The organism is Nocardia sp. NPDC059177, assembly GCF_042755165.1.
GTDB lineage: Bacteria > Actinomycetota > Actinomycetes > Mycobacteriales > Mycobacteriaceae > Nocardia.
Genome location: NZ_JBHZBX010000021.1, coordinates 1 through 55,743 on the forward strand (window position 1 = coordinate 1; position 55,743 = coordinate 55,743).

Here is a 55,743-nt window from a genome sequence, read left to right on the forward strand (position 1 = left end):
GGCACCAGCCGCCTCGACAAGGCGTCGGTCACGGCCAACGATTATGCAGCACAAGCGATCACATCACGAAACTCACGACGTGAGACACGGTCTAACAGTCGTTATCTCGGATACGTATCATTGATATTAGCGGCTCAGTAACTGAAAACCTACGCCTGATTGAGGATTTCTCTGCACTTTCCGGCGCTCACCTGCGTGCAGGGGCGCCTGCGGTCGCGTTTGCGGGTCGCGCCAACGACTCTTGTGGAGCGGTGGGGTGCCCGGGTTCGTGCCCGTCGCAGAGGTCTTCCCTCGTAGGTCCATGGTAGCTGAAAGATAGCTGATTCGTCATCGTCCCCCGATCCCCCTTGATTGTGTGGCGTACGACACGTTCCGGGCGCCCTGGGATGAATCTTCAACCTGGGCGCCCGGTTTCGGTCTGTGCAGTCTACAGGCGCTCGATGATGGTGCCGGTGGCAAGGGCTCCGCCTGCGCACATGAGAACCATGGCGGTGCCGCCGCCGGTGCGTTCGAGTTCGTGCAGCGCGGTCGTGATCAGCCGCGAACCGGTGGAACCGACCGGATGCCCGATTGCGATCGCACCGCCGTTGACATTTACGCGATCCATGTCCGGCTGGTGTACAGAGGCCCACGAAAGTGCGACAGATGCGAATGCTTCGTTGATCTCGAATACATCGATATCGGAAATCTTCATTCCGGACCGTTCGAGCAGCCGCGTGCACGCCTGTACCGGGCCGTCGAGGTGGTACTCGGGCTCGGCGCCGACCAGCACCTGGGTGTGGATGCGCGCGCGGGGTCGCAAACCCTTTCGGCGCGCGACCGTTTCGTCCATCAGCAGCACCGCGGCCGCACCGTCGGAGATCTGCGAGGAACTGCCGGCGGTGTGGATGCCGTCCTCGATGACCGGCTTGAGCGCGGACAGGCCCTCCAGCGTGGTGGCGCGCAGGCCGCCGTCCCTGGTGACCTCCACCTTCTCACCGGTCGGCTGACCATCGGAGTCCAGCACGGGCGCGGAAACGGGCAGCACCTCGCGGTCGAAGCGGCCCTCGGCCCAGGCCTGGGCCGCCAATTGCTGTGAGCGCAGCCCGAACTGGTCGACATCGGCGCGGGTGATGCCGCGCCTGCGCGCGATCCGCTCGGCCGCGCCGAACTGATCGGGCATGTCGATCGACCAGCTGGCCGGACGACGCGGGCCCGCCTCCTTGGGGACGTTGGCGCCCAGCGGCACCCGGCTCATGGCCTCGACGCCACAGGCGACGCCGATCTCGATCGCGCCGGTGGCGATCAGGCCCGCGATGAGGTGGTTGGCCTGCTGGGCCGAGCCGCACTGGGCGTCGATCGTGGTCGCGCCGGTCTGCCACGGCATGCCCGCGTGCAGCCAGGCGGTGCGGGTGACATTGTTGCCCTGCTCGCCGACCTGGCTGACGCAGCCGCCGATGACCTGCTCGACCTCGGCCGGGTCGAGACCGGCCCGATCGAGCAGTCCGCGCTGGGCCAGCCCGAGCAATTCGACCGCGTGCAACCCGGAGAGTTGCCCGCGTCGCTTGCCGATCGGCGTGCGAACGGCCTCGACGATGACTGGTGTTCCCATGCGATTTCTCCCTCGAAATTGAAACACGTTCTGTTCTGTAGCTCAGGGTAAAACCGTGAGGTGCTTCCGTCTGGGAAACCCCTATGCTTCAATGATTGTAGAACGTGTTGCAGTTTGTCGAAGGAGACGTCTGGTGCCAGATCCGCGCAACGAAGCCACGGGTACAGTGCCGAACCTGCCTGACGGGTTCGACTTCACCGACCCGGATATCTACGCCGAACGTGTCCCGGTGGAGGAATACGCCGAGCTGCGACGCTCGGCGCCGATCTGGTGGAACCCGCAGCCTCGTGAGGTCGGCGGATTTCCGGACGACGGCTTCTGGGTGGTCAGCAAGCACGCCGATGTCAAGGAGGTGTCGCGGCGCAGTGAGGTGTTCTCCACCTTCGAGAACACCGCGATCCCGCGCTTCAACGACGGCATCACCCGCGAGCAGATCGAACTGCAGCGCTTCGTGCTGTTGAACAAGGACGCCCCCGAGCACACCAAGCTGCGCAAGCTCATTTCAAAGGGTTTCACCCCGCGCGCGGTGAACGGGCTGCGGGCCGAGCTGTCGGATCGAGCCGAGAAGATCGTGCGCGCCGCCGCCGAGGCGGGCTCGGGCGACTTCGTCACCCAGGTGGCGTGCGAGTTGCCGCTGCAGGCCATCGCGGAGTTGATCGGCGTCCCGCAGGAAGACCGCATGAAGGTCTTCGAATGGTCCAACAACATGACCGGATACGACGACCCCGACAATGCCGATATCGACCCGGTCGTCGCGTCGATGGAGCTGCTGGGCTACTCCTATCAGATGGCCGAGGCCAGGAAGGCCAACCCGACCGGCGACCTGGTGACCACGCTGATCGAAGCCGACGTCGACGGTGAGGCGCTGACGCCCGAGGAATTCGGCTTCTTCGTCATCCTGCTGGCGGTCGCGGGCAACGAGACCACCCGCAACGCCATCAGCCACGGGATGATGGCCTTCATGGACAACCCCGACCAGTGGGAGCTCTACAAGAAGGAGCGTCCGGCCACCGCAGTGGACGAGATCGTTCGCTGGGCGACGCCGGTGACCTCCTTCCAGCGCACCGCCCTGGAAGACACCGAGCTGGGTGGCGTGCAGATCAAGAAGGGGGACCGGCTGGTGATGATGTACCGTTCGGCCAACTTCGACGAGGACGTGTTCGAGAACCCCGAGAAGTTCGACATCACCCGCGAGGACAACCAGCACCTGGCCTTCGGCGGCACCGGCGCCCACTTCTGTGTCGGCGCGAACCTGGCTCGCCTGGAGATCGACCTGATCTTCAACGCGATCGCCGATCATCTGCCCGATATCAGCAAGCTCGGCGACGCGCAGCGCCTGCGCTCGGGCTGGCTCAACGGCATCAAGGAACTCCCGGTCGACTACCAGACCAAGGCCACCGGCTGCCCCGTCGCGCACTAGTCCGTAGTTCAGCGAGCCGGAACCTCTCGACCACCGGGGGTTCCGGCCTTCTGCTGTCCGGGGCGAAGACAACAAAATCGGCCGGTAGCGCTGTGCTCCCGGCCGATTTCGTGATCTGTTTCGTCAGCTGACGGGTCGGGTGGTCTGCATGGCGCGGTCGACTTCCCAGAAGGCGCGTAGGGCTGCGATCTTGCCGTCGGCGTCGACCTTGTAGGTGAACACGCCCTCGGCGTCGATCACATGACCCGCCATGGTGGTGCGGATCTTGCCGGTGAAGGCGATCTCGCGGCCGCACTCGAAGGAGTCCTCGAAGAGGAACTCGATCTTGTCGGTCAGCGCGATGGCCTTGTCCCAGAAGCCGCCGATCGCCTCGTGGCCGCGATGGCCGACGCCGTCGGGGTCGAAACCCGAAGGGCCGACCGGATCTTCGACGATGCCGTCGGCGGCGAACAGAGCGACCCAGGCTGCCTTGTCCCTGGCCCCCACCGCGGCCTGGGAGGCCAGGCCGGCGGCGCGGGCGGAACCCTCGACTGTGGTCTCGGTCATTGGGCTACCTCCGCGATGACGGGATCGGCGATGTACTTCTCGGCGAAACGGCGCAGCGAATCCTGCTTGGCGGCGAGTTCGCCGTCGAAGCCGATGCCGTCCATCAGCCAGGGCACCACGATGGTGTCGGTGACGCCGGCGTTGGCCAGGTCCTGGTAGCCGCTACGGCCGTAGCGATCGATGCAGACGGCCTGGATCTCGAAGGGCACCTCGGACCGGTCGTATTCGGCGCGCAGCTCGCGCAGCGTGCCGATGGTGCCGACGAGATCATCGAACTTCATCATCGCCGAGGTCCAGCCGTCGCCGACACGCGCGGCCCGGCGCAGCGCGGGCCCGGTGTGCCCGCCGATGTAGAACGGCACCCGCTCACTCGGGGCCGGGCTGATCTGCAACTCGTCGAAGTCGAAGAACTCGCCGTGGTATTCGACCATGCCGCCGTCGAGGACGAGCCGGATGATCTCGATCATCTCGTCGACGCGCTTGCCGCGCCGGGCGTAGGGCACGCCACACCACTCGAATTCCTCCGGCGCCCAGCCGATCCCGATGCCGAAACCGAACCGGTTCTTCGACATGTTCGCGATCGAGCCGACCTGGCGCGCCAACAGCAGCGGATTGCGCGAGCCCAGTTTGAGCACGTTGGTGTAGAAGCGCAGATCGGTGGTCACCGCGGCCATGCTCGCGGCGCCGATCAGCGGATCGACCCACGGCGTGTCCGGGCCCCAGAAGCGGCTGCCGTCCGGGGTGTAGGGATAGTCGGCGGCCTGGGACTTCATATAGAACAGCGAGTCCGGCAGGGCGATGGCGTTGAATCCGCACTCCTCGGCGGTGATCGCGAGCTCGCTGAGCTGCTCGAGCGGACTCAGCGCGATACCGACGGTGAACTTCATGATGGACGCTCGCTTCCTACTACCCACATCGAGAAATACTGGGAGCCACCACCGTAAGCGTGGCCGAACGCCTTGCGCGCGTTCTCCACCTGGTAGTCGCCCGCGCGGCCCATGACCTGTTTGGCGGCCTCGGCGAAGCGGATCATGCCGGACGCACCGATCGGGTTGGACGACAGCACGCCACCCGACGGGTTGACCGGCAGCTTCCCGCCGATGGCCGTCTCGCCCGCGTCGGTGAGCTTCCAGCCCTCGCCCTCGGGCACGAAGCCCAGGTTCTCCAGCCACATCGGCTCGAACCAGGAGAAGGGGACATAGATCTCGGCCGCGTCGATCTCTGCCAGCGGGTCGGTGATCCCGGCCTGCTGCCACAACGCCGCCGCGGCGGCCTGGCCGGCCCGCGGGCTCACCTGGTCGCGGCCCGCGTAGGCGAGCGGCTCGGTGCGCATGGCGGTGCCGTGCACCCACGCCACCTTCTTGCCCTGCGCCTGCACGGCCTTGGCCGAGTCCTCGTCACCGATCACGATGGCGCAGGCACCGTCCGAGGACGGGCAGGTTTCGTCGAAACGAATGGGGTCCCACAGCATTTGGGACGCCATCACCGATTCCACGGTGATATCGGGCTGGTGCAGATGGGCGAGCGGGTTGCGCGCGCCGTTGCGCCGGTCCTTCACCGCGACCATCGCGCCCACGTGCAGCGGGGCGTTGGAGCGGCGGATGTAGGCGCGCACGTGCGGGGCGAAATAACCGCCCGCGCCGGCGCCGACCGGCATGGTGAACGGCACCGGGCTCGACAGCGCCCACATGGCGTTGGACTCGGACTGCTTTTCCCACGCCACGGCCAGCACGCGGCGATGCACGCCCGCCTGCACCTGGTTGGTCGCGACAATGGCGGTCGAGCCGCCGACGGAACCGGCGGTGTGCACGCGGAGCAGCGGTTTTCCGGTGGCGCCCAGGGCGTCGGCGAGGAACAGCTCCGGCATCATGGAGCCCTCGAAGAAGTCGGGGGCCTTACCGATGACCACGGCGTCGATATCGGCCATGGTCAGGCCGGAGTCCGTGAGCGCCCGATCGACGGCCTCGCGGATCATTCCGGCCATCGAGACATCGGACCGTTTGGTCACGTGACGGGTCTGACCGGTGCCGAGGACGGCAGCTGCGTAGCTCATGAACGTGCCTCCAGGGTAGCCACCAGGTTCTGCTGCAACGCGGGCCCGCTGGCGGCATGCGCCAGTGCGCGATTCGCGGTGCCGTTGATGATCTCGCGGGCGGCGAAGCCGATGCGCTCCAGCCCGGCCGCGAACATGGGGTTGCCCGAGAGCGGGCCGCCGGACGGGTTGATCCGGGTGTCGGTGTTCAGGCCGATGGCCTGCTTCAGGATCAGCTCCTCGTGGGTGAACTGCGCGTGCAGCTCGGCGAGGTCGAAACCACCCGCGTCACCGCCGGTGACGGCGTTCGCGGCCTTGGCGGCGGACGCCGACACGGTCAGGTCGCGCGCACCCAGTACGGGGGAGTCGATGTAGTGCGCCATGCCGGTCAGCCAGGCCGGGCGCTCGCACAGTTCGCGGGCCCGGTCGCCCACGGCCAGCACGACCGCGGCCGCGCCGTCGGTGATGGGGGCGATGTCGTGGGCGCGCAGCGGGTCGTTGACCTTCGGTGCGGCCAAGAGCTTGTCGATGTCACCGCCGCTGGTGCGGGCGGCCACCGCGGCCATCTCGGCCTCGGTCCAGACACCGGCGTCCAGGCCGGCGCGGGCCTGCAGGCCGGCCAGCGACAGCGAGTCGACGCCCAGCGGCGCGACCAGGTACGGGTCGGTCTGCAGACCCAGGATCTGGCGCAGGGTACCGGCCGAGGACTTGCCGAAACCGTAGACCAGCGCCGTCTGCGCCTGTCCGGAGCGGAGTTTCACCCACGCCTCGTACAGCGCCCAGGCCGCGTCCATCTCCACGTGCGACTCGTTGATCGGTGGCACCGCGCCGATCGAGTCGATGGCGGAGATGAACGAGAACGCGCGCCCGGCGAGGTAATCCGAGGATCCGGAGCACCAGAAGTCGATGTCCGCGACGCCGATGCCGAGCTTGTCGTAGATCTCGTGGAAGCAGGGCGCGAGCATCTCCACGCCGTTGGTGGTGCCGAAAGTCTCCGGCACGTGCGGTGCGTGGGCGAAGCCCACCACCGCGATGTCGGTTGCTGTGTTGTTCACAGTGTTTCAGCGCCTCTCTACAGGTGGTGCGCGAACGAGTCGTAGTCGGCGTCGGGCTCGCCGGTCGGCCGGAAGTGGTCGATATTGGCCATCGACAGGCCCCACTCCTCGCGCGGCTTCCACACGGCCTCGACCCGCATGCCCATCCGGACCTCGTTGGCGTCGACGCCGAGCACCAGGTGCAGGAAGGGGATGTCGGCGCCGTCGAGCAGCACGTACGCGGCCACGTACGGCGGCTTCAGACGCTGGCCCATGAACGGCACGTTCACGATGCAGAAGGTGGTCACGATGCCCTTGTCGGCCACCTCGACGAAGTCGTCGGTCGGCGAGCCGTCACGCGGGTCGGCGCCGCGCGGCGGGAAGTACACCTTGCCGTCCAGCTTGGCGCGCGCGCCCAGCAGCTTGCCCTCCATCAGGCCCTTCAGGAAGACGGCTTCCTGCGGCGCGGCGGTGTGCTGGACCGAGTAGTCGACCGGGGTCACGATGCCGGTGACCGGCTCCGTCTCGGCGGTGGCAGCCGTCGCGGGAGCGGACGTCTCGCCGGGCTCGAAGGCCGCGATGTCGTGGATGTCGCCGGTGCGCTCGGCGGCCCAGCGGGCCCGCACGCGCATGCCGGTCGAGATGTCGGCGGGGCTCGCCACATCCACCGCGTGCAGGATGGCGGTGTCGGCGCCGTCCAGCTTGATCAGCGCGTAGGCGAAGGGCCGGTCGAACGGCATGGCGGGCAACGGCTCGGCCACCCAGGACCAGGTCTGCACCGTGCCGACATCGGAGACGTCGACGAATTCCGTGAGCGGTTCCGCGGTCTTCGGATCGAATTCCGCGGGCGGCACGATCACGCGCCCGTCGGAACTCCGCACCCCGACGACCTTGCCGGCGCGCAGTTCCGTGAGGAAACGCCCGATGGTCGGACCGGTGGAGCGGGTGTAGTCGAATTTCATCCGCAGCGGTGCGGACAGTACTTCGGTGTTCCCCAGAGTCACGATATCGAGTAGAACAGGTTCTAGTAGCGGTGGCAAGAGTCAGATGTTCCAGGAAGGACATGGAAAATGCGCTTTGGCTTGCAACTCGGATATTGGGGCGCGCAGCCGCCTGCCAATACGCGAGAGTTGATCGCGGCCGCGGAAGAGACCGGATTCGACGCCGTCTTCGCCGCCGAGTCCTGGGGCTCGGACGCCTTCACGCCGCTGGCGTGGTACGGCTCCGACACCAGCCGGATGCGGCTGGGCACCTCCGTGGCGCAGCTGTCGGCGCGCACCCCCACCGCGGCCGCCATGGCCGCGCTGACGCTGGACCACCTCAGTGGCGGCCGGGCCATCCTCGGTCTCGGCGTCTCCGGACCGCAGGTGGTCGAGGGCTGGTATGGCCAGCCCTTCGCCCAGCCGCTGCGGCGCACCAGGGAGTACGTCGACATCGTGCGCAAGGTGCTGGCCCGCGAGGCGCCGGTGACCTCCGACGGTAAGCACTACAGCTTGCCCTACCTCGGCCCCGGCGCCACCGGAATGGGCAAACCGCTCAAGCCGATCGTGCATCCGCTACGCGCGGACCTGCCGATTTGGCTGGGTGCGGAGGGGCCCAAGAACGTGGCCCAGACCGCTGAGATCGCCGACGGCTGGCTCGCGATCTACTACGCCCCGCGCCTGGCCGGGATGTACAACGAGTGGCTCGACGAGGGCTTCGCCCGGCCGGGCGCGCGGCGCAGCAGGGCCGATTTCGAGATCGCGGCGAGCGCGCAGGTGGTCGTCACCGACGACCCGGCGGGCGAGATCGAGCGGATGCGCTGGGTCACCTCGCTCTACATCGGCGGCATGGGCGCGCCCGAGCTGAACTTCCACGCCCAGGTCTACAAGCGGATGGGTTATGCCGACGAGGTCGACGAGATCTCGGCGCTGTTCCAGGCCGGCCGCAAGGCCGAAGCCGCCGCCGCGGTTCCGGATCAGCTGATCACCGACACCGCGATCTTCGGCGACGAGGCCCATGTGCGGGCCCGGTTGAAGGAATGGGAGGACGCCGGCGTGACGATGATGCTGATCTCGGTTTCCGATACCGAACAACTGCGTCGTATCGCACCCCTTGTCGAATAGTAGAACGCGTTCTAAGTTCGATGGGTGAGCAGCCAGCAGACAACGGAAGTCCTCGGACTGTGGAATATCGCCGCGGCCGATCCCGAGCGGATCGCCGTCGTCGACCCGGACGGCAGGGAGATCACCTATCGAGAATTGGCCACCCTCGCCAACCGCTACGCCAACGGACTACGCGGCATCGGATTGCGCACCGGCGACGTGGTCGTCAGCATGTTGCACAACGGCGTGGAGGCGATCGCCGCGTACTTCGCCGCCTATCAGGCGGGTTTCTACATCGTCGCGGTGAACTGGCACCTCACCGCGCCCGAGATCGCCTATATCCTCGGCGACAGCGAGGCCTCGGCTTTCTTGGCCAGTGAGCGCTTCGCCGCCACCGCCGCCGAGGCCGCCGAACTGGCCGAACTGCCCGCCGACGCGCGCTTCTCGGCAGGTGTGATCGACGGCTTTCGTCCAGTCTCCTGGCTCGGCGCCGCCGATTCCGGACGGCCGCAAGAGCGTTCGCTCGGCGCGCCGATGCTCTATACCTCGGGCACGACGGGTCGCCCCAAGGGCGTGCGCCGCCCGCTGACCGGCGCCGATCCCGACGTGGTTCCCGCACCGAACCGGGCCTTCTTCAGTCTGTTCGAACTCGGGCCCTACGACGAGCACGTGCACATCTGCGGCTCGCCGCTCTATCACACGGCCGTGCTGAACTTCTCCACCATCTCGATCCAGGTGGGTCACAAGCTGGTGCTGATGGATCGCTGGGACGCCGAGGACATGCTCGCGCTGATCGAGCGGCACAAGGTGACGCACAGCCACATGGTGCCCACCCAGTTCCATCGCCTGCTCGCCCTGCCGGCGGACGTGCGCGCCCGCTATGACGTGTCCTCACTGCGCTGCATGGTGCACGGCGCGGCGCCGTGCCCGCAACAGACCAAGCGCCGAATGCTCGACTGGTGGGGTCCTGTCGTGACCGAGTACTACGCCGCCACCGAGGGCGGCGGGGCGGTCATCAACGGTGCCGAGTGGCTGGCCAAGCCCGGTTCGGTCGGCAAGGCCTGGCCGTGGTCGGTCATCAAGATCCTCGACGAGTCCGACGGCTCCGAACTGCCCGCGGGCAAAGAGGGCATGGTCTACATGAAGATGGGCGCCTCGAGCTTCGAGTACCACCATGCCAAGGAGAAGACCGACGAGTCGCGTCACGGTGACATGTTCACCGTCGGAGATATCGGTTACCTCGACTCCGACGGCTACCTTTTCCTCTGCGACCGCCGCTCCGACCTGATCCTGTCCGGCGGCGTGAACATCTACCCGGCCGAGATCGAGGGTGTGCTGATGAGCCACCCGAAGGTGGCCGACGTGGCGGTTCTCGGTGTGCCAGACCCAGATTGGGGCCAGCAGGTCAAGGCGTTCGTGCAGCCGGTCGACGGCACCGCGGGCGACGAGGCGCTCACCGCCGAGATCCTCGAGTTCGCGGCCGGTCAGCTCGCCAAGTACAAGCTGCCCCGCACGGTGGAATACCGTGTGGAGCTGCCCCGTGACCCCAACGGCAAGCTCTACAAGCGCCGCCTGCTCTGAGCAGCCGCTAGCCGGCCTCGCGCCACTGCGGCGCGAGGCCGAACAGCGGGAACAACCGCTCGGTGTCGAGGAAGAAGTTGAGCCCGGCGATGGTGCCGCCGTCGAGCTCGAGCACCGTGATCGACCACGGCACCCAGACGCCCGGCTCCCCGCTCGGCTTGTAGTGCCCGAAGGCGGGCAGCCCGTTCGCGCCGGCCAGCGACACCATCCGGGAATCGCGGCAGGCGCTGCCGGTCCCGAGCATGAACGCGGCGACATTCTCCGGCCCGGAGATCCACAGCTCGAACGGCGGCATCGACAGCGCCACATCGGCTTTCAGCAGCGTGGTGAGCGCGTCCATGTCATAGGCCTCGAACGCCTGCACGAAATCGTCGATGAGTTTGCGCTGTTCGGGATCGGATTCGTCGAAACCGTCGGTGGCGGTGGGCTGCACCTTCGACATCGTCGCCCTGGCGCGTTGCAGCGCGCTGTTCACCGACGCCGGCGACATCATCAGCGCCTCGGCCGTCTCGCTCGCGGAGAAGCGCAGCACCTCACGCATGATCAGGATGGCGCGCTGGGTGGCGGGCAGATGCTGACAGGCGGCCACGAACGCCAGGCGCAGCGTGTCCTTGGTCGAGGCGTGCTCGGCCGGGTCGGCGCCGAAGGCCAAGCCGTTGGGAATCGGCTCGATCCACACGTAATCCGGCTGTGGCGGGGGCAGCGGGGAATCGGGGCGGCTCGGCCCGTTGAGATCCATCGGCCTGGCCCGGCTCTGTGGCCGGTCGAGCATGTCCAGACAGATATTGGTGGCGATCTTGTACAGCCACGACCGCAGACTCGCGCGGCCCTCGAAGGAATCGTAGGAGCGCCAGGCACGGGTGAACGTCTCCTGCACCGCGTCCTCGGCCTCGAAGGAGGAGCCGAGCATGCGGTAGGCGTACGCGCACAATTCGCGCCGGTGCGTCTCGAATTCGGCCAGGACTTCGGGGTCGGGCCCGGTGGTGGCGGTTGTGGCGTCGGTCATAGTTCTTCACGATGCCACAGGGGTCCGACAGTCGACAGGGGAGAAAACAGACCGGCGAGATTTGCGAAGTTCACGAGGACTGCGATGAATTCCGGTGCGCCGCCGCGTCTACATGTTCGAGACCGCAACGACGCCCGAAAGGCCGATTCCCATGAGCAGCAAGATGATCTTCATCAACCTCCCCGTCGCCGACCTCGACCGCTCGAAGAGCTTCTACGAGGCGCTCGGCTGGAAGGTCAACGAGGATTTCACCGACCAGAACGCGTCGTGCATCGTCATCGACGACAACATCTGCCTGATGCTGCTGACCAAGCCCTTCTTCTCGACCTTCAGCCCGCGTCCGATCGCCGACACGATCAACACCACCGCCGCGGGCTACGCGCTCTCGCTGGCCAGCGCCGAGGAGGTCGACGCGCTGACCGACGCCGCGGTGGTCGCCGGCGCGACCGAGCAGGTCAACGAGGACAAGCGCGCCCAGGAGGCCCAGGTCGGCATGCACGGCCGCACCTTCCTGGACCCCGACGGCCACCAGTGGGAACCGTTCTACATGAATTACCCGGGCTGATCTTCCCCCCGCTATCGAGGGCGCAGGGCTACCGGCCCGGCGCCCTCGCGGCGTTTCAGGAACCGGTGAAGTTCGGCTTGCGCTTCTCGGCGAAGGCGCGCGGGCCTTCCTTGGCGTCGGCTGATTTGAACACCTCGATGCCGATCTTCGCCTCGATGGGGAACGCCTCGTTCTCCGGCATGGCCTCGGTTTCGCGCAGGGTGCGCAGCATCGCCTGGACGGCGAGCGGGCCGTTGGCGGCGATCTGGGCGGCCAGCTCCATAGCCTTGTCGAGGGCGGTGCCGTCGGGGACCACGTGGCCGATCAGGCCGATCTCCTTGGCCTCGGCGGCGGTGATGTGCCGGCCGGTCAGCAGCAGGTCGGCGGCCACGGTGTACGGGATCTGCCGGGCCAGCCGCACCGCGGAACCGCCCAGCGGGAACAGGCCCCAGCGGGCCTCGGAGACGCCGAACTTGGCGCTTTCCCCGGCCACGCGCAGGTCGGTGCCCTGCAGGATCTCGGTGCCACCGGCGATGGCCGCGCCCTCGACCGCCGCGATCAGCGGCTTGGCCAGTCGCCGTCCCTTCAGCAGGGCGGGGAGGTAGGCCGGGTCCCAGCCGCCGCCGGCGGCGGTGTCGCCGGGATGCTGCGAGCTCATCGCCTTCAGGTCCATTCCAGCGCAGAACGCGCCACCGGCGCCGGTGAGGACCGCGACGCGGATGTCGGGATCGCTGTCGACCTGGTCCCAGGCGTCGCGCATGATCGCCATCATCTCGCCGGAGAGGGCGTTGCGTGCCTCAGGGCGGTTCATCGTCACGATGAGGACGTGGTCGCGCTTCTCGACCAGACAGTGGGCCATTCGATGTCTCCTGACGTTCGAGCTCTGGCACGGCGCGCGCGGCGCCGCCCACAAGTCCGCTGAGTCTGTTTCCGCCAAAACCTTGTCAGAAACAGTAACAGGTTCTATTTTTGTCTCTGTGAGCTACAACATAGCCGATCTCGTCGAACATGCTGTCGACCTGATGCCCGACCGGGTCGTGCTGGTCGGCGAGCATCGGGAGTCGACCTACACCGAACTGGAGGAGCGGGCCAACAAACTGGCTCACTACCTGCAGGAACAGGGTGTCAAGCCCGGCGACAAAGTCGGAATCTACTCCCGTAACACCGTCGAGGCCGTCGAAGCGATGGTCGCGATCTTCAAGGCGCGGGCGGTGATGATCAACGTCAACTACCGCTACGTCGAGAACGAGTTACTGCACATCTTCGAGAACTCGGACATGGTCGCGCTGATCCACGAGCGCCGCTACACCGACAAGGTGCAAGCGGTGCTGCCGAAGGTGCCCGGCCTGACGACAGTGCTCGTCGTCGAGGACGGTACCGACGGCCCGACCGCGCCCGGCACGGTCGAGTTCGAGACGGCGCTGGCCGGCGCCTCCGGCGAGCGTGACTTCGGCGAACGCTCGCCCGATGACATCTACATGCTCTACACCGGCGGCACCACCGGTCTGCCCAAGGGTGTGATGTGGCGCCACGAGGACATCTGGAGGGTGCTCGGCGCCGGTATCAACTTCATCACCGGCGAGTACGTCAAGGACGAGTGGGAGCTGGCCAAGGTCGGTGCGGCCAACCCGGCGATGGTGCGCTTCCCGATCCCGCCGATGATCCACGGCGGCGCGCAGTGGGCCACCTTCCACAGCCTCTTCGGTGGCGGCAAGGCCATCATGATCCCCGAGTTCAGCGCACACAGCACCTGGCAGGCCGTCGACCAGCACAAGATCAACCTGATCTTCATCACCGGTGACGCGATGGCCCGGCCGATGCTCGACGCGCTGGCCGAGGGGAACCCGGAAACCGGTGAGCCCTACGACCTCTCGTCGCTGTATGTGCTGGCCAGCAGCGCGGCGCTGTTCTCGCCGCAGCTCAAGGACGAGTTCCTCGAGCGGCTGCCGAACCGGCTGCTCACCGACTCCATCGGTTCCTCGGAGACCGGTTTCGGTGGTCTGTCGACGATCGCCAAGGGCGCCACGCACACCGGTGGCCCGCGGGTGAAGATCGACGCGGCCACCAAGGTGCTCGACGAGGACGGTAACGAGGTCGCGGCGGGTTCCGGCGTGGTCGGTCTGCTGGCGCGCAGTGGTCATATCCCGCTCGGCTACTACAAGGACGAGGTCAAGTCGGCCGCGACGTTCAAGGAGATCAACGGGACTCGCTACGCGATCCCCGGCGACTACGCGCGCGTCGAGGAAGACGGCACCGTCACCATGCTCGGCCGTGGTTCGGTGAGCATCAACAGTGGTGGCGAGAAGATCTTCCCCGAAGAGGTCGAGGCCGCGCTCAAGGCTCATCCGGACGTGTTCGACGCGCTGGTCGTCGGTGTCGAGGACGCGCGCTGGGGCCAGCGGGTCGCCGCGGTGGTGCAGTGTCGTGACGGCAAGCGTCCGACGCTGGCCGAGCTGAAGCCGGTGCTGGCCCAGGAGATCGCGTCCTACAAGCAGCCGCGCAGCCTGTGGTTCGTCGCGGAGATCAAGCGCTCGCCCGCGGGCAAGCCGGACTACAAGTGGGCCAAGTCGCAGGCCGACGAGCGTCCCGCCGACGAGCACGCCGAGGCAGGCACGGCCCCGGCCTAGCCCCCATCACGAAGTCGGCCCGCCCCCCGGAGATGCCGGGGGCGGGCCGACTTTCTGATTCGGTCATTTGATCACTAGGCCATGAGGGATTTTCCTTCTCGGGCGATGTCTCCCTCATGGCCTAGTGATCAAGCGACCAGGATGTGCTGCCGTTTCAGTGCGGACGGAAACGACGGCTGCCGCTCGCACCCGGAGGTGCGAGCGGCGGGTGATTCGCGGGTGTGACTAGGCGGAGGCCAGTTCCGCGCCGAGGGCGAGGAGGTGGGGGGTGGCGGCGCCGAGGGCGAATTCGTTGTGTTTGGCGGCGGTGAAGTAGTTGTGGGCGATGTGGTCGCGGTCGATGCCTAGGCCGCCGTGGATGTGGACCACGGTGTGGGCGACCTTGTGGCCCGCGTCGGCGGCCCAGAACTTGGCGATGTGGATCGCCTCGGTGGCGGGCAGGCCCTCGGCGACGCGCCAGGCGGCCTGGGTGACCGTCAGGCGCAGGCCGCCGATGTCGATGTAGGCGTCCGAAAGGCGCTGGGCGACGGCCTGGAACGAGCCGAGCGGTTTGCCGAACTGCTCGCGGGTGCGGGTGTGCTCGGCGGTGAGTTCCAGCGCGCGCTCGAGGGTGCCGAGCTGGGCGGCCGACAGGCCGAGCCAGGCCTGCTCACGCAGCCGGGCCAGCACCTCGGCGCCGGTCTCGACGGTGCCGAGGAGTTCGGCGGGGGTGGCCGCGAACTCGACGAGGAATTCGGGGGCCAGGTCGACGACCTGCTGGGCGGTGCGGGTCACCGATGTGTGCGCGGGATCCACCACGAACACCGCGGGTTGCCCGGAGACGGTGGCGGGCACCAGGATCCGCTCGGCCCGGTCGGCGAAGGCGACGGTGGTCGCGGTGCCGGTGACCGTCCAGCCGCCGTCCTCGCCTGCCACGATGCTCGGCAGGTCGGTGGTGGCGTGCAGTGGTTCGGCCAGCGCGGCGGTCAGCACGATCTCGCCGGTGCCGGCGCGGGCGGCCAATGCGCGCTGGGCTTCGTCGCCGAAGCGGGCAAGTGCGTCCGCGCCGACCGCGATCGACCACAGGTAGGGCACCGCGGCCACGGACTTGCCGAGCTCACGCAGGATCGCGGTCTGCTCGAGTGCGCCGAAATCGCTGCCGCCCAATGCTTCCGGCAGCGCGGCGGCCAGCACGCCGGTCTCGGCGAGCGCCTTCCACAGCTGCTCGTCGAAGCGGCCCGCGGTGTCGAGTTCGCGCAGCCGGTCGGCGGTGACCAGCTTGGCGCAGATCTCGCCGGTCAGCCGGGCGAGGTCGAGCTGGGCTTCGGTGGGTGTGAAATCCATGAGGGGATACCGGCTTTCGAGATCAGCGGGCGGAGGCGGGCTGGCGCAGGGCGGTCATGGCGATGATGTCGCGCTGCACCTCGTTGGTGCCGCCGCCGAAGGTGAGGATCAGCGCGGCCCGGTGCATCCGCTCGAGCCGGCCGAGCATCGCCGCGCCGGGGGAGTCCTGCCGCAGGTAGCCGTGCGAGCCGACGACCTCCATCAGCAGGCGATAGGCCTCGGTCGCCAGCTCGGTGCCGTAGACCTTGCAGGCCGAGGCGTCCCACGGCTTGGGCGCCGCCTCGCCGCCCTGGTCGGCGCGGCTGGCGATCTCCCAGTTCAGCAGCTTGAGGTATTCGACCTTGGCGTACACGCGCGCCAGGTTCAGGCGCACCCATTCCTGGTCGATCACGCGCAAGCCGTCAGGCGTGGTGGTCTCGCGCGCCCACTGCACCGTCTGGTTGACCGCGAGCGAGAGCGGCCCCGCCGAGGTCAGCGCGACGCGCTCGTGGTTGAGCTGGTTGGTGATCAGCGACCAGCCGCCGTTCTCCGGCCCGACGATCGCGGAGGCGGGCACCCGCACGTCCTGGTAGTAGGTGGCGCTGGTGTCGGGCCCGGCCATGGTGTGCACCGGCGTCCAGGAGAAGCCCTCGGCATCGGTGGGCACGATGAACATCGTGATGCCCTTGTGCTTCTTGGCCGTCGGGTCGGTGCGCACCGCCAGCCAGATGTAGTCGGCGTAGGCGATGAGGCTGGTCCACATCTTCTGGCCGTTGATGACGTAGTCGTCGCCGTCGCGCACCGCGGCGGTGCGCAGCGAGGCCAGGTCGGTGCCCGCACCGGGCTCGGAGTAGCCGATGGCGAAGTGCAGCTCACCGGAGGCGATCTTGGGCAGGAAGAACTTCTTCTGCTCCTCGGTGCCGTACTGCATGATCGTCGGCGCGACCGAGTTGAGCGTGAGGAACGGGACCGGCGCGCCCGCGATGGCGGCTTCCTCGACGAAGATCAGCTGATCCATCGTGGTGCGGTCCTGGCCGCCGTACTCCTTGGGCCAGCTCAGCGTCAGCCAGCCGTCCTTGCCCATCTGCCGCACGACCTCGCGATAGACATCGCCTTCGCCGTACTCGCCGGTCTGCAGGCTCAGCGCCTTGCGTCGCTCGGGCGTCATCAGCGTGCCGAAGTACTCGCGCAGCTGCGCGCGGAGTTCTTCCTGCTGCGGGGTGTAGGCGACGCGCATGCTCGCTACCTCGGTCTCTCACGGCGAAACAAGGGGGGTGGCGGGGCGCAGGGAATGAGCCCCGCCGAAAATCGATCATTGCACAGCGACTGGAACATGTTCCAGTATTGACAGCGATTCGGCGGCTGTTCCGCGTCGCGGAGCCCGCAGCCCGGGTTAGTGTCGCCGAGACCCTCTGGAAGGAACCTCTCATGAAGATCATTGTCGATTTCGATCAGTGCGAAGCGAACGGCGTGTGCGTCGGAATCGCGCCTGACATGTTTGATCTCGATGACAAAGATCAGTTGCACGTGCTCGAGGGCGATGTGGCCGAGGATCGGGTCGCCGAAGTCGAGGACGCGGTGGCCCAGTGCCCCAAGGCCGCGCTGCGCTTGGCGTAATCGCCTCTTGTCGTAGAGTGAAACACGTTCTAGAGTCGGCCCGATGAGTGTGATGCAGACTTCACTGGAGGGCCGGGTCGCTATCGTGACCGGCGCGGGCGCAGGCCTCGGCCGCGCCGAAGCCCTCGCCCTGGCCTCGGCCGGCGCGGCCGTGGTCGTCAACGACCTCACCGAGGACGCCGCCGCCGAGACCATCGCCGCCATTCGCGAGCTGGGTGGCAAGGCCGAGTTCGTCGGCGGCTCGATCGCCGAGCGATCCACCGCCGACGCGTTGATCGCCACCGCCCAGCAGTCCCTCGGCGGACTCGACATCGTGGTCAACAACGCGGGTATCACTCGCGACCGCATGCTGTTCAACATGTCCGACGAGGACTGGGACGCGGTGCTCGCGGTGCACCTGCGCGGGCACTTCCTGCTGACCCGTAACGCGGCCGCCTACTGGCGGGCGGCGTCGAAGGCGGCCGGCGCGCCGGTGTACGGCCGACTGGTCAACACCTCCTCGGAGGCGGGCCTGCTCGGTCCGGAAGGTCAGGCGAACTACGGTGCGGCCAAGGCGGGCATCACCGCCCTCACGCTGACCGCCTCGCGCGTCCTGTCGCGCTACGGTGTGCGCGCCAACGCCATCTGCCCCCGGGCCAGGACCGCGATGACCGAGGCGGTCTTCGCCGAGGCGCCCGATGGCACGGTCGACCCGCTGGCCCCCGAGCATGTGGCCAAGCTCGTCGCCTATCTCGCCTCACCGGCCGCCGACGCGGTCAACGGTCAGGTCTTCGTCGTGTACGGGCCGATGGTGGCCCTGATGGCGGCTCCGACGGTCGAGCAGCGCTTCGATGCCGCCGGTGCCGAATGGTCCGAGGCCGATCTGGCGACCACTCTGGGTGGCTATTTCGCGGAGCGACCGGCCGACCACACCTTCTCGGCCCGCGCCCTGCGCGATCTGGGCTGATCTTCGCGCCGGCGGTTTGCCGGATGGTGGCTGTCCGCACGCCGAGACGAAACACTGACCCGTGTGCAGTTGAACACTGGTCCAGCTATTGGTAGACATGATCGTCGAGGTGTGTGGCGGCTCACAGAAGGAGTGACAAGTTCGATCAGCACTCGTTTCAGTTTTGAAGCGGGTTTGCGAGAAAAAGTCCTGGTCTGAGTCTCCCGAAACGGCAGACATTGGCGGGAACGTGTTCTAGTCTTTGGGCAGTCTTCAGATCGGGGTGGCCGTGGAGTACGGGTGCGCGGGCAGGTCGGTCCGCTCGTCTATCAAGGAGGAAATCGAGTGAACGACCTCCTTGCTGTCCCATTGCGGGCGGTTGGCGGATTCTTCGAACTCGGTGCGAATGTGGCGCGAGCCGCGTTCCGCCGACCCTTCCAATGGCGCGAATTCGTCGACCAGTCCTGGTTCGTCGCTCGCGTCTCCATCGTGCCGACGCTGCTCGTCGCGATTCCGTTCACGGTGCTGGTGGTCTTCACCCTCAACATCCTCCTGCGCGAGATCGGCGCCGCCGACCTCAGTGGCGCGGCCGCCGCGTTCGGCGCCGTCACCCAGGTCGGACCGATCGTCACGGTGCTGATCGTGGCCGGCGCCGGCGCCACCGCGATCTGCGCCGACCTGGGCGCACGCACCATCCGCGAAGAAATCGACGCGATGATGGTGCTCGGTATCGACCCGATCAGCCGCCTGGTCGTCCCGCGCGTGCTCGCCTCGATGTTCGTGGCGCTGATGCTCAACAGCCTGGTGTGCACGGTCGGTATCGTCGGCGGCTTCATGTTCTCGGTGTTCCTGCAGGGCGTGAATCCGGGCGCGTTCGTCAACGGAATTCCGCTGCTCACCAACCTGCCCGAACTCATCCTCTCGGAGGTCAAGGCAGGCCTGTTCGGATTGATCGCCGGAATGGTCGCCTGTTACCTCGGTCTGCAAGTGAAAGGCGGACCCAAGAGTGTCGGTGACGCGGTGAACCAAACAGTCGTATTCGCCTTCATGGCACTGTTCGTGGTGAATGTGGTCGTCACCGCGATCGGCCTGAAATTCACGGTGCGGTGACCACGATGGCATTCATTGTTCGCAGCAAGTTCCCGCGCACGGTCCGCCGTGTCGACCGGGCCTCGAAATCCCTGGATTCGCTGGGCGACAAGGCGATCTTCTTCGTCAAAGCGCTCGCCTCGGTGCCCCGCGCACTCGTGCACTACCGCACCGAGACCATCCGGCTCATCGCCGAGATCAGCATGGGCACCGGCGCGTTGGCCGTGATCGGCGGCACCGTGGTGATTGTCGGCTTCCTGACCCTCATGGCTGGTAGCACCATCGCGGTGCAGGGCTACAGCTCCCTCGGCAATATCGGCGTCGAGGCGCTGACCGGCTTCTTCGCCGCCTTCCTGAACGTCCGCATCGCCGCGCCGGTGATCTCCGGTATCGGCCTGGCCGCCACCATCGGCGCCGGCGCGACCGCGCAGCTGGGCGCCATGCGGGTGGCCGAGGAGATCGACGCGCTGGAATCGATGGCGGTGCGGCCGGTGCCGTTCCTGGTCGGTACCCGGGTGCTGGCGGGCATGATCGCGATCATCCCGCTCTACTCCCTCGCGGTGATCGCGTCCTTCGTCGCCAGCCGTTTCTCGACGGTGGTGATCTTCGGACAGTCGGCAGGCGTCTACGACCACTACTTCTCGACGTTCCTCATACCGAGCGACATCCTCTGGTCGTTCGGGCAGGCGATCATGATGGCACTGGCTGTGATGCTGATTCATACCTACTACGGTTTCACCGCCGCGGGCGGTCCGGTCGGCGTCGGTGTCGCGGTAGGCAATGCGGTGCGGGCCTCGCTGGTCGCGGTGGTCATGGTGACGCTGCTGATCTCGCTGGCCATCTACGGCACCTCCGGCAACTTCCACCTCTCGGGATAGCGCGATGCAAACCTCACGGATAGTCGCCGCACTGCAGGGCGGGCTCGGGCGCAAGCTCGCCGCGCTCACCCTCGTCGGCCTGCTCGTCGCGGCGGTGGCCTTCGCCCTCGCGATGTTCGAAGGCGTGTTCACCAAAACCGCTGTGGTGCTGGTGGATACCCCGCGCACCGGCCTGGTGCTCGACCCCGACGCCAAGGTGAAGATGCGCGGCGTCGAGATCGGCCACGTCGCCGACATCGACCTGCACGACGACAGCGCCCAGCTACGGCTGGAACTGGACCCCGAGCAGCTGAAGCTGATTCCGGCCAACGCCGGTGTCGACATCCGCTCGACCACGGTGTTCGGCGCCAAGTACGTCAACTTCGTCGTCCCCGAACAGCCCTCCTCGGACTCGCTGCCCGCGGGCAGCACGGTCGCGGCGAGCTCGGTGACCGTCGAGTTCAACACACTGTTCCAGCACCTGTCCGACGTGCTCGCCCAGGTCGAGCCGGAGAAACTGAACGCGACGCTGACCGCGCTCGGCACCGCGCTGCAAGGTCGCGGCGACAAGTTGGGCGACCTGCTGGTTCGCTCGGATCGCTACCTGCGCGAACTCAATCCCTACCTGCCGACCCTGCAGTCGGATCTGGACAAGACCGCCGCGGTCACCGACCTCTACGCCGAGGTCACCGACCCGCTGCTGCGCACCGTCGACAACGCGACCGTCACCTCGCAGACCCTCGCCGAGATGCAGGGCCAGCTCGACAATGTGCTGGTGAACGTGATCGGGCTGTCCGACACGGTCGGCTCGGTGCTGCGCGAGAACGAGAACGATCTGGTGACGGCGCTGGACCTGCTGCGGCCGACGACTGAACTGCTGTTCGAGTACGCTCCCGCGCTGAGCTGCATCATCAACGGACTCGGCCCGCTGATTCCGATCGCCGAGGACATGATGGGCGGGCTGATGCCCGGTGTCGGCATGAACGCCAGTTTCATGCTCGGTGCCCAGCCCTACTCCTACCCGAACGACCTCCCCAAGGTGAATGCCACCGGTGGCCCGCGCTGCGAGGGTGTGGTGGACCGGGTCCCGGACAGTCATTCGAACTATCTGGTCACCGATACCAACCAGGGCGCGCCGTACACGCCGAGTACCAGCCACAAATTCAACGGTGTACCGAAGGTATTCCAGCTGCTGCTGGACGGACTGCCGGGAGTGACGCGGTGAGAAACACAGGGACGACGATCAAGCTGGCGATCTTCACGGTGGTGATGACGCTGGTGTTCGCCGGCCTGGCGATTGTCTTGAGTCAGGCACGGTTCTCCTCCGAGACCGGCTATCACGCGGTGTTCACCAGCTCGTCTGGCATGCTGCCCGGCGCGAAGGTCCGCATCGCCGGTGTGCCGGTGGGGTCGGTGACCTCGGTGGAGGTCGGCGACGACAACCTCGCCCATGTCGAGTTCGATGTCGACAGCGAGTACGCGGTGCTGGCCAGTACCCGTGCGGCGATCAAGTACGAGAACCTGGTCGGCGATCGGTACATGGAACTGCTCGAGGGTCCCGGCTCGCCCCGGCGGCTGTCCGACGGCGACACCATCGCGAAGGAACAGACCACACCCGCGCTGGACCTGGATCTGCTGCTCGGTGGCTTCAAGCCGCTGCTGCGCGGGCTCGATCCCGATCAGGTCAACGACCTGACCGGTGCGCTGCTGCAGATCTTCCAGGGCCAGGGCGGCACGCTGGTCTCGCTGCTGAACAGCGGCGGTAACTTCGCCAAGACGCTCGCGGACCGCGATGCCCTGATCGGCAGCGTGATCGACAACCTGAACACCGTGCTGGCCACCATCGACGACCGCGACGACCAGTTCGCCACCACTATCGACGAGTTGCAGCGCCTGGTCAGCGACCTGTCCGCGCAGCGTGACCCGATCGGCGCCGCGCTGCCCCGGATCGCCGGCGCGACACAGGAACTCAACGACCTGCTCGTGCAGGCGCGCCCTGATCTGCGCAACACCATCGAGCAGACCGGGCGGCTGGCCACGAACCTCGACGAGGGTTCCGACCAACTCGACTGGGTGCTCGAGACACTGCCCGGGGCCTACAAGAAACTCATCCGGGTCGGCGCTTATGGCTCCTTCCTGCAGCTGTATATCTGCGGTACCAACATCTTGGTCACCGGCCCCGATGGGCAGCCGATGGAAGTTCACATGCCGGGTCTGCAGACGACCGGAAGGTGTGCGCCCAATGAATGACAACAAATCGTCGGCCGCGACGATCGGCATCGTCGGCATCGTCTTGGCGGTGACGATCTCACTCGCGACCCTGCAGTTCACCGAGCTGCCCTTCATTCGCTCGGGAGCGACCTTCACCGCCAACTTCCTCGACGCGGGCGGGCTCGTCCCCGGCGACCCGGTGCATGTGGCCGGTGTGCGTTCCGGCGAGGTACAGCAGGTCAGTCTCGACGGCGACAAGGTCCTGGTGAAGTTCGATCTGGACGAGTCGATCGTGCTGGGGGAGAAGACCACCGCCGCGATCAAGACCAATACGGTGCTCGGCCGTAAATCGCTGGACGTGGTGCCGACCGGGCCCGGCTCGATCGGCACCGGCGACACCATCCCGGTCGAGCGCACCACCTCGCCCTACTCGCTCAACGACGCGCTGGGCGATCTCGGTGGGACCGTGCGCGATCTGGATCTGGACCAGGTCGACCAGACCCTCGACACCCTGTCGGCGGCTTTCGCCGACACGCCAGGTCCGCTGCGCAACGCGCTCGACGGTGTCACCGCGCTGTCACGCAGTATCAATGTGCGCGATCAAGCGCTGACCGATCTGCTGGCCAGGGCACAGAATGTCACGAAGATCCTGGCCGACCGCAGCACCCAGCTCAACACCCTGCTCATCGACGGCAACGAGCTGCTCGGCGAGCTCGACCGGCGCCGCGCCGCGATCAACCAGCTCGTCGTCTACGTCGACGATGTGGCCAGGCAGCTCTCCGGCCTGGTCGCCGACAACGAGCCGTTGATGCAGCCGACTCTGGACCGGCTGAATTCGGTGCTCGCGCTGCTCCAGCGCAATGAACAGAACCTCAACGACGCCCTCGACGGCCTCGGCCCGTACGCCGCCGCGCTCGGTGAGCAGGTCGGCAACGGGCCCTGGTTCAACGCCTACGTCTCGAACTTCACCAGCGTGCAACTACGCCCGCTCGTCGATGCGCTGGTCTGGCCGGAGAAAGTCCCACAAGATCTGATCGACGCCTTCACCAACCCGACGACGCCGTACATCGCTCCTGCTGAGGAGGATCCCCCGCGATGAGCTTTACCCAGCAGGTGCGCGGGTTGCCGCGCTGGACGATCGCGGTGGCGGTGGTAGTGATCGCGGCACTGGTCGCGGTCGGCGTCTACCTAGCCACCGGCGGCGGAAAGAACACAGTGACCGCCTCGTTCACCTCGACCACCGGCCTGTACGCCGGCGACGAGGTGCGAGTGCTCGGTGTCACCGTCGGCAGCATCGACTCGATCGAACCGGGTCAGGGCCAGGTGCGCGTGCGGATGAGTATCGACAGCAGCGTCGATCTGCCCGCGGACGCGCGAGCCGTGATCATCGCGCCGTCGCTGGTGTCGGCCCGTTTCGTGCAGATCGCGCCCGCCTACAGTGGCGGCCCGAAACTGGCCGACGGTGCCCAGATTCCGCTCGAACGCACTGCCGTTCCGGTGGAGTGGGACGAAATCAAAGCCGAATTGACCAAGCTGTCCACGGCGCTCGGGCCGGTCGGCGACGACGAACAGGGCTCCTTCGGCCGCTTCGTCGACACCGCGGCCGACAACCTCGACGGCAACGGTCAGAAATTCCGTGACACGCTGCGGGAACTGTCCGCGACGCTGACCACCCTGTCCGACGGGCGAACCGACCTGTTCGGCACCATCCGCAACTTGCAGAAGTTCGTCGAGGTGCTCTCGGCGAGCAATGAGCAGATCGTGCAGTTCAGTGGCCGGTTGGCCTCGGTGTCCTCGGTCTTGGCCGGCGCGTCGGAAGACCTCGGCGCCGGACTCGACAGCCTCGACGTGGCGCTCGCCGATGTGAAGCGGTTCCTCGATGGCACCGGAGGCGAACTGACCGAGGGGGTCGAGCGGCTCGCCGATGTTACCCAGACCCTGGTCGACAAGCGGCCCGAGATCGAACAGGTTCTGCACTCCGCCCCGACCGCGATGGTGAACTTCTACCAGCTCTACAAGCCGGCTCAGGGCTCACTCACCGGCGCGGTCGCGCTGAACAACTCGGCCAATCCACTCAGCTTCCTGTGTGGTTCGATCCGGGCACTCGAGAACAACGACTCCGGCAAGTCCGCGGACCTGTGCGCGGAGTTCCTCGCACCGGTGATCAGCTCGCTGGCGATGAACTACGTGCCGATCATGACCAACCCGGCCACCGGCGTGCAGGCCTTCCCCGAGCAGTTGGTGTACAGCGACCCGAGTCTGGCCGGCGCGGGCCAGCCGAACCAGGCCCCCGCGGCTGCTCCGATCACCGTGCCCGAAGGTCTTGCCGGGCTTGCCGTTCCAGGAGGACAGCGATGAGGCGGCAACGCATTCTCGCCGGGCTGGCCGTCGGCGTCGCCGTGGCGCTCGGCACCACCGGGTGTCAGTTCGACGGGCTCAACTCATTGCCGATGCCCGGTTCCGAGGGACGCGGGCCCGGCTCGTACACCGTGCGGATCCAGATGCCCAATGTCACCACCCTGACCCGGAATTCACCGGTGCGGGTGAACGACATCGAGGTCGGCAATGTCACCGGGATCGAGGTCGAGGGCTGGCACGCGCTGGTGACGGTCTCACTCAACCCCGAGGTCCACCTGCCCGCGAACGCGGTCGCGAAGATCGGCCAGACCAGTCTGCTCGGCAGCAACCACGTCGAGCTGTCCGCGCCGACCACGGTCGAGCCGGTGGGGCAGCTGCGCGGTGGCGATGTCATCCCGCTGGATCGGGCGGGGGCATACCCGACCACCGAGCAGGTGCTGTCCTCACTGTCGGTGGTGCTCAACGGCGGTGGTATCGCGCAGCTCGAGACCATCACCACCGAACTGAACGCGATGGTGAACGGCCGCGAGGCCGAGATCGCCGACCTGCTGCCGCAGCTCAACGAGCTGACCACAGGCCTGGAACGACAGACCGGCAGCATCATCGCCGCGATGGAGGGCCTGGACCAGCTCGCGGGCAGACTGGCGGGACAGAAGGACGTGATCGCCCGGGCGATCGAGCAGATCCACCCCGCGCTGACCGCGCTGGCCGACCGGTCGGCCAACATCACCACCGCGATCACCGCGCTCGGTGAGCTCGGTGACGTCAGCGAACGGCTCATCAAGACCAGCGGTGACGACCTGGTGGCCAACCTGCGCAGCCTCGGCCCGGTACTGCAGACCCTCGCCGACACCGGAACCAATCTGATCACGGCGATGGGTATCCTGCCGTCCTTCCCGTTCCCGATCAGGAACATCGACAACGTGATCAAGGGCGACTACATGAACTTGTTCATCACGTTCGACCTGACAGCCAAGCGTCTCGACAGCAATTGGCTCACCGGTACCCCACTCGGTGGCCGCTTCGGTGGTGTCGAGGGTGTCGTCGGCTCATTCGCGCCCTCGACCGCGACCGATGCCGGCGACCCGGCTACCGCGCCGCTCGAGGCTCAGCCGGGCCCAGCGCCCACGCTCAATGTGCCCGGCCTGCCTGCCATCCCCGGTCTGCCCGCCATTCCCGGTCTCACCGCGCCGCTGCCCGGACAGGAAGGGGCGGGTCGATGAAACTCACCCGGTTCGTACGAGTCCAGCTCGTCATCTTCTCGATCCTCACCGTGATCGGCCTCGTGGTGATGAGTGGTCAGTACCTGCAGGTCCCGGCGATGTTCGGGATCGGCCGGTACGCGGTCACCGTGCAGCTGGCCGCTACCGGCGGGCTCTATCCCACCGCCAATGTCTCCTACCGCGGCCAGAACATCGGCAAGGTCGAGGCGGTGCGGTTGACGCCGGCCGGTGTCGAAGCGGATCTGTCGATCGACAGCGACTACAAGGTGCCCGCCGATTCCAGCGCCTGGGTGCGCAGCGTCTCGGCGATCGGTGAGCAGTATGTCGATCTGGTGCCCACCGAACAGCCCGCCGACAGCAGCCTGCGCGACGGCTCGGTGATCCAGGTGCAGCGCACGCACCTGCCCCAGGATGTCGGCGCGATGCTCGACCAGGCCGACAAACTGCTCGCGACGGTCGCCGACACCCGCCTGAAGCAGGTGATCGACGAGGCCTTCCACGCGTTCAACGGCGCCGGTCCCGACCTGCAGCGGTTCATCGACTCCGCGGCCCTGCTGATCCAGCAGGCCGAGACCGACATCGAACCGACCAAGAAGCTGCTCGATCAGATCGGACCGCTGCTGGACACCCAGATCCAGTCCGACGCCGCGATCCGTTCTTGGACAGCGGATCTCGCGACAGTCACCGACCAGCTCCGCGAGCACGATCCGGCCCTGCGAAACCTGTTGAACAACAGTCCTTCCGCGATGGAGACGGTGAACCAGCAGTTCCAGGACCTGCGGCCGACACTGCCGCTGCTGGCCCGAAACCTGGTGAGCCTCGGCCAGGTCGGCGTGACCTACAACGCCAGCGTGGAACAACTCATGGTCGTCTTCCCGCCGTTGATCGCGGCGCTGCAGACCGCGATCCGTGGACCGACCAAGTACGGCGTCATGGTCGACTTCATGACCGTGCTCAACGACCCGCCCGCCTGCACCACCGGCTTCCTGCCCGCCGACCAGTGGCGTCAGCCCAGCGAGCTGTCGCAGATCGACACGCCTGATGGTCTGTACTGCAAGGTGCCGCAGGACTCGCCTATCGCGGTGCGCGGCATCCGCAACACGCCGTGTATGGAGTTCCCTGGTGTCCGGGCTCCCACGCCCGAACTGTGCCGGACCGGGTTCGTGCCGGAAGGCAACAACCCGCCGTTCGGCCCGGTCCAGCCGGTCGCTCCGGCATCCGCACCGGCAGGCGCATCGACGGGCGGTGTGACCCCCGCCGCAGCGCGCCCCTATGATCCGTCGACAGGCAGCTATCTGGGCACCGACGGACGCACGTACCGCCAAGGCAACATCGCCGAGGATGGCTCGGGTACCGTACCGGCCAGCTGGCAGGCGATGTTGGAGGAGCAGCAACGATGAACGACAACGACAACCGCCGCCCGCGCAGGCGGGCCGCACGCTCGGCCGGTCCGCCGGTCGAGGAGACGGCGGCCGAGACAGTCACCATCACCAAGAGCGAAACCGTATCACCGGAGCCGGACGCCGACGCGACGGTGCGGCTCGCGGCTACGGCGGTGGTCGACAACACCGACAAGCGAGCCGAGCGGTCCACCGACGACACCGCGCAGCCCACCGACGACACCGTGCGGCCCACCGCGCACGAGGCTCCGGTCGACCTGGCGAAGCCCGCTGACACCGAAGCAGCCACCTCGCGCGGCTCGGGTGGCTGTATTCTCGCCCTGGCCGCCGCCATCGTGCTGGTGCTCGCCCTGGTCGCCGGCGCCGGTTTCGCCGCCTTCACGGCCTACTCGGGCGCCAAGGACGAGGACCTGCGCGCGCAGTACACCGAGACCGCCCGCCAGGCTGTGCTGAACCTGACCACCATCCGCGCCGACACCGCGAAGGAAGATATCGACCGGATCCTCTCGGTGGCTTCCGGCGACTTCAAGACCGAGTTCGACGGTCGCGTCGATCCGTTCATGGAGGTCGTCAAGCAGGCGAACGTGGTCTCCACGGGCGAGGTCGTCGAGTCGGGCGTCGTCACCGCCGACGATCAGTCCGCGCAGGTGCTCGTCGCCGCGAAGCAGACGGTGAGCAACAACGGCTCGCCGGAACCGCAGTCGCGCCAGTACCGGTTCCGGGTGACGGTGTCGAACGCCGATTCCGGAATGACCGTGTCGAAGGTGGAGTTCGTAGGATGAGCACACGGATGAAGATCGTCTTCAGCAGTCTCGCCGCACTCGGCGTCATCGCCGCGGCCGTGCTCGGCGTCAGCGGCTACCAGATCTGGCAGCAGGACCGCACCGAACAGGCCCGCGCCGACGCCATGAGCACGGCCGGCCGCACAGTGAGCGCCATGTTCACCTATGAGTCGGCCACCGTCGACACCGAGCTGCCCAAGGCGGCCGACGGCCTCACCGCGGAGTTCCGCGAGGACTACCTGAAGCTGATCACCGAGGCCATCGCCCCGGGCGCGAAGGAGAAGCAGCTCACCGTCAAGGCCACCACGCAGGCCGAGGGCGTCGTCGAGGCCGACCCTGAACACGCCGTCGTGCTGCTGTACCTGAACCAGCTGACCACCAGCAAGGACACCCCCGACGGCACCAGCTCGGGCAGCCGGGTGCGGGTCACCCTGGACAAGTCCGACGACCGCTGGCTGGTCGCCCAGGTCACGCCGGTCTGATCAAACCCGGACGAACCCCCCGACGAACGATCGTCGGGGGGTTCGTCGCGTTCAGGGGTCGGTGCGGGGGAGGTGGACGGTGAAGGTGGTGCCCACACCCGGCTCACTGGTGACCTCCACCGTGCCGCGATGGGCGGTGACCAGGGCCTGCACGATGGACAGGCCGAGGCCGGTGCCGCCGCTGGTGCGGGTGCGGGAGGCGTCGGTGCGGTAGAAGCGTTCGAAGATGCGGGCGGCTTCCTCGGGGGCCAGGCCGGGGCCGGTGTCGGCGACCTCGATGCGGACTTCGTCGGCGGTGGGGGTCAGCCGGACGGTGATGACGGTGTCGTCCGGGGTGTGGGTGCGGGCGTTGTTGAGCAGGTTGGCGAGGACCTGGCGTAGCCGGTGATCGTCGCCGAGGATCTCCAATGTGCCGGTGCCCTCGGAGATTTCGAGGGTGATCGGGCGGTGCTGGTGCTCGGCGGCCTCGACCGCGCGGGCGCTGTGCACCGCGTCGCCGGCGATGGCGAGCAGGTCCACCGGGCGCAGGTCGACGGGGCGTTGCGCGTCCAGGCGGGCCAGCATGAGCAGGTCCTCCACCAGCAGGCCCATCCGCTGCGCCTCGTGTTCGATGCGGTTCATGAAGGTCGCCGGGTCGCCGGTCGCGCCCTGGCGATACAGCTCGGCGAAGCCGCGGATGGTGGTCAGTGGGGTGCGCAGTTCGTGGCTGGCGTCGGCGATGAAACGCCGCATCCGGGACTCGGATTCGCGTGCCGACGCCTCGGAGGCCTCGGTCGCGGCGAAGGCCTGCTGGATCTGGGTGAGCATGCTGTTGAGCGAGCGTGAGAGCCGGTCGACCTCGGTGTCGGTGCCGCGCACCGGAACCCGGTGATGCAGCTCGCCGCCGGCGATGGCGGCCGCGGTCGCCTCCACCCGGCGCAGCGGACGCAGACTGCCGCGCACCACGAAATAGGCGGCCACCGCCAGCGCGGTGAGGACCAGCGCGCCCACGATCAGTTGTACGACAATGAGATTGCGCACGGTGTCGAGGTTCTCGGTGAGTGGCAGCGCGACCGTCGCCGAGGCTTTGCGGCCGTGCACGGTGAGCACCCGCCACTGGTCGGTGGACTCGCCGACCGAACCCACCGTCACCGGTTTCGTCGCCGGTGGATCGGGCAGATCCGGAACGGCGTCGGTGCCGAAGACGTTGTCCAGCACCAGTGTTCGCGTTCCGTCATCGGACTCGCCACGCAGGTAGTAGCGGCTCGGCGGCTGCTCGGAGGGTTTCTGCTGTGGCATCTCGGGTGGTTCGGGCAGGCTCAGCCGGCGCTCCCACTCGATCGCCGCGTCGACGAGTTGCTGATCGGTGCGATTCTGCAGCGAGTTCGCCATCGCCGTGGTCACCACGAAACCTGAAGCGACCAAACCGAATCCGGCCAGCATCACCAGCATCACCACCAGCGTCACCCGCAGCGGAACGGCCGAACTCCGGCGGGCGATGCGGGCGCGCAGCCCGGTGCTCACTTCTCCCGCATCACGTAGCCGACCCCGCGCAGGGTGTGGATCAGCCGCTGCTCACCGGTGTCGACCTTCTTGCGCAGATATGACACATAGGTCTCCACCACGCCGACCTCGCCACCGAAGTCGTAGCGCCACACGTGATCCAGGATGCGCGGCTTGCTCAGCACGCTGCCCGCGTTGACCATGAAATAGCGCAGCAGCGTGAACTCGGTGGGGGACAGGGCAACCGGCTCGCCCGCCTTCCACACCTCGTGGGTGTCGTCGTCGAGTTCGATATCGGCGAAGCGCAGCCGGGTGCTCGCCTGTTCCGGTTTGGCCTGGCCGGCGCGGCGCAGGATCACCCGCAGCCGCGCGACCACCTCCTCGAGGCTGAACGGTTTGGTGACGTAGTCGTCGGCACCGAGAGTCAGCCCGGTGATCTTGTCGTCCACGTCGTCGCGCGCGGTCAGGAACAGCACCGGCGCGTCGAAGCCGTCGGCGCGCAGCCTGCGCAGCAGGCCGAAACCGTCCATGCCGGGCATCATCACGTCCACGATCAGCGCCTGCGGACGGAACGTGCGCGCCCGGTCCAGCGCTTCGGCGCCGTCGGCGGCCGTGGCCACCTCGAAGCCCTGGAAACGCAGGCTCACCGACAGCAGCTCCACGATCATCGGTTCGTCGTCGACGACGAGCACCCGCGCTTCGGGCACCTCCGGCACACCAGTCATAGCTTCATGGTCCACCCCCGTGCTGGGAAGTGGCTGGACCAACGCTGTGAGGTCGCTGTGTGCCGCTCAGCGGCGCTCCTCCGGGTACACGTCCTCATCGCTGAGCAGGGCCGATCCGGCGACATTGCCGTGTGAGAGCGCGTCGAGGAAGGCGCGCGCCCAGCGTTCCACGTCGTGGGTGAGCACCTGGCGGCGCATCGACCGCATCCGCCGGCGCCGGGTGTCGCGCTCGTCGTCGAGGGCGCCGACGATGGCGTCCTTCACGCTGTCCAGGTCGTGCGGATTGCACAGGTAGGACTGGCGCAGCTCGGCCGCCGCGCCGGTGAACTCGCTGAGTACCAGCGCGCCGTTGAGATCGCTGTGGCAGGCCACGTACTCCTTGGCGACCAGGTTCATGCCGTCGCGCAGCGGCGTGACCAGCATGACGTCGGCGGCGACGAAGAACGCGATGAGTTCGTCGCGGGGGATCGGCCGGTGCAGATAGTGCACCACCGGGTAGCCGACCCGGGCGAACTCACCGTTGATCCGGCCCACCTGACGTTCGATGTCGCCGCGCATCTTGATGTAGCTCTGCACCCGTTCACGGCTGGGCGTTGCCAGCTGCACCATCACGGTGTCGGCCGGGTCGACCCGGCCGTCTTCCAGGAGTTCCTGGAGCGCGTTGAGCCGGATGTCGATGCCCTTGGTGTAGTCGAGGCGGTCGACGCCGAGCATGATGTTCTTCGGATTGCCCAGCTCGGCGCGGATCTTGGCGGCGCGTTCGCGCACCGAGCGCCGCCGGGACAGTTCGTCCAGATCGGCGGAGTCGATCGAGATCGGGAACGCCCCGACGCGCACCGTGCGGAACCCGACCTGCACCACACCCAGCTTGGAACGCACCCCGACGGTGCCGCGCGAGGTCGGCTGACCGGCCAGCCTGCGGGCCAGATAGAGGAAGTTCTGCGCGCCGCCGGGCAGATGGAAGCCGATCAGATCGGCGCCGAGCAGGCCCTCGATGATCTCGGTCCGCCACGGCATCTGCATGAACAGCTCGACCGGCGGGAACGGGATGTGCAGGAAGAAACCGATGGTCAGGTCGGGGCGCAGCATCCGCAGCATCTTCGGCACCAGCTGCAGCTGGTAGTCCTGCACCCAGACCGTCGCCCCCTCGGCGGCCACCTTCGCCGTCTCCTCGGCGAAACGCCGGTTGACCTCGACATAGGCCGCCCACCAGGCCCGATCGTAGACCGGCCGGACGATCACGTCGTGATACAGCGGCCACAGTGTGCCGTTGGAGAACCCCTCGTAGTAGTCCTCTACCTCCTGCGCCGTCAGCGGCACCGGATGCAGTTCCAGACCGTCTTCGATGATCGGCTCGACCTCGACATCGGGCACCCCGGCCCAGCCGACCCACGCCCCCTTGTTGCTGCGCAGCACCGGTTCCAGCGCGGTGACCAGCCCGCCGGGGCTGCGCTTCCATCTGGTCGTCCCGTCGGGCAGCCGCTCGAGGTCGACCGGCAGCCGGTTGGCGACGACAACGAACCCCGAGCCCGCCCCGCTCGGTGCTGGCGCGACGAGTTCGCTGTTCTCGGACGGACGGTCGTTGGACTGGTTATCGATCATTTGGTCCACTCACGCATCCTTCGCGCGTCGCAGGGTCCCGCTTTGAGTTGTAGTTGTCGAGGGAGGTGTCAGCTAGCTGGGGCCGATGCCGAGCATCGACAGCAGCATGCGGCATTCGTCGGCGTCTTCGGCATAGGCGGCGACGACGCGCTGAGCCTGGCGCGCTGTCTCGTCGGCCAGCGGTTCGAGCTCGTCGTCGGCGATGTCGTTGGCGCTGCTCTTCGCGGCCATAATGGTTCGTCCTCCCGGTTTTCAAACGCTTCGCGTGCGAGTAGTCAATACTATCGGGCCCCCGTGCACGACCTATGAACTCCCAGCCCGAACACCCCGCCCCGGTGGGCGTGTCGTGGTGCTCCCGTTACCGTGGTGGTCGGACAGCTCCACCCCGCAGAGAGGTTTGTTTCATGCCACTGGCCACGGTGAACGGCATCGCACTGAACTATCAGGTCAAGGGCGACCGTACCAAGGGCACCGACGTCGCGGGAGGTGGTCCGCTGGTGGTGTTGATCATGGGCACCGGATCGCCGGGCCGGGTGTGGGAGCTGCATCAGGTACCCGCGCTGGTCGCGGCCGGTTACCGGGTCTGCACCTTCGACAACCGCGGTATCGCGCCCTCGCACGAGGCGGCGAGCGGGATGAAGATCGAAGAACTCGTCGCCGACACCGCCGCGCTGATCGAATTCCTCGGCGAGGGCCCGGCCCTGGTCGCGGGCACCTCGATGGGCGCGCGCGTGGCCCAGGAACTGGCGCTGGCCCGCCCCGACCTGGTCCGTAAGGCGGTGTTCATGGCCGGTCACGGCCGCCTCGACCAGTTCCAGAAAACCCTCTCGGCCGGTGAGCAGGACCTCGACGCGGCAGGCGTGCAGTTGCCCGCCAAGTTCGAGGCCGCCCTGACCGCGGTGATGAACCTGTCGCCGGCCACCATGGCCGACACCAACGCCGCCCGCGACTGGCTGGACCTGTTCGAGTTCACCGGCGGCCCCGCCACCCCCGGCATCCGCGCCCAGCGCGCGATGGACCACGAGTTCGACCGGGTCGCCGCCTACCGGGCGATCACGGTCCCGTGCTTGGCGATCGGCTTCGCCGATGACAGGATGATCCCGCCGTACCTGTCGCGCGAGGTGGCCGAGGCCATCCCCGGCGCCAGGTACCAGGAGATCCCCGACACCGGCCACTACGGCTACCTGGAGCGGCCCGAGGCGGTCAACAAGATCCTCCTCGACTTCTTCGCGGGTTGATCCCGGCGGAAACGGACACTGCCCTGGGTAACCGCCCAGACGTAACGTCTCCCTTGCTAGGGTCGACACAACGCCCGGGGGTTCGCGCCCGGTGCGATCCCGTACACAGCGCCAGTATCCAGTGAGGTGAAATTGAGCACCAACCCCTTCGACGACGAGGACGGCCGCTTCTTCGTTCTGGTCAACGATGAAGAGCAGCACTCCCTGTGGCCCGCGTTCGCGGAGGTCCCGGCGGGTTGGCGTGTCGTGTTCGGCGAAGAGAGCCGGGCCGCGTGCGTCGAGTACGTCGAGAAGAACTGGACCGACATGCGTCCGAAGAGCCTGCGCGACGCGATGGCCGCCGACGATGCGGCCCGCGCCCAGTCCTGAGCAGTAACTTCTTTCGATACTGCGCCGGGACCGCACCGAGTGCGCCGGCCGCGTGGCACTACCGATGCCCGCGGCCGCCGCACCCGGCTATGATGGGCGCTGCCCTCCCGGGCTCGAGCAACAACCCGCCTCCTTAGCTCAGTGGTAGAGCACCGCTCTTGTAAAGCGAAGGTCGTCAGTTCAATCCTGACAGGGGGCTCAACACGAAAAGGCTCTGGCCCAGGCCAGAGCCTTTTAGTCGTAAACGGAGGCAGTGAACGTGGGGGCATTGGAACCGGGGTCGGTGTTCGCGGGGTACACCATCGAACGACTGCTCGGCGTCGGCGGCATGGGCGAGGTCTATACCGCCCGGCATCCACGGCTACCCCGCTCCGACGCGGTGAAGGTGCTCGCCGCGCAGTTCACCCTCGACGACTCGTATCGGCGCCGCTTCGAACGTGAGGCCGACCTCGCCGCATCCCTCTCGCATCCCGGCATCGTCAGCGTCCACGACCGTGGGGAATCCGGCGGTCGGCTGTGGATCGCGCTGGAGCTGATCGACGGCATCGATCTGTCGGCGCTGCGCACCACCTCGCCGGGTGGGTTGTCCGGCGCCGAGGTGGCACGCGCGATCGCGGAGGTCGCCGACGCGCTCGACTACGCGGGTGCGCGCGGGCTGGTCCATCGAGACGTGAAACCGGCCAATATCCTGCTCGCCAGGACCGGCCACTATCTGCTGGCAGACTTCGGCATCGCACGGTCGCTCCCGGAGAACTCCGACCTCACCGGGACCGGTCTGGCCGTCGGAACCATCGCCTACGCCGCGCCCGAACAGATGCAGGGACTGGCGGTCGGGCCGCGCTCGGACCAGTACGCGCTGGCGGCCACCGCCTTCGATCTCCTGACCGGCGTACAGCCGTTCACCGGCACGAACCCGGTCGCGGTGATCATGGCGCACGCCCAGCAGCCGGTGCCCAGCGTGCGAGCGCGTCGCCCCGATCTCGCGCCACAGGTCGATGCGGTGCTCGACCGGGCGATGGCCAAGAGCCCGATGGATCGCTTTCCCACCAGCAGGGATTTCGCGACCGCGCTCGGCCAGGCGCTCGCCCTGTCCAGCCGCGACGCGGCCACGGTCGTCAACCCGGCATCGGGCGGCGGTGGGCCACGTCGTCCCGGCCCGCCGATCCGGCCGGGGCAGGGGAGTGCGGTGCCGCGTCGGCGCCGCCGGATGCCCCTCCTCATCGGCGGATCGGTCGCCGGCGCGCTGGCGGTCGTCGCCGTGATCGGGGTCAAGGTATTGCTGCCTGATGCCGGCGCCGAGGAAGCCGCGCGACTGCCCCGCCATCCCGTGACGCCGATCATGCCGTCACTCGACAAGCGGCCCGACACTCCGGTCTGGACTCTGGCCGATATTCCTGGTCCGCCCGGCTCCCGGCCGGATGGCGCGTCCGCACTCGGTGGAGATTCCGAGGTCGTTCTCTTCCACCGCAAGGTTCGCCTGGCCGACGCGGACACCATCGAGTATCTCGACATCATCGACGCGAACACCGGTCGACTGCGGCCCGGCACCGAGCCGATCGCAGTGGACACGAGCGGGGGAAACCTCAAAAGCTGTGTCGTCAGCGCGAGCCACGCGGCCGCCGCCTGTCACCTCGACGGAGTCTCCGACGCCGTGATGGTCATCGATCTCGTGGCGAGCCGGATCATCGAGACCTTCGCCGCTGTCGACGATATCGAGAGCCTGACCGCCGCGGGTGAGCGTTTCGTCTTCGTGGACCGGCCGGATCGTGGGTATCCGGCACTTCGATCGCTCGGCGAGGACGGCCGCGAGCTCGCGGCGATCGGCTGGCCGGATGCCGGCGAGGAGGTACCGTCGGGCCAACCGCGGCATTCGATCGAGGTCTTCGACGCGGTCCGCCTGGCCATGGTGACCTCCGCGCCCGACCCGTCGAAACCGTTGTCGAAGTGGGAGTTCCGCGTAATCCGGCTCGAAGACGGCACCGAGGTGTTCCGCCGCGAGACCGCCGAGAAAATCCGTGACTGGAATGTCTTCATCGACGGCTTCGTCGTCGACGACGGCGAATCACCGGCCGGAATCTACGACCGCGGCGGTGTCAGGACCGCGGACCTGCCCGAGGGATGGCGGCCGAGCCAGCGCCAGGAGGCGATGTCCTGGCCGGGACAGGCGGAGACCTCGGTGCCGACCGCCATCCAGACCGACGGCAACAAGACGACCTACGCGGGGATCAGCCCACGCAACGGGATAGTGCTGTGGGAGCGAAAGTCATACAGCGCCGATGACCATCCCGAGTTACTCCCATTACGCGGCATCGGAACCCTGATCCTGACCACCGACTCGGGCCGTGTCGTAGACGCCTACACCGGAGAGTACGTGATCCCCGGCGTCGTCTCGAAAGGCACCGAGCTCGGCACCGACGGCAGCCGGATCGCCGTCGCCATCGACTCCACTCCGGAGGAAGTACTCGAGGTGTGGAGCGCCGACGGTGAAGAATGGGAGATCCGGAGCAACTACCTGGCCGTGTCGGTCGGCGACAAGATCTATCTCGGCGACGTGCGACTGTTCTGATCCCGTCGACGCCACATTCACTGGGGTGCAATGGTTTCGGCGCCGTCGGTCAGTGCGTTGTGGATCCAGCCGAGGGCTCGGCCCACGGTGACGCGGGGGCCGAGGAATGTGTGGGTCAGCGACCAGTAGAGCTGGATCCGGTGGGCGGTTTCGGGTGTGGCGGTGCGGAGTCGGTCGCGGAACTGTGGGGTGTCGCGGGTGCTGCGGGCGCGGGCGTGGGCGGTGACGAACAGGGTGAGGGCCGTGCCGTTGTGTGGCTGGATTCCCTGGGAGACCAGGGGGACAACGTGTTCGAGGGCATCGCCGACATCGGTGTAGAGCGTTCGCTGGTCGCGGACCTGGGCGGGGCTGGTACGCCAGAGGTGCTGGCGTACAGCGGTTTCCGTTGCCGGGTCGGTGGTGAGCGCGGTGAGCTCGGCGTAGGCGAGGACATCCTCGGCGGTGGGGTCGGCGGGTGGCTCGGGGACATTCCAGGAGATGAAGCGGTCGATGTCGTCGCGGTGGATGGGCGCGAGGATCTCCCGCCAGAAATGGCGGAGGCGCTGGTGGGCGGCGGCGGCGTCATCGGCCGCGGCCAGGACCGCGAGCCGTCCGGCACGCTGCGCCGGCACCGCGGCCGCCATCGCGCGCAGCGAAGCCCTGCGCCAGGCCAGTGTCCTGAATTCCTCGTCGACACGCGCGCTTTCGGCCGCAATGACCTCATCGAGCGACCGATCCTCGTGCAGTACAGCGGTAATCGCGTCGAGGCCGAGGCCGAGGGCACGTAGCCGGCGGATCAGCAGGACACGTTCGGTCGCTTCGGGGCCGAACAGGCGGTGTCCACCTGCGCTGCGGCGGGATTCGAGCAGGCCCTCGTCGCAGTAGTAGCGGATCGTGCGCACCGGGAGTCCCGTGCTGCGGGCCAGTTGCCCGATACTCGTTTGTGTGTTGTCTGTCACAGTCTCTTGCACCTCCACCCGGGTGGAGCTTTTAGCGTACTGAGTCATGGCAACTACGCAGCAAGAGATCGTCGCGGGTATCGCGGAGATCGTGGAGGAAGTGACCGGGATCGAGGCCGCCGAGGTGACGGTGGAGAAGTCGTTCATCGAAGACCTGGAGATCGACTCGCTGTCGCTGGTGGAGATCGCGGTGCAGCTCGAGGACAAGTACAGCGTCAAGATTCCCGACGAGGATCTGTCGAACCTGCGCACGGTCGGCGACGCGGTCGTCTACGTCCAGAAGATGGAAGCCGAGCAGCCGCAGCTCGCCGCCGAAATGGAGGCGAAATTCCGTGAAGGCCAAGACAATTGATCGCTGATACGCGGCTCGACCCCGCGAAGATCGAACTCGGCAGCTTCTTCCCGCAGTCGCCGGAGGTCGTCTGGCACGCCTTGACGGAACCGGAGCTGCTGGCACGCTGGCTGCTGCGGCCCATCGGTTTCGCCGCCACGGTCGGCACCCACTTCCGTTTCGCCATCCCCGACGCCACCATCGACGAGATCACCTGCGAGGTGCTCGCCGCCCGCCCCCGCGAACGGCTCGCCTACACCTGGATCTATCCCCAGCTCGAACAACAACCCCGCTGGATCGTCGACTGGACCCTGTATCCCCAGGGCCAAGGCACCCGGCTCCTGTTGACACACACCGGCTTCGACGTCACCGACCGCAGGCAGAAGATGATGCGCAACGCCTTGGAACGCGGCTGGAAACGCCTCGTCCTACCCCGCCTCGGCGACGTTATCCACCACTGAGAACGACCCCTGTCAGGAACTGTGGACAGATCCTGACAGGGGATTTCGGGGGCGCTGATGTCCGGACCGCGTGGTCCGTATTACCAAGCTGATTGCCGATCGCGGCTGGTGGCATGGTCGATCATCAGGTTCAGTTCGGTGGCGAGGCGGTCGGGGGTGGCTGGGGTGGCGATCACTCGTTCGGCTTCCTGGACGAGGTACCGGCCGTCGTCGGTGTAGTCGAGGACTTGGAGGCGGGTGCCACCTTCTTTCCAGCCGTCGAGGGCGGGACCGGTGTCCGCGCGGAATTCGGCGTAGGTGCGGAGGGGACGGGTGAGGAAGGTCCTGGCTTGTTCGCCGGGGGTGCGGTGGCGGGCGTAGGGGTCGGGGGTGGTGAGGTCGTCGCGGTGGACGTTGAAGCCGGCGGTGGTGCCCGGTCCGACCTTCGGCAGGATGCCGATCAGGCGCTGCGCGACAGCGGTCGCGGGACGCAGGTAGATCAGGATGTCGCCGCCCTTGCCGTATTCCTCGCCGGGGATCTGCGCGGCGACGACACCGGTGTTCGATTCGGTGGCGCCGCACGCGCGGACCATGCGCGTGCGGCCGTCGAAACGGTGGCCGAACAGTTCCACGCGCAGGTCGGGATGAGCCAGCGCGTGCAGGGCGTGATAGAGCGATTCGTCGGAGCCGATCTTGGTCATCAGCGATTCGGCGGCGATCCGGCACTGCTGGTCGAACTCGACCTGGGTTTCCACGCCGGCGGAGAACGTGAGCGGCCACGGCATGCGGTCGCGACCCAGCGTTTCCCAGGCGACCCAGAACTCGAACGGGGTCAGCTCCCAGGAGTCGGTCATGCGTCACCACCGATCACCGGCGGGACGTGCAGGCGGTCGGGGCCGAGCAGTTCCTCGTGCACACCGCGCAGATAGTCGGGTGCGTTGTGCTCGTCGTCCTCATCCCGGCCACCGCCACGCCCGCCGGGGGCGCCCATGCCGCCCATCATGCCGCGGCCCCCCGACGCGCCGGAGGTGGTGCCGCCGATCGTGCCACCCGCGTTCGGGGAACCCGGAGTGCCCGCGGTCGGGGTGCCCGGGGTGCCGCTGGGTGTGCCGCCGCTGGGGAGACCGCCACCGGGACTGCCACCGGGGCTGCCGCCGCCGGGGGTGAGTCCGCTGGGGGTGGTGCCCGCGGGGACGGTGCCCGGATCTGTGGTGGTCGGGGTCTCGGGCTGGGTGGAGGACGGGTTGGTGTCGTCGTCGCTGGTGTCGTCGTCGCTGGGGTCCTCGGTCGACGGGTCCTCGGTGGACGGGTCCTCGGTGGCCGGATCTTCCGTCGTCGGATCGTCGGTGCTCGGGTCCTCGGTGGTCGGCTTGGTGCTGCCCGGGTCGTCGGTGTTCGGGTTGCCGCCGCCGGTCGGATTGTCGTCGTCGCCGGGATCGTTCGGCTTGCCGGAGGACGGATCGGCCGGCTGCGGCACCTTGGGGACCTGGGTGTCGGACTGCTGGGCGACCGGTTTGTAGACGGTGTTCATCACCTCGCGCGCGGATTCCTCGGCGGCATTGGAGCGGCCGCTACTGGTGGCGTCGATGACCAAACCCAGTGCGGGGGAGAGCACGGAGGTGACGATGCCCAACTTGGAGGAGGACTGATCGTCGGACTCGTGCGGAACCGAATACTTGACCTGCTGCAACCCGGACCGCGCCTCTTCCATCTTGTTGGCGATCAAACGGGCGGCCTGCTCCACCTTGCCCACATCGGTGAGATAGCTCTTGGTACTGGCCAGGGCCTGGGTGGCGGCACTGCCCGACCAGCCACGCTCCATTTCCTTCTCGATATTGTCGTGGAAGGCCTGACCCTTGGTCTTGGTGTCGTTGGCGAGGGTGGTCCAGCCGTCGATGCTGGTGCCGAGGGACTCGACATTGATGGAGTTGACGAATTGCATGATCCGCTCATGCGACATGTCGTTGAAAGTCTCCATCACCGGCGGCACGACCTGGGCGGCGTACTCCCCGGTGAAACCATTGGCCAGCGACTGGTTGGCAGCGTAGATCCGATCACGTTCGTTGTTGCCGTCTTCCTGGGCCTGGCGCTCCGAATCGGTTTGCGAGACATCCCATTCGAACAGCGAACCGACACGATTGCCGATCGCGGCGCCGACATCGGAACCCATCCCCAGAGCGCCGCCGACGCCGGCACCCAGGCCGGTCATGAAACTTGTGAACGTCATCGAATCCCCCGGAATCAGTCGATCTTGTTGGTCTGCTGCTTGATGGCGAGTTGCGTTGCCTCGTCGCAGTTCTTGTAGGCGGCGCCAGCTTTACGGTACATGTCTGCCATGGTTCGCTCCCCTCCGAGATGGCCGCTATTCGGGCAGGACCTCAACGAAATTCGGTCCGGCCGCTTTCGCTACCTGGCAAGAATCGGTGGTGTCTCGACTCCCTAACGCTAAGGCTGCTTGAAGCGTGATCCTGCCCTGGCTGGAATCGAAAACAATTCCGCATTCCTCAGGAGGGTTCGATTCGCCGATCAGGTATTGGACGCCGTTCCTGCCGCCAACCGTGACGTCGACAAAGTCGTGGATGTAGGTGTTCTTGCGGAAGTCCAGCATCGACTTCGTGGTGTTGAGCAGCGACAGGAAGAACTCACCCGCGCGCCAAGTGCACCCCTTCCACTCTTCCCGCTCCACCGCGAACGGGTTGTCGTTCTTCGACGCAGGATCTGCCCCCGCCGCCAGCACCACATCATCCGGCACCGAGCACGGATCGAACAACTGCTCCTTGGTCAGCGGAGTCCCACTCGCCTCGGGCTGCCCGTCCACCGCCTTCGAGCACCCGGCGAGCGCGAGCACCGCGCATGCCCCAGCCACCACGCCGACCAGCCGCATCGTCGTCTCCTTGTTCCGCACAATCCCACTCGATCTCTATAGACGCACCGGCCGACGATTCGGTTCCCTCGGATTCGAGGTCAGTCGGGGACGTTGGCTCCGTAGCCCAGCTCGCGCAGGGCGGTCTTGATCTTGGTCTGCGCCTCGTCGAGGGACTCGGGGGTGGGGGCGGGGTCGGCGCCGGAGATGTCGAAGTCGCCCATCGAGTAGGCGGGGAAGACGTGAGTGTGCAGGTGGGGGACCTCGAGGCCGGCGATGAGCAGACCGGCGCGCGGTGCGTCGAAGGCGGCGCGAACGGCCTGGCCGACCCGCTGCGCGACGGCGGTCATCCGCGCCATGACGGCGGGGTCGATGTCCTGCCACTGGTCGAGCTCTGCGCGCGGCACGATCAGGGTGTGCCCCTGGGTGACGGGGGCGATGGTGAGGAAGCCGACGAACTCGTCGTCGGACCAGACGAACCGCCCGGGCAGCTGGCCTGCGATGATCGCGCTGAAAACGGATGCCATACCGGCGAGCCTAGAGGGTCGCTTCGGCGAGCCGCAGCCCTTGCCGGTCTCCCCGGCTCTCTCGTAGGCTGCCGGGCAGATGAATGACATTCCCGGAGGGACGAATCCGGCGGGGGCGCCGTGGCCGGCTCGCGCATGGCGGTGGGCCCTCGGGTGGCTGGTCCTCGGCTTTGTGGTGGTGCCTGCGGTCTTCGTCGTGGTGTGGGTGGCGCAGGTGACCATCGTGACGTTGCCGGTCGCCGGTCAGGACAGGTGGCTGGTTCCGCTGATGGTGGTGCTGGCCGGCGCGCCCGCGGTCGGGTCGGCGCTGTGGTTGCGCGCGGTCGGTATCCGTCATCCGGGTCGATGGCCGGTGGTGGTCGCGGTGAGCGGGCTCGCGCAGTTCGCGCTCGCCCTGCTCGCCCGGAACGCGGCCGATTTCCCGGACGGCATCGAGCCGTGGTTTCCCGCGGTGCCGATGTGCGTGGTGCTCTGGCTGCTGGGGGTGGTGCTCGCCGTGGCGGCGAAGCGGACGGTCCGGTAGGTCAGGCGGCGACGAAGTGGGACAGGATGCCCTGCACTTCGTAGATGTCGACCTGGCGGTTGAAGCGCTGCTTGAGCGGTTCGAGGCTGCTGCCGACCCAGATATAGAGCTCCGCATCCAGATCGAACGTGCCCGCGGTTTCGACGGCGAAGCGGGTGATCGAACGGTACGGGATGCTGTGGTAGCTGACCTTGCGGCCGGTGACGCCCTGCTTGTCGATCATGATCAGGCGACGGTTGGTGAACAGCATCGCGTCGCGGACCAGGATGAACGCGGAGTAGACCTGTTCGCCCTGGCCGAAGAGTTTCGCGTATTCCTGCTGGGCGGCGGCGGGGTCGACCCGTCCCGCGTTGCCCATCATCCCATCCAGCAGACCCATACTCTCCCCTTCGACCTGGTGACGCTCGGTTCCATTGTGCTGGAACCGAACCCGTGGCGCACGGGGAAGTGGTCCGGCGTATTCGTGCAATCCGATCCGCGCCAGTCAGTTTTCTGACTGGGCGAGGCCGGATTGCACGATTACGCCGGTTCGATCAGGGGGCGTCGAGCCTGTCGGCGGCCCCGCCATTAATCTGTCACGGTGCGCGTACTCGTCATCGGTTCCGGAGCCCGTGAACATGCCCTCGTCCTGGCGCTGCGCCGGGATCCCTCGGTGACGGCGGTGATCGCGGCCCCCGGCAATCCGGGCATCGGCCAGCACGCCGAGCTGCGCGCCGTCGACCCCTGCTCGGCCGAGGCCGTGGTGGCGCTGGCCACCGACGTGGCCGCCGACCTGGTGGTGATCGGGCCCGAGGTGCCGCTGGTGCTCGGCATCGCCGACGCGGTGCGCGCCGCCGGGTTCCCGGTGTTCGGCCCGTCGGGTGACGCGGCCCGCATCGAAGGCTCCAAGGCGTTCGCCAAGGACGTGATGGCCGCCGCCGGCGTGCGGACCGCGCACAGCGAGATCGTGGACAACCCGGCCGAGCTCGACGCCGCCCTCGACCGCTTCGGTCCGACCTGGGTGGTCAAGGACGACGGCCTCGCCGCGGGCAAGGGTGTGGTGGTCACCGCCGATCGCCGCGCCGCGCGCGATCACGGCGCCGAACTGCTCGAGCAGGGACATCCGGTGCTGCTCGAGTCGTTCCTGGACGGGCCGGAGGTGTCGCTGTTCTGCCTGGTCGACGGCGAAACCGTGGTGCCGCTGCTGCCCGCGCAAGACCACAAGCGCGTCGGTGACGGCGATTCCGGACCCAACACCGGCGGCATGGGCGCCTACACCCCGCTGCCGTGGCTGCCCGCCGAGACGCTCACCGAGATCGTCGACGAGGTCGTGAAACCCGTTGCCGCCGAACTGGTTCGTCGCGGCAGCTCGTTCTCCGGCCTGCTCTACGCCGGTCTGGCGATCGGCACCAACGGTCCGGCCGTGGTCGAATTCAACTGCCGCTTCGGCGATCCCGAGACCCAGGCGGTGCTCGCGCTGCTCGACAGCCCGTTCGCCGAACTGCTGCACGCCACCGCCACCGGCCGTCTCGCCGAGGTCGACGCGCCGCGCTGGAAGGACGGCGCCGCGATCACCGTCGTGCTGGCCGCCGAGAACTACCCGGCCCGCCCGCGCACCGGCGATGTCATCACCGGTGCCGAGGACAGCGCGCTCGAGGGCGAGACCCTGGTCATGCACGCGGGCACCGCGCTGCGCGAGGACAAGACGCTGGTGTCGGCCGGTGGCCGCGTGCTGAACGTGATCGGCGTCGGCACCGACCTCGCCGAGGCCCGCGAACGCGCCTACGCCCGCCTGTCCCAGATCAAACTCCCCGGCAGCCACTTCCGCACCGACATCGGTGCCACCGAAGTCGTGGTCCCCGAGCGCGCGAAGTAGCACACCCGACCTGGTTGTCGATCCTGGTCATGGTGCCGAGCGCTGTGCCTGTGCGCCGGTTGTCACTCGTGCGGGCGTTGAGAAGCGCCACTGAGTAGGTTGTCGGCTCCGGGTGTGGTGCGTGGCGAAATGGTAGGCGGTCAGGTGAGGCTCAGGCCGTGGAAGGCGAGCCAGGCTTGGGGGTCTACGTGCTGGCCGTTCTGGACTATTTCGAAATGCAGGTGGGGGCCGGTGGAGTCGCCGCGGTTGCCGATGCGGGCGATCTGCATGCCGGCGGGGACGCGTTCGCCGGGGGAGACGACGAAGTCGTACATGTGGCCGTAGATGCTGATGGTGCCGTCGTCGTGTTTGATGCGGACCCACAGGCCGAAGCCCTGGGCGGGGCCCGCTTCGACGACGGTGCCGTCGGCCACGGCGTAGATGGGGCTGCCGATGGGGGCGGCGATATCGATGCCGCGGTGCATGGTGCCCCAGCGTGAGCCGAAGCCGGAAGTGAACACGCCCTTGGCGGGCAGGCTGAAACCGCCGATGGACGGGGTCGACCCGGGCACCAGCACGCCGGGAACCACCGGCGCCCGATCACCCATCCACGGCTGCCATTCGCCCGACGCTGCCGCCGCGGCCTCGGCTTTCGCGCGCGCCAGGGTCGCCAGGGCGGCCGCCGCGGCCACGCCCGCCTCGCGGCGTTTCTCACCCTTGGCGATGGCGGCCAGCAAGCGGGCCGCCGACTGCGGGTTCGGCGGCAGCTGCGGGGGATAGGCGATCGCCACCCGCTGCGCCTCACCCGGCGCGGGCGCCCGGTCGGTGAGACCGTCGCTGAGCTGGCTGTCCGCCGCCACGAACACCGCGACGACGGCGATCCCCGCGATCAGCACCCGCCGCTCGATCAGCACGTGACGCAACTGTTCCCGGCTCGGCCGCCGCCCCCACAACACTTCGGCCTGCGCCCTCGGCCGCCGCCAGACCACCTTCTCCAGCTCACCGCTGCGCAACTCACCCGCGAGCTCGCCGACCAGCGGATACTTCGCCGCCCAGATCGAAAACCGTTCCCGCGCACCAACTTTCGCCGCCTGCTGCGCACGCCAGTTCGCCGGCAGCAGCCGCCCATTGACCAGCACCCGACGCGCCGCCACCCGCTGCCCGGCCTCCGCCTCACCAAGAGCCCCGACCACTCCGGAGTCCTCGAATCGCCCGGACGGATCCACCACCGAAGCCCCTTCGCCCCGCCCCGACACAGTGGTCGTCGCCGACGCCTCCTCAGCTTGCGTCGTGGTGGGGGTCGTCGCCGACGCCTCCTCGGTCCGAGCGGAGGTGGTGTGTGTCGTCGACGCCTTGCCGGTTCGCGTCGTGGTGGGTGGTGTTGCCGATGCCCCGGCGGTTTGTGTCGGGGTGGTTGCCGCTGACGCACCGTCGGTTGGTGTGGCGGTGGTGGATGTCGTCGACGCCTCGCCGGTTCGCGTCGTGGTGGGTGGTGTTGCCGATGCCCCGGCGGTTTGTGTCGGGGTGGTTGCCGCTGACGCACCGTCGGTTGGTGTGGAGGTGGTGTGTGTCGCCGACACCCCGCCGGTTTGCGTCGCGGTGGGGGTTGTCGCCGCGCCTTTGGGGGGTGGGGCGGTGGTTGGTGTGGGTTCGTCGGTGGGTGTTGGTGGTGTGGGTGCTTTGCGGCGGTCGCGCTGGGCGCGCAGGGTCAGGGTTCGTTTCACCGGGTCGCGCACCTCGGTGCGGGCGGCTTCGGCGACGCGGATGACGAGAGCGTCGTTGTGGTGAACCGGGTACGGGCGTCCGGTTGTTTGCTCGTTGTCGATCTCTGCCTCATATCGCCCCCGCACCCCGGCCCCGGCGCGGCCGGCTGGGCCGTGTCGGTGGCTGCGTCCTCGCTGTCGAAGCCATTGTGCCGACCATATCTGTGAACGCGCGCAATCGGGTGCTCTACCGTCTGTCGAGTGTCCAGAGAATCGCGCCGGTCGACCATTCCCCCTTTCTACGTGATGGATGTGTGGAAAGCGGCAGCCGAACGCGCCAGGTCGCACGGAGATGTGCTGGTCCTGGCCGCGGGGCAGCCGTCGACCCAGGCGCCGGCGCCGGTCCTGCGCGCCACCAGGGCCGCCATCGACCACGAACTGCTCGGCTACACCGAGACCTTCGGCATCCTGCCGCTGCGTGAGGCCATCGCCGGCCACCACAGTGAGACCTACGGCTACGACGTGCATCCGGACGAGGTGGTGGTGACCACCGGGTCCTCCGGCGCGTTCACGCTGATCTTCCTGGCCGCCTTCGACGCGGGCGACACCGTGGTGGTCGCCCGGCCCGGCTATCCCGCCTACCGCAACACCCTCACCGCGCTGGGTTGTCGTGTCGTCGAACTCGACTGCGGCCCGCAGACCCGCTTCCAGCCGACGGTCGCGATGCTCGACGCCCTGCCCGAACCGCCCGCCGGCCTGGTGGTCGCCAGCCCGGCCAACCCCACCGGCACCATGATCGACCCGGCCGAACTCGCCGCACTGGCCCGCTGGTGCGAGACGCACGGCACCCTGCTGATCTCCGACGAGATCTACCACGGCATCACCTTCGACGACGCGACACCGACCGCCTCGGCCTGGGAGTTCTCCCGCGACGCGGTGGTGATCGGCTCGGTGTCGAAGTACTTCTCGATGACCGGCTGGCGGCTGGGCTGGATGCTGGCGCCTGCCGACCTGCGCCCGGCCCTGCAACGCCTGGCCTCCAATATGACCGTGTGCCCGCCCGCGATCTCGCAGTACGCGGCCGTGCACGCCTTCGGCCCCGAAGCCAAGGACGAACTCGACGGGCACGTGCGCCGCTACGCCGCCAACCGGTCGCTGCTGCTCGACGGCCTGCCGACGATCGGCATCACCGAGCTGGCACCCGCCGACGGCGCCTTCTACGCCTACGCCGACATCTCGCACCTGACCGGCGATTCGCGGGCCTGGTGCGCCGAAGTGCTCGCCGCGACCGGTGTCGCCCTCGCGCCCGGCCTGGACTTCGACACCGCGCACGGTGACCGAACAGTCCGGTTCTCCTTCGCCGGCGCCACCGACGACATCGCCGCAGCCATCGACCGGTTGGGACGCTTCCTGAAGGACTGACCAGTTCAGCTGTCAACAGTGATGTGCAACAACAACTTTCCCTAGTACGAACACTTCCGTGCCAGGATGCGGTAGAACTCAGTTATCCCGATTTCCCCGCGTTTCCCCGATGACGATTGCGCACGGTTGAACTGATGATGACTGGCACGATGGCACGGTGACCACCGCAACGACCCCGAAAGGCGAACGACGTCGCCAAGCACTGGTGGCGGCGGCGGCTGAACTCTTGCTCGAGGGCGGCTTCGATGCCGTACGACATCGCTCGGTGGCGTCGCGGGCCGATCTTCCGCTCGCCTCGACCACCTACTATTTCGAGTCCCTGGAAGATCTGATCGCCCGCGCCGTCGAGTTCAGCGGGGCGATCGAACTGGACGCGATGCGCCGCCGCGTCGGCGAGGTCAGCCATCGCAGACGCGGCGCCGAGGCGACCGTCGACCTGGTACTCGATCTGCTGGTAGGTCCCGACGACAGCGATCTCGACGCACGCGGTCAGCTGATCGCCCGCTACGAACGCTCGGTCGCCTCCGCCCGGCACCCCGAGTTACGCGAGGTCCAGCTACGACTACGCACCCAGCTCGAAGAGCTGCTCGCCGACGTGCTGCGCCGCTCCGATCGAGTGGTGCGCCCCGAGCAGTTACGCAGGCTGGTCGCCGTGGTCGACAGCGCGGTGGTCGGCGCGCTGATCGAGGGGCAACCCGAGCCCCGCCGCCCCGCCCGGGCCGGTCTGCTCGACATGATCGACATCGTCGCCCCGCCCGTGGTCCCGAACATGATGCCCCAGCAGCCCGAACGCGTGCGCCAATTAGACTGAACGTTCGTGAGCCTTGTCCCGAACGTCCTCGCCACTCGATACGCCAGCCCGGAGCTCGTCGCGCTCTGGTCGCCCGAGAACAAGATCGTGCTCGAGCGCCGGCTGTGGCTGGAGGTGCTGCGGGCGCAGTCCGAGCTCGGGATCGATGTCCCCGCCGGGGTGATCGAGGACTACGAGCGGGTGATCGACCAGGTCGACCTGGCCTCGATCGCCGAGCGTGAGCGGGTCACCCGCCACGACGTGAAGGCGCGCATCGAGGAATTCAACGCGCTGGCCGGCCACGAGCACGTGCACAAGGGCCTGACCAGCCGCGACCTCACCGAGAACGTGGAGCAGCTGCAGGTGCGGCTCTCGCTCGAGCACGTCTACCGGCACGGCATCGCCATCGCGGCGCGGCTGGCCGAGCGGGCCGCCGAGTACCAGACGCTGGTGATGGCGGGCCGGTCGCACAATGTCGCCGCGCAGGCCACCACGCTGGGCAAGCGCTTCGCCTCCGCCGCCGACGAGGTGCTCGTCGCGCTGACCCGGCTGCGTGAGCTGATCGACCGCTACCCGCTGCGCGGGATCAAGGGCCCGATGGGCACCGCCCAGGACATGCTCGACCTGCTCGACGGTGACGCGGGCAAGCTCGCCGCCCTCGAACAGCAGGTCGCCACCCACCTCGGCTTCGCCTCGGTGTTCACCAGCGTCGGCCAGGTGTATCCGCGCTCGCTGGACTTCGACGTGCTCTCCGCGCTGGTGCAGCTGGGCGCCGGGCCGTCCTCGTTCGCGCACACGATCCGCCTGATGGCGGGCCACGAGCTGGTCACCGAGGGTTTCCAGCCCGGCCAGGTCGGGTCGTCGGCGATGCCGCACAAGATGAACACCCGCTCGTGTGAACGGGTCAACGGGCTGCAGGTGGTGCTGCGCGGTTACGCCTCGATGGCGGCCGAACTGTCGGGCGCGCAGTGGAACGAGGGCGACGTGTTCTGCTCGGTGGTGCGCCGGGTCGCACTGCCGGACGCCTTCTTCGCCATCGACGGCATGATGGAGACCTTCCTGACCGTGCTCGCCGAGTTCGGCGCCTACCCGGCGGTGGTCTCGCGTGAACTCGAGCGCTACCTGCCGTTCCTGGCGACCACCCGCATCCTGATGGCGGCGGTGCGCGCCGGCGTCGGCCGCGAGGCCGCGCACGAGGTCATCAAGGAGCACGCGGTGGCGGTGGCGCTGGCCATGCGCGAGCAGGGCCGCGAGCCCGATCTGCTGGATCGCCTGGCCGCCGACGACCGGATGCCGCTGGACCGGGCCGGTCTCGACGCGGCGCTGGCCGACAAGTCGGCGTTCGTCGGCGCGGCCGCCGACCAGGTGGCCGAGGTGGTCGCGCAGGTGCAGAAGCTGGTCGAGGCGAATCCGGAAGCGGCCAGGTATACGCCGTCTCCGATTCTCTGATCCGGCGTATTCGTGCAATTCGCTTCGCCGCAGTCAGTTTTCTGACTGCGGACGGCCGAAGTGCACGAAAATACCGGGCCCGCTACCGTACGCGCGTGAATCCGTACACGATTTTCAGTGACATCATCGCCGGGCGCGCGCCCTCGTCCAAGGTGTACGAGGACGAGGATGTGGTGGCGTTCATGGACATTCGTCCGCTGACGCCCGGCCACGTGCTCGTGGTGCCGAAGGTGGGCGCGCCGAGTCTGGCCGAGCTGGATCCGGCGCTGGGCGGCAAGCTCTTTCAGGTCGGGCAGCGGATCGCGGCGGCCCTGCGTGACAGTGAGGTCGCCGCCGATGGGGTGAATTTCTTTCTCGCCGACGGGGTTACGGCCGGGCAGGAGATCTTCCATGTGCACCTGCACGTGATTCCGCGCACGCCCGGTGACGGGTTCGGGCTGCGCGCCAGGGCGACCACGCCGGCGCGGGCCGATCTGGACTATCTGGCCGGCTCGATCCGGGGCGCGCTCACCCGCTGACCAGCGATTCCGGGCGAACCGGTCATTGCGTACCGGGGAGTTTGCTGAAGAAACGCCCGAAACGCCGAATGCTGTGATCTGCCACACCCATGGGTTACCTTGGACTGTCATTGGCATGCGGTTATGGAGGGTGGGTCGTGCGTCGTACAGGTGTTGCTGCTTCAGTGCTGGCTTTCGCCATCGCATTGATCGGACCGGCAGTGGTGCACCCCGCACCCGCCGGTGCGGCGCAGATCGTCGGGGTCAACGAGCTGAGTCCCACCCGCACGGCCATCACGGTCACCTCGCCGGCGATGGGGCGCAATGTGGACCTGCAGGTCCTGCACCCGGCGGGCGGCGGTTCGCGCGGCACGTACTACCTGCTCGACGGGCTCGACCCGGGCATCGGCCAGAGCACCTGGACCAACGCCACCGACGCCGAGGCCTTCTTCCGCGGCAAGAACGTGAATGTGGTGCTGCCGATGGGCGGCCAGGCCAGCTACTACACCGACTGGATCGCTGACGATCCGCACTTCGGCCGGTACAAGTGGGAGACCTTCCTCACCCAGGAACTGCCCGGCCTGATCGACGGCCAGTTCAACGGCAACGGTGTCAACGGCATCGGCGGGCTGTCGATGGGCGGTAACGCGGCCTACATCCTGGCCGCCCGCCACCCCGGCCTCTACCGGGCCGTCGCCGGCTACAGCGCGTGCCCCGATTCGGCGATGGCGGCCGCGGCGATCATGTTCTCCATCGCCAATCGCGGTGGTAATCCGATCAATATGTGGGGTGCGCCCGGCAGCCCCGAATGGGCCGCGCACGATCCGGCGCTGATGGTCGATGGCCTGCGCGGCAAGGCGCTGTACCTGTCCACCGGCACCGGTATCCCCGGCCCGCACGAGGCCGAACTCAAGCCGCAGCTGGCGGAGAACATCTTCCTCGGCGGCCCGATCGAACTGGGCGTGAACACCTGCATGGTCGCCTTCGACCAGCGGCTGCGGGCCGCGGGGATCGGTGCGAAGATCGACTACCACCCGGTCGGGACGCACTCCTGGTCGTACTGGCAGGACGCGCTGCACGCCTCCTGGCCCACCATCGGGCCCGCGCTCGGCGCCTGAGGCTTTCCGCACGGCCCGGCTCGACGGCGACATCGCCGTGGCAGCCGGGCCGTCGCCGTTACTCGCCCATCACGTATTTCATGGTCGGTCCCGCGGTCCAGCCGCCGTCGACGGCCAGTTCGGCGCCGGTGATGTAGGAGGCGGCGTCGGAGAGCAGGAACACCACCGCGGCGGCGATCTCGGCCGGTTCGCCGACCCGGCCCATCGGGGTGTTCGGGTAGTTGCCCGCGCCCTCCTGGATGCCGGTCACCGAGGTCATCGGGGTGTAGGTCATGCCGGGATGGATGGAGTTGACCCGGATGTTCGCGGTGCCGTTCTCGACGGCGGCCACCTTGGTCAGGCCGCGTACGCCCCATTTCGTCGCACCGTAGCTGCCGGTGAACGCCAGGCCCATCAGCCCGGCGGCGGAGGAGATGTTGACGATCGAACCGCCGCCCGTCGATTTGAAATCGGGCACCACCGCGCGCATACCGAGGAAAACGCCGACCAGGTTGATCTCCAGCACTTTCCGGAAATGCTCGAGCGTTTCCGTTTCGAACGGCTGGCCGGTGGAAATGCCTGCATTGTTGACCAGTCCGGTGACACCGCCGAATTCACGTTTCGTGAAGGCGATCGTCTCGGCCCAGTGTTCTTCGGAGGTCACGTCGAGGGAGTGGAATCTGGCTCGTTCGCCCAGGTCGGCGGCGGTCGCCGCTCCCTCTTCCGCCAGCACGTCCGCGATGACGACATTCGCGCCCGCCGCCACGGCCTGGCGCGCGGCCTCGGCGCCGATACCGCGCGCCGCGCCGGTGATAACCACTGTCTTTCCGCTCAGATCGGTCACGATGGGCCTTTCCATTGGTCGACTCGGGGTGTCACTGCACTGCTCGATGTCAGGGTCGCACGCTCGTCGCGCGCGGGTGAGTTGCCGGGCCGGGTGGGGGCGGGGCGGCTACGGTGGGGGGATGGCTGGCGAGAATGAGACGGTGTCGGCGCCGATCGCGAAGAAGGTGCCCTTCGAGCGGGTGCATCACGGCGACACGTTCGTCGACGAGTACGAGTGGCTACGGGAGAAGGAAGATCCCGAGGTCATCGCGTACCTGGAGGCCGAGAACGCCTATACCGAGGCGCGGACCGACCAGTTGCAGCCGCTGCGGGACAAGATCTTCGACGAGATCAAGGCGCGCACCCAGGAGACCGATCTGTCGGTGCCCACCCGGCTGGGCGAGTACTGGTACTACTCGCGCAGTTTCGAGGGCAAACAGTACGGCGTGCACTGCCGCTGTCCCATCGACGCGAATGCCGAGGGCATCGACGCCTGGACCCCGCCGCAGCTGGAGGCGGAGACCTCGATCGAGGGCGAGGAGGTGCTGCTCGACAGCAATGTCCTCGCCGAGGGTCTGGACTTCTTCGCGCTCGGCGCGTTCTCGCTGAGCCACGACGGCAAACGGCTGGCCTACTCGGTCGACAGCACCGGTGACGAGCGCTACACGCTGCGGATCAAGGATCTGGTCACCGGGGAGCTGCTGCCTGACGAGGTGGCGGGCGCGGCGCCGGGTGCGACTTGGTCGCTGGACGGCACGCACATCTTCTATCAGACCGTCGACGAATCCTGGCGGCCCGACACAGTCTGGCGCCACCGCGTCGGCACCGGCTCCGACGCCGACGTGACGGTGTTCCACGAGCCCGACGAGCGCTACTGGGTCAGTGTCGGCGCCACCCGTTCCGAGAAGTACCTGATGATCTGGCTCGGTTCCAAGATCACCACCGAGGGCTGGGTGCTGGAATCGGACAACCCCGAGGGCGCGTTCCGGGTGCTGCTGCCGCGCCGCGAAGGGGTGGAGTACTCCGCCGAACACGCGGTGATCGGTGGCGCGGACCGCTTCCTGATCCTGCACAACGATGTGGTCGACGGGGTGAAGGCGGAGAACTTCGTGCTCGCCGAAGCACCCGCCGACGACCCGTCGAACATGACCACCCTGATCGGCCACCGCGAGGACGTGCGCCTCGAGGACATCGACGCCTTCGCCGATCACCTGGTGCTCGGCTACCGCCGCGACGCGCTGCCGCGCCTGTCGGTGTGGCCGCTGACCGCCGACGGTTACGGCGAGCTGAAAGAACTCGACTTCGGGCTCGAATTGTTCTCCGCCGGTGCGGGTTCCAGCCCGGAGTGGGAGCAGCCGACGCTGCGGGTCGGGGTCACCTCGTTCATCACCCCGATGCAGGTGTTCGACTACGTGCCCGCGACCGGTGAGCTGCTGCTGCGCAAGGAGCAGCCGGTGCTGGGCGGGTACGACGCGAACGACTATGAACAGCACCGTGATTGGGCCGTCGCCCAGGACGGCACTCGCATCCCGATCTCGCTGATCCAGCGTCGCGGACTGCCCGCCGACGGCCCGAAGCCGGTGCTGCTCTACGGTTACGGCTCCTACGAGGCCAGCATCGACCCGTCGTTCTCGGTGTCGCGGCTGTCGCTGCTCGATCGCGGCATGGTGTTCGCGGTGGCGCATGTGCGTGGCGGCGGTGAGATGGGCCGGCTCTGGTACGAGCACGGCAAGACCCTGCTGAAGAAGAACACCTTCACCGACTTCGTCTCGGTTGCACGGCATCTCGTCGACGCCGGTGTGACCGCGCCGGACCGGTTGATCGCCGACGGCGGCAGCGCGGGCGGTCTGCTGATGGGCGCGGTCGCCAACCTGGCGCCCGAACTGTTCGCCGGCATCCTCGCCAATGTGCCGTTCGTCGACCCGCTCACCTCGATCCTTGACCCGTCGCTGCCGTTGACGGTGATCGAGTGGGACGAGTGGGGAAATCCGCTGGCGGACAAAGATGTCTACGAGTACATGAAGTCGTACTCGCCGTACGAGAACGTCGAGGCCAAGGACTACCCGGACATCCTGGCCATCACCAGCCTCAACGACACCCGCGTCCTCTACGTCGAACCGGCCAAGTGGGTCGCCAAGCTGCGCGCCACCAAGACCGGCGACAGCGAACTGCTGCTCAAGACCGAGATGACCGCGGGTCACGGCGGCGTGAGCGGGCGCTACGAGAAGTGGAAGGAAGTCGGCTTCGAGTACGCCTGGGTGCTGGACAAGGTCGGCCTCGCCGACGCGTGATCACTTTCGTGCCTGCCCTGGTGATGTTCGTCGGGGTGTCATCTGGGCAGCACGCGGGCGTCATCTGGGGCTGACATCGTTGCTTCATGAACGCTGAGCTGATCGTTTCCGTCTCCGGGATTCGGGATACGACGCGCGATGCCGCGATCGAGTTCGCGGCGGAGATGGACCAGCGGGATGTGCGGTTATCGCTGCTGGTCGCGCCCCGGCTCAAGGGCAAGTACCGGCTGGTCGACGATCCGGCGACGCAGTCATGGCTGCGGGGCAGGCGCCTGGAAGGCGACGCGATCGTGCTGCACGGGTACGACCAGGCGGCCACCAAATCCCGGCGCGCGGAGTTCGCGAACCTGCCCCGGCACGAGGCCCGGCTGCGGCTGACCGCGGCCGACCGGGTGATGGAACAGGTGCAGCTGCGCACCCGGCTGTTCGCCGCGCCGCGCTGGGACGCCTCGGCCGGTGCGCTGGCCGCCCTGCCCGATGTGGGCTTCCGGCTCGCGCTCGGGCTGCTGACCATGCTCGACCTGGAACGTGATGTGGCGCAACGGGCCAGGGTGTACGGGATCGGCGAGGGCTTCCGGGCCGAGCCGTGGTGGTGCCGGGCGCTGGTGATGGGCGCGGCCCGCACCGCGCGGCGCGGCGGTGTGCTGCGGCTGGCGATCTCGGCCGCGCAGCTGCAACGTTCCGGCCCGCGCCAGGCCATGCTCGACGCCGTCGACCTCGCGCTCTATCACGGCGCCCGCAGCACTGTGTACCGCTGGGAGCAGTTCCCGGCCAGCCGGGCCGCCTGAGTCGCCGCGCGCGCCGTCGGCGATCAGCGCGCGCGGCGACGGTCCGGCTCAGGACACTTCGGGTGCGCCGTCGTGGGTGAAACCGCCCGCCTGCTCGCGGGTCAGCGGGGTGGTCCACGGGTTGTCGGCGAGCTGGCGCAGGCCACGGCGGATGTCGTCGAGCAGCAGGTCGACCATGTCGACGGTGAAACCGTGCCGGAACACAGCGCGCATGATGGTCTCGTCCTGCCGGCCGGCGGGCAGCGGATAGGCGGCGATCAGCCAGCCGCGTGCGCGGAGCCGGTCCGAGAGGTCGTAGAGGTTGTAGTTGGCGCCGCCGGTCAGCCGCCAGGCCACCGCGGCGATGCCGTGCGCGGGTTCGCCCGCGTGGATCAGTTCGAACGGGCCGAGCGCGCCGAGACCCCGCCCGAAATGCCGGGCGACCAGATAGATCATCGACTGCACCCGGGTATAACCGGCGCGGCCGAGCCGGATGAAGTCGTAGTACTGGGTGATCACCTGGCCGCCGGGGCGGGAGAAGTTCAGATTGAACGTCGGCATGTGGCCGCCGAGGTAGTCGACGTCGAAGATCAGCTCCCGTGGCAGGTCGGCGGGTTCGCGCCAGAGCGCCCAGCCGACACCGAGCGGGGCCAGGCCGGTCTTGTGGCCGGAGGCGTTGATCGATTTCACCCGGGGTAACCGGAAGTCCCACACCAGTTCCGGCGCGGTGAACGGGCCGAGGAAGCCGCCGCT

55 protein-coding genes and 1 tRNA gene (1 of these 56 only partly in view) are annotated in these 55,743 nt (G+C 67.8%); 33 read left to right on the plus strand and 23 right to left on the minus strand.

Annotation, left to right across the window (positions count from 1 at the left end; all coding sequences use genetic code 11):
- Positions 1-427: 427 nt before the first annotated feature.
- The gene (locus tag ACFXK0_RS23390) at positions 428-1,591 is read right to left on the minus strand and encodes a steroid 3-ketoacyl-CoA thiolase (protein WP_379412827.1); all 1,164 of its coding nucleotides are present in this window, start codon (positions 1,589-1,591) and stop codon (positions 428-430) included.
- 133 nt (positions 1,592-1,724) lie between these two features.
- Here ACFXK0_RS23390 and ACFXK0_RS23395 point away from each other — a divergent pair, with 133 nt between their 5' ends.
- Positions 1,725-3,011, plus strand: a complete 1,287-nt coding sequence (locus tag ACFXK0_RS23395) for a cytochrome P450 (RefSeq protein ID WP_379412828.1) — start codon at positions 1,725-1,727, stop codon at positions 3,009-3,011.
- A 123-nt stretch (positions 3,012-3,134) separates the two neighbouring features.
- Here ACFXK0_RS23395 and ACFXK0_RS23400 read toward each other — a convergent pair whose 3' ends face one another.
- Genes ACFXK0_RS23400 through ACFXK0_RS23420 form a run of 5 tightly spaced genes read right to left on the minus strand, consistent with a single transcriptional unit; the run spans position 3,135 to position 7,627 of the window.
- Positions 3,135-3,557: a nuclear transport factor 2 family protein gene (locus tag ACFXK0_RS23400; protein ID WP_379412830.1), complete on the minus strand. Its 423-nt coding sequence runs from the start codon at positions 3,555-3,557 to the stop codon at positions 3,135-3,137.
- The gene (locus tag ACFXK0_RS23405) at positions 3,554-4,444 is read right to left on the minus strand and encodes a TIGR03619 family F420-dependent LLM class oxidoreductase (RefSeq protein WP_379412831.1); all 891 of its coding nucleotides are present in this window, start codon (positions 4,442-4,444) and stop codon (positions 3,554-3,556) included. The genes ACFXK0_RS23400 and ACFXK0_RS23405 overlap by 4 nt, the downstream gene beginning before the upstream one ends.
- The gene (locus ACFXK0_RS23410; protein WP_379412832.1) at positions 4,441-5,610 is read right to left on the minus strand and encodes a thiolase domain-containing protein; all 1,170 of its coding nucleotides are present in this window, start codon (positions 5,608-5,610) and stop codon (positions 4,441-4,443) included. Before ACFXK0_RS23410 ends, ACFXK0_RS23405 begins: the two co-directional genes overlap by 4 nt.
- Positions 5,607-6,644, minus strand: a complete 1,038-nt coding sequence (locus ACFXK0_RS23415) for a thiolase domain-containing protein (RefSeq protein WP_379412833.1) — start codon at positions 6,642-6,644, stop codon at positions 5,607-5,609. Before ACFXK0_RS23415 ends, ACFXK0_RS23410 begins: the two co-directional genes overlap by 4 nt.
- Positions 6,645-6,661: 17 nt before the next feature.
- Positions 6,662-7,627, minus strand: a complete 966-nt coding sequence (locus tag ACFXK0_RS23420) for a Zn-ribbon domain-containing OB-fold protein (protein ID WP_379412834.1) — start codon at positions 7,625-7,627, stop codon at positions 6,662-6,664.
- Positions 7,628-7,693: 66 nt separating this feature from the next.
- Here ACFXK0_RS23420 and ACFXK0_RS23425 point away from each other — a divergent pair, with 66 nt between their 5' ends.
- Together ACFXK0_RS23425 and ACFXK0_RS23430 are read left to right on the plus strand one after the other, a co-directional pair.
- Entirely contained in the window at positions 7,694-8,728 is a 1,035-nt protein-coding gene (locus tag ACFXK0_RS23425) for an LLM class F420-dependent oxidoreductase (RefSeq protein WP_379412835.1), read from the plus strand.
- A gap of 24 nt (positions 8,729-8,752) precedes the next feature.
- On the plus strand, positions 8,753-10,288 hold the full coding sequence (locus ACFXK0_RS23430; protein WP_379412836.1) for an acyl-CoA synthetase: 1,536 nt from the start codon (positions 8,753-8,755) through the stop codon (positions 10,286-10,288).
- 7 nt (positions 10,289-10,295) lie between these two features.
- On the opposite strand, the gene ACFXK0_RS23435 is transcribed toward ACFXK0_RS23430, so the two are convergent.
- The gene (locus ACFXK0_RS23435) at positions 10,296-11,294 is read right to left on the minus strand and encodes a sigma-70 family RNA polymerase sigma factor (RefSeq protein ID WP_379412837.1); all 999 of its coding nucleotides are present in this window, start codon (positions 11,292-11,294) and stop codon (positions 10,296-10,298) included.
- 151 nt (positions 11,295-11,445) lie between these two features.
- On the opposite strand from ACFXK0_RS23435, the gene ACFXK0_RS23440 reads away from it, so the two are divergent.
- On the plus strand, positions 11,446-11,859 hold the full coding sequence (locus tag ACFXK0_RS23440; protein WP_379412838.1) for a VOC family protein: 414 nt from the start codon (positions 11,446-11,448) through the stop codon (positions 11,857-11,859).
- A 55-nt stretch (positions 11,860-11,914) separates the two neighbouring features.
- Here the strand turns inward: ACFXK0_RS23440 and ACFXK0_RS23445 are convergent, their stop codons facing one another.
- Positions 11,915-12,697: a crotonase/enoyl-CoA hydratase family protein gene (locus ACFXK0_RS23445; protein ID WP_379412839.1), complete on the minus strand. Its 783-nt coding sequence runs from the start codon at positions 12,695-12,697 to the stop codon at positions 11,915-11,917.
- Between the two features lie 118 nt (positions 12,698-12,815).
- Here ACFXK0_RS23445 and ACFXK0_RS23450 point away from each other — a divergent pair, with 118 nt between their 5' ends.
- The gene (locus tag ACFXK0_RS23450) at positions 12,816-14,465 is read left to right on the plus strand and encodes an acyl-CoA synthetase (protein ID WP_379412840.1); all 1,650 of its coding nucleotides are present in this window, start codon (positions 12,816-12,818) and stop codon (positions 14,463-14,465) included.
- Between the two features lie 225 nt (positions 14,466-14,690).
- Here ACFXK0_RS23450 and ACFXK0_RS23455 read toward each other — a convergent pair whose 3' ends face one another.
- Positions 14,691-15,788: an acyl-CoA dehydrogenase family protein gene (locus ACFXK0_RS23455; protein ID WP_379412841.1), complete on the minus strand. Its 1,098-nt coding sequence runs from the start codon at positions 15,786-15,788 to the stop codon at positions 14,691-14,693.
- Positions 15,789-15,810: 22 nt separating this feature from the next.
- Entirely contained in the window at positions 15,811-17,004 is a 1,194-nt protein-coding gene (locus ACFXK0_RS23460) for an acyl-CoA dehydrogenase family protein (RefSeq protein ID WP_379412842.1), read from the minus strand.
- A gap of 191 nt (positions 17,005-17,195) precedes the next feature.
- Between ACFXK0_RS23460 and ACFXK0_RS23465 the strand changes: the two genes are divergently transcribed.
- The 12 genes from ACFXK0_RS23465 (at position 17,196) to ACFXK0_RS23520 (ending at position 28,711) form a co-directional block, all read left to right on the plus strand.
- Positions 17,196-17,384 (plus strand): ferredoxin, encoded by a 189-nt coding sequence (locus ACFXK0_RS23465; RefSeq protein WP_379412843.1) that lies wholly within the window; start codon positions 17,196-17,198, stop codon positions 17,382-17,384.
- A 43-nt stretch (positions 17,385-17,427) separates the two neighbouring features.
- Positions 17,428-18,330, plus strand: a complete 903-nt coding sequence (locus ACFXK0_RS23470; protein ID WP_379412844.1) for a 3-oxoacyl-ACP reductase — start codon at positions 17,428-17,430, stop codon at positions 18,328-18,330.
- Between the two features lie 324 nt (positions 18,331-18,654).
- Complete coding sequence (locus tag ACFXK0_RS23475; RefSeq protein WP_379412845.1) at positions 18,655-19,419, plus strand: MlaE family ABC transporter permease; 765 nt, start codon at positions 18,655-18,657, stop codon at positions 19,417-19,419.
- 5 nt (positions 19,420-19,424) lie between these two features.
- Positions 19,425-20,276 (plus strand): ABC transporter permease, encoded by an 852-nt coding sequence (locus tag ACFXK0_RS23480; RefSeq protein ID WP_379412846.1) that lies wholly within the window; start codon positions 19,425-19,427, stop codon positions 20,274-20,276.
- 4 nt (positions 20,277-20,280) lie between these two features.
- Positions 20,281-21,480: an MCE family protein gene (locus tag ACFXK0_RS23485; RefSeq protein ID WP_379412847.1), complete on the plus strand. Its 1,200-nt coding sequence runs from the start codon at positions 20,281-20,283 to the stop codon at positions 21,478-21,480.
- Entirely contained in the window at positions 21,477-22,505 is a 1,029-nt protein-coding gene (locus ACFXK0_RS23490; RefSeq protein WP_379412848.1) for an MCE family protein, read from the plus strand. The genes ACFXK0_RS23485 and ACFXK0_RS23490 overlap by 4 nt, the downstream gene beginning before the upstream one ends.
- A complete protein-coding gene (locus tag ACFXK0_RS23495; protein WP_379412849.1) occupies positions 22,498-23,565 on the plus strand; it encodes an MCE family protein in 1,068 nt (355 codons plus the stop codon). The genes ACFXK0_RS23490 and ACFXK0_RS23495 overlap by 8 nt, the downstream gene beginning before the upstream one ends.
- A complete protein-coding gene (locus tag ACFXK0_RS23500; protein ID WP_379412850.1) occupies positions 23,562-24,824 on the plus strand; it encodes an MCE family protein in 1,263 nt (420 codons plus the stop codon). Before ACFXK0_RS23495 ends, ACFXK0_RS23500 begins: the two co-directional genes overlap by 4 nt.
- Entirely contained in the window at positions 24,821-26,047 is a 1,227-nt protein-coding gene (locus ACFXK0_RS23505) for an MCE family protein (protein ID WP_379412851.1), read from the plus strand. Before ACFXK0_RS23500 ends, ACFXK0_RS23505 begins: the two co-directional genes overlap by 4 nt.
- A complete protein-coding gene (locus ACFXK0_RS23510; protein WP_379412852.1) occupies positions 26,044-27,447 on the plus strand; it encodes an MCE family protein in 1,404 nt (467 codons plus the stop codon). Before ACFXK0_RS23505 ends, ACFXK0_RS23510 begins: the two co-directional genes overlap by 4 nt.
- Positions 27,444-28,229 carry a hypothetical protein gene (locus tag ACFXK0_RS23515; protein WP_379412853.1) on the plus strand — a complete coding sequence of 262 codons (786 nt, stop codon included), beginning with the start codon at positions 27,444-27,446 and terminating at the stop codon, positions 28,227-28,229. Before ACFXK0_RS23510 ends, ACFXK0_RS23515 begins: the two co-directional genes overlap by 4 nt.
- Positions 28,226-28,711 carry a h domain protein gene (locus ACFXK0_RS23520; RefSeq protein WP_379412854.1) on the plus strand — a complete coding sequence of 162 codons (486 nt, stop codon included), beginning with the start codon at positions 28,226-28,228 and terminating at the stop codon, positions 28,709-28,711. Before ACFXK0_RS23515 ends, ACFXK0_RS23520 begins: the two co-directional genes overlap by 4 nt.
- Positions 28,712-28,762: 51 nt before the next feature.
- Here the strand turns inward: ACFXK0_RS23520 and ACFXK0_RS23525 are convergent, their stop codons facing one another.
- From ACFXK0_RS23525 to ACFXK0_RS23540, 4 genes are all read right to left on the minus strand, one after another.
- On the minus strand, positions 28,763-30,142 hold the full coding sequence (locus ACFXK0_RS23525) for a sensor histidine kinase (protein ID WP_379412967.1): 1,380 nt from the start codon (positions 30,140-30,142) through the stop codon (positions 28,763-28,765).
- 68 nt (positions 30,143-30,210) lie between these two features.
- Entirely contained in the window at positions 30,211-30,918 is a 708-nt protein-coding gene (locus ACFXK0_RS23530; RefSeq protein WP_379412855.1) for a response regulator transcription factor, read from the minus strand.
- Between the two features lie 66 nt (positions 30,919-30,984).
- Positions 30,985-32,520, minus strand: a complete 1,536-nt coding sequence (locus ACFXK0_RS23535; RefSeq protein ID WP_379412968.1) for a trehalose-6-phosphate synthase — start codon at positions 32,518-32,520, stop codon at positions 30,985-30,987.
- A gap of 72 nt (positions 32,521-32,592) precedes the next feature.
- Entirely contained in the window at positions 32,593-32,751 is a 159-nt protein-coding gene (locus tag ACFXK0_RS23540) for a hypothetical protein (protein WP_019044795.1), read from the minus strand.
- A 173-nt stretch (positions 32,752-32,924) separates the two neighbouring features.
- Here ACFXK0_RS23540 and ACFXK0_RS23545 point away from each other — a divergent pair, with 173 nt between their 5' ends.
- From ACFXK0_RS23545 to ACFXK0_RS23560, 4 genes are all read left to right on the plus strand, one after another.
- A complete protein-coding gene (locus tag ACFXK0_RS23545; protein WP_379412856.1) occupies positions 32,925-33,758 on the plus strand; it encodes an alpha/beta fold hydrolase in 834 nt (277 codons plus the stop codon).
- Between the two features lie 132 nt (positions 33,759-33,890).
- The gene (locus ACFXK0_RS23550; protein ID WP_022565839.1) at positions 33,891-34,127 is read left to right on the plus strand and encodes an MbtH family protein; all 237 of its coding nucleotides are present in this window, start codon (positions 33,891-33,893) and stop codon (positions 34,125-34,127) included.
- Positions 34,128-34,254: 127 nt separating this feature from the next.
- A tRNA-Thr gene (locus ACFXK0_RS23555) sits at positions 34,255-34,326 on the plus strand.
- Positions 34,327-34,386: 60 nt separating this feature from the next.
- Complete coding sequence (locus tag ACFXK0_RS23560; protein ID WP_379412857.1) at positions 34,387-36,693, plus strand: protein kinase; 2,307 nt, start codon at positions 34,387-34,389, stop codon at positions 36,691-36,693.
- Positions 36,694-36,710: 17 nt separating this feature from the next.
- Here ACFXK0_RS23560 and ACFXK0_RS23565 read toward each other — a convergent pair whose 3' ends face one another.
- Positions 36,711-37,631 carry a MerR family transcriptional regulator gene (locus ACFXK0_RS23565; RefSeq protein ID WP_379412859.1) on the minus strand — a complete coding sequence of 307 codons (921 nt, stop codon included), beginning with the start codon at positions 37,629-37,631 and terminating at the stop codon, positions 36,711-36,713.
- A 46-nt stretch (positions 37,632-37,677) separates the two neighbouring features.
- Here ACFXK0_RS23565 and acpM point away from each other — a divergent pair, with 46 nt between their 5' ends.
- Together acpM and ACFXK0_RS23575 are read left to right on the plus strand one after the other, a co-directional pair.
- Complete coding sequence (acpM, locus tag ACFXK0_RS23570; protein WP_379412860.1) at positions 37,678-37,983, plus strand: meromycolate extension acyl carrier protein AcpM; 306 nt, start codon at positions 37,678-37,680, stop codon at positions 37,981-37,983.
- Complete coding sequence (locus tag ACFXK0_RS23575; protein WP_379412861.1) at positions 37,980-38,423, plus strand: SRPBCC domain-containing protein; 444 nt, start codon at positions 37,980-37,982, stop codon at positions 38,421-38,423. Before acpM ends, ACFXK0_RS23575 begins: the two co-directional genes overlap by 4 nt.
- A gap of 80 nt (positions 38,424-38,503) precedes the next feature.
- On the opposite strand, the gene ACFXK0_RS23580 is transcribed toward ACFXK0_RS23575, so the two are convergent.
- From ACFXK0_RS23580 to ACFXK0_RS23595, 4 genes are all read right to left on the minus strand, one after another.
- Positions 38,504-39,256: an ESX secretion-associated protein EspG gene (locus tag ACFXK0_RS23580; protein ID WP_379412862.1), complete on the minus strand. Its 753-nt coding sequence runs from the start codon at positions 39,254-39,256 to the stop codon at positions 38,504-38,506.
- A complete protein-coding gene (locus ACFXK0_RS23585; RefSeq protein WP_379412863.1) occupies positions 39,253-40,629 on the minus strand; it encodes a hypothetical protein in 1,377 nt (458 codons plus the stop codon). The genes ACFXK0_RS23580 and ACFXK0_RS23585 overlap by 4 nt, the downstream gene beginning before the upstream one ends.
- A gap of 135 nt (positions 40,630-40,764) precedes the next feature.
- Positions 40,765-41,286, minus strand: a complete 522-nt coding sequence (locus tag ACFXK0_RS23590) for a DUF3558 domain-containing protein (protein ID WP_379412864.1) — start codon at positions 41,284-41,286, stop codon at positions 40,765-40,767.
- 80 nt (positions 41,287-41,366) lie between these two features.
- Entirely contained in the window at positions 41,367-41,792 is a 426-nt protein-coding gene (locus tag ACFXK0_RS23595) for an HIT family protein (protein ID WP_379412865.1), read from the minus strand.
- Positions 41,793-41,871: 79 nt separating this feature from the next.
- Here ACFXK0_RS23595 and ACFXK0_RS23600 point away from each other — a divergent pair, with 79 nt between their 5' ends.
- Positions 41,872-42,315, plus strand: a complete 444-nt coding sequence (locus ACFXK0_RS23600; RefSeq protein WP_379412866.1) for a hypothetical protein — start codon at positions 41,872-41,874, stop codon at positions 42,313-42,315.
- A 1-nt stretch (position 42,316) separates the two neighbouring features.
- On the opposite strand, the gene ACFXK0_RS23605 is transcribed toward ACFXK0_RS23600, so the two are convergent.
- Positions 42,317-42,694, minus strand: a complete 378-nt coding sequence (locus ACFXK0_RS23605) for a PH domain-containing protein (RefSeq protein ID WP_379412867.1) — start codon at positions 42,692-42,694, stop codon at positions 42,317-42,319.
- Positions 42,695-42,895: 201 nt separating this feature from the next.
- Here ACFXK0_RS23605 and purD point away from each other — a divergent pair, with 201 nt between their 5' ends.
- The gene (gene purD / locus ACFXK0_RS23610; RefSeq protein WP_379412868.1) at positions 42,896-44,170 is read left to right on the plus strand and encodes a phosphoribosylamine--glycine ligase; all 1,275 of its coding nucleotides are present in this window, start codon (positions 42,896-42,898) and stop codon (positions 44,168-44,170) included.
- A gap of 140 nt (positions 44,171-44,310) precedes the next feature.
- Here the strand turns inward: purD and ACFXK0_RS23615 are convergent, their stop codons facing one another.
- The gene (locus ACFXK0_RS23615) at positions 44,311-45,378 is read right to left on the minus strand and encodes a M23 family metallopeptidase (protein WP_379412870.1); all 1,068 of its coding nucleotides are present in this window, start codon (positions 45,376-45,378) and stop codon (positions 44,311-44,313) included.
- 61 nt (positions 45,379-45,439) lie between these two features.
- Here ACFXK0_RS23615 and ACFXK0_RS23620 point away from each other — a divergent pair, with 61 nt between their 5' ends.
- The 6 genes from ACFXK0_RS23620 (at position 45,440) to ACFXK0_RS23645 (ending at position 51,128) form a co-directional block, all read left to right on the plus strand.
- A complete protein-coding gene (locus ACFXK0_RS23620) occupies positions 45,440-45,937 on the plus strand; it encodes a hypothetical protein (RefSeq protein ID WP_379412871.1) in 498 nt (165 codons plus the stop codon).
- Positions 45,938-46,113: 176 nt separating this feature from the next.
- A complete protein-coding gene (locus tag ACFXK0_RS23625) occupies positions 46,114-47,274 on the plus strand; it encodes a pyridoxal phosphate-dependent aminotransferase (RefSeq protein ID WP_379412872.1) in 1,161 nt (386 codons plus the stop codon).
- Between the two features lie 157 nt (positions 47,275-47,431).
- Positions 47,432-48,085: a TetR/AcrR family transcriptional regulator gene (locus ACFXK0_RS23630; protein WP_379412873.1), complete on the plus strand. Its 654-nt coding sequence runs from the start codon at positions 47,432-47,434 to the stop codon at positions 48,083-48,085.
- A gap of 6 nt (positions 48,086-48,091) precedes the next feature.
- Positions 48,092-49,513, plus strand: a complete 1,422-nt coding sequence (gene purB / locus ACFXK0_RS23635; protein WP_379412874.1) for an adenylosuccinate lyase — start codon at positions 48,092-48,094, stop codon at positions 49,511-49,513.
- 95 nt (positions 49,514-49,608) lie between these two features.
- The gene (locus tag ACFXK0_RS23640; protein ID WP_379412875.1) at positions 49,609-50,031 is read left to right on the plus strand and encodes an HIT family protein; all 423 of its coding nucleotides are present in this window, start codon (positions 49,609-49,611) and stop codon (positions 50,029-50,031) included.
- 137 nt (positions 50,032-50,168) lie between these two features.
- Positions 50,169-51,128 carry an alpha/beta hydrolase gene (locus ACFXK0_RS23645; protein ID WP_379412877.1) on the plus strand — a complete coding sequence of 320 codons (960 nt, stop codon included), beginning with the start codon at positions 50,169-50,171 and terminating at the stop codon, positions 51,126-51,128.
- 58 nt (positions 51,129-51,186) lie between these two features.
- Here ACFXK0_RS23645 and ACFXK0_RS23650 read toward each other — a convergent pair whose 3' ends face one another.
- Positions 51,187-51,966, minus strand: a complete 780-nt coding sequence (locus ACFXK0_RS23650) for a glucose 1-dehydrogenase (RefSeq protein WP_379412878.1) — start codon at positions 51,964-51,966, stop codon at positions 51,187-51,189.
- A 106-nt stretch (positions 51,967-52,072) separates the two neighbouring features.
- On the opposite strand from ACFXK0_RS23650, the gene ACFXK0_RS23655 reads away from it, so the two are divergent.
- A complete protein-coding gene (locus tag ACFXK0_RS23655) occupies positions 52,073-54,223 on the plus strand; it encodes a S9 family peptidase (protein WP_379412879.1) in 2,151 nt (716 codons plus the stop codon).
- Between the two features lie 86 nt (positions 54,224-54,309).
- On the plus strand, positions 54,310-55,011 hold the full coding sequence (locus tag ACFXK0_RS23660) for a DUF2334 domain-containing protein (protein WP_379412880.1): 702 nt from the start codon (positions 54,310-54,312) through the stop codon (positions 55,009-55,011).
- A gap of 48 nt (positions 55,012-55,059) precedes the next feature.
- On the opposite strand, the gene ACFXK0_RS23665 is transcribed toward ACFXK0_RS23660, so the two are convergent.
- Positions 55,060-55,743, minus strand: the end of a protein-coding gene (locus tag ACFXK0_RS23665; protein ID WP_379412881.1) for a glutamate decarboxylase. The gene runs 687 nt beyond the window's last position; 684 of the gene's 1,371 nt are visible here — the last part of the coding sequence; its start codon lies beyond the right edge, outside the window — the gene reads right to left on this strand; it ends in the stop codon at positions 55,060-55,062.

What these genes read in the sequence shown, in the direction of transcription:
- ACFXK0_RS23390 (WP_379412827.1), bottom strand. Translation starts at nt 1,591, where the DNA reads ATGGGAACACCAGTCATCGTCGAGGCCGTTCGCACGCCGATCGGCAAG.
- ACFXK0_RS23400 (WP_379412830.1), bottom strand. Translation starts at nt 3,557, where the DNA reads ATGACCGAGACCACAGTCGAGGGTTCCGCCCGCGCCGCCGGCCTGGCC.
- ACFXK0_RS23405 (WP_379412831.1), bottom strand. Translation starts at nt 4,444, where the DNA reads ATGAAGTTCACCGTCGGTATCGCGCTGAGTCCGCTCGAGCAGCTCAGC.
- ACFXK0_RS23410 (WP_379412832.1), bottom strand. Translation starts at nt 5,610, where the DNA reads ATGAGCTACGCAGCTGCCGTCCTCGGCACCGGTCAGACCCGTCACGTG.
- ACFXK0_RS23425 (WP_379412835.1), top strand. Translation starts at nt 7,694, where the DNA reads ATGCGCTTTGGCTTGCAACTCGGATATTGGGGCGCGCAGCCGCCTGCC.
- ACFXK0_RS23435 (WP_379412837.1), bottom strand. Translation starts at nt 11,294, where the DNA reads ATGACCGACGCCACAACCGCCACCACCGGGCCCGACCCCGAAGTCCTG.
- ACFXK0_RS23440 (WP_379412838.1), top strand. Translation starts at nt 11,446, where the DNA reads ATGAGCAGCAAGATGATCTTCATCAACCTCCCCGTCGCCGACCTCGAC.
- ACFXK0_RS23445 (WP_379412839.1), bottom strand. Translation starts at nt 12,697, where the DNA reads ATGGCCCACTGTCTGGTCGAGAAGCGCGACCACGTCCTCATCGTGACG.
- ACFXK0_RS23455 (WP_379412841.1), bottom strand. Translation starts at nt 15,788, where the DNA reads ATGGATTTCACACCCACCGAAGCCCAGCTCGACCTCGCCCGGCTGACC.
- ACFXK0_RS23460 (WP_379412842.1), bottom strand. Translation starts at nt 17,004, where the DNA reads ATGCGCGTCGCCTACACCCCGCAGCAGGAAGAACTCCGCGCGCAGCTG.
- ACFXK0_RS23465 (WP_379412843.1), top strand. Translation starts at nt 17,196, where the DNA reads ATGAAGATCATTGTCGATTTCGATCAGTGCGAAGCGAACGGCGTGTGC.
- ACFXK0_RS23470 (WP_379412844.1), top strand. Translation starts at nt 17,428, where the DNA reads ATGAGTGTGATGCAGACTTCACTGGAGGGCCGGGTCGCTATCGTGACC.
- ACFXK0_RS23480 (WP_379412846.1), top strand. Translation starts at nt 19,425, where the DNA reads ATGGCATTCATTGTTCGCAGCAAGTTCCCGCGCACGGTCCGCCGTGTC.
- ACFXK0_RS23485 (WP_379412847.1), top strand. Translation starts at nt 20,281, where the DNA reads ATGCAAACCTCACGGATAGTCGCCGCACTGCAGGGCGGGCTCGGGCGC.
- ACFXK0_RS23495 (WP_379412849.1), top strand. Translation starts at nt 22,498, where the DNA reads ATGAATGACAACAAATCGTCGGCCGCGACGATCGGCATCGTCGGCATC.
- ACFXK0_RS23500 (WP_379412850.1), top strand. Translation starts at nt 23,562, where the DNA reads ATGAGCTTTACCCAGCAGGTGCGCGGGTTGCCGCGCTGGACGATCGCG.
- ACFXK0_RS23505 (WP_379412851.1), top strand. Translation starts at nt 24,821, where the DNA reads ATGAGGCGGCAACGCATTCTCGCCGGGCTGGCCGTCGGCGTCGCCGTG.
- ACFXK0_RS23510 (WP_379412852.1), top strand. Translation starts at nt 26,044, where the DNA reads ATGAAACTCACCCGGTTCGTACGAGTCCAGCTCGTCATCTTCTCGATC.
- ACFXK0_RS23515 (WP_379412853.1), top strand. Translation starts at nt 27,444, where the DNA reads ATGAACGACAACGACAACCGCCGCCCGCGCAGGCGGGCCGCACGCTCG.
- ACFXK0_RS23520 (WP_379412854.1), top strand. Translation starts at nt 28,226, where the DNA reads ATGAGCACACGGATGAAGATCGTCTTCAGCAGTCTCGCCGCACTCGGC.
- ACFXK0_RS23525 (WP_379412967.1), bottom strand. Translation starts at nt 30,142, where the DNA reads ATGCTGGTGATGCTGGCCGGATTCGGTTTGGTCGCTTCAGGTTTCGTG.
- ACFXK0_RS23530 (WP_379412855.1), bottom strand. Translation starts at nt 30,918, where the DNA reads ATGACTGGTGTGCCGGAGGTGCCCGAAGCGCGGGTGCTCGTCGTCGAC.
- ACFXK0_RS23535 (WP_379412968.1), bottom strand. Translation starts at nt 32,520, where the DNA reads ATGATCGATAACCAGTCCAACGACCGTCCGTCCGAGAACAGCGAACTC.
- ACFXK0_RS23540 (WP_019044795.1), bottom strand. Translation starts at nt 32,751, where the DNA reads ATGGCCGCGAAGAGCAGCGCCAACGACATCGCCGACGACGAGCTCGAA.
- ACFXK0_RS23545 (WP_379412856.1), top strand. Translation starts at nt 32,925, where the DNA reads ATGCCACTGGCCACGGTGAACGGCATCGCACTGAACTATCAGGTCAAG.
- acpM (WP_379412860.1), top strand. Translation starts at nt 37,678, where the DNA reads ATGGCAACTACGCAGCAAGAGATCGTCGCGGGTATCGCGGAGATCGTG.
- ACFXK0_RS23580 (WP_379412862.1), bottom strand. Translation starts at nt 39,256, where the DNA reads ATGACCGACTCCTGGGAGCTGACCCCGTTCGAGTTCTGGGTCGCCTGG.
- ACFXK0_RS23585 (WP_379412863.1), bottom strand. Translation starts at nt 40,629, where the DNA reads ATGACGTTCACAAGTTTCATGACCGGCCTGGGTGCCGGCGTCGGCGGC.
- ACFXK0_RS23590 (WP_379412864.1), bottom strand. Translation starts at nt 41,286, where the DNA reads ATGCGGCTGGTCGGCGTGGTGGCTGGGGCATGCGCGGTGCTCGCGCTC.
- ACFXK0_RS23595 (WP_379412865.1), bottom strand. Translation starts at nt 41,792, where the DNA reads ATGGCATCCGTTTTCAGCGCGATCATCGCAGGCCAGCTGCCCGGGCGG.
- ACFXK0_RS23600 (WP_379412866.1), top strand. Translation starts at nt 41,872, where the DNA reads ATGAATGACATTCCCGGAGGGACGAATCCGGCGGGGGCGCCGTGGCCG.
- ACFXK0_RS23605 (WP_379412867.1), bottom strand. Translation starts at nt 42,694, where the DNA reads ATGGGTCTGCTGGATGGGATGATGGGCAACGCGGGACGGGTCGACCCC.
- ACFXK0_RS23650 (WP_379412878.1), bottom strand. Translation starts at nt 51,966, where the DNA reads ATGGAAAGGCCCATCGTGACCGATCTGAGCGGAAAGACAGTGGTTATC.
- ACFXK0_RS23655 (WP_379412879.1), top strand. Translation starts at nt 52,073, where the DNA reads ATGGCTGGCGAGAATGAGACGGTGTCGGCGCCGATCGCGAAGAAGGTG.
- ACFXK0_RS23660 (WP_379412880.1), top strand. Translation starts at nt 54,310, where the DNA reads ATGAACGCTGAGCTGATCGTTTCCGTCTCCGGGATTCGGGATACGACG.